The organism is Aeromonas enteropelogenes, assembly GCF_000819845.1.
Classification (GTDB): Bacteria; Pseudomonadota; Gammaproteobacteria; order Enterobacterales; family Aeromonadaceae; genus Aeromonas; species Aeromonas enteropelogenes.
Map to the genome: position 1 here is coordinate 17,683 of NZ_CDCG01000012.1, position 41,943 is coordinate 59,625.

General features: G+C 59.5%; 37 protein-coding genes and 1 pseudogene. 15 read left to right on the forward strand and 23 right to left on the reverse strand.

The genetic code is table 11. The annotated features are described in order from the left end of the window. The 6 genes from BN1123_RS20740 to yciA all read left to right on the forward strand — a co-directional run. A partial coding sequence (locus BN1123_RS20740) for an FAD-dependent oxidoreductase (RefSeq protein ID WP_042025581.1) occupies window positions 1-1,164 on the forward strand: 1,164 nt, incomplete at its 5' end. Beyond that, window positions 1,161-4,736: a pyruvate:ferredoxin (flavodoxin) oxidoreductase gene (gene nifJ, locus BN1123_RS04435; protein ID WP_042025582.1), complete on the forward strand. Its 3,576-nt coding sequence runs from the start codon at window positions 1,161-1,163 to the stop codon at window positions 4,734-4,736. The genes BN1123_RS20740 and nifJ, both read left to right, overlap by 4 nt. Window positions 4,737-4,970: 234 nt before the next feature. Further along, entirely contained in the window at window positions 4,971-5,408 is a 438-nt protein-coding gene (locus BN1123_RS21260) for a hypothetical protein (RefSeq protein ID WP_156130372.1), read from the forward strand. A 365-nt stretch (window positions 5,409-5,773) separates the two neighbouring features. Further along, window positions 5,774-6,226, forward strand: a complete 453-nt coding sequence (locus BN1123_RS04440; RefSeq protein ID WP_042025583.1) for a hypothetical protein — start codon at window positions 5,774-5,776, stop codon at window positions 6,224-6,226. A gap of 262 nt (window positions 6,227-6,488) precedes the next feature. Next, entirely contained in the window at window positions 6,489-7,352 is an 864-nt protein-coding gene (locus tag BN1123_RS04445) for an NAD-dependent epimerase/dehydratase family protein (RefSeq protein ID WP_042025584.1), read from the forward strand. A gap of 60 nt (window positions 7,353-7,412) precedes the next feature. Further along, window positions 7,413-7,817, forward strand: coding sequence for an acyl-CoA thioester hydrolase YciA (yciA, locus tag BN1123_RS04450; protein WP_042025585.1), 405 nt, complete (start codon window positions 7,413-7,415; stop codon window positions 7,815-7,817). On the opposite strand, the gene BN1123_RS04455 is transcribed toward yciA, so the two are convergent. Then, on the reverse strand, window positions 7,818-8,042 hold the full coding sequence (locus BN1123_RS04455; protein ID WP_026458683.1) for a hypothetical protein: 225 nt from the start codon (window positions 8,040-8,042) through the stop codon (window positions 7,818-7,820). It abuts the gene before it with no gap. 96 nt (window positions 8,043-8,138) lie between these two features. Between BN1123_RS04455 and BN1123_RS04460 the strand changes: the two genes are divergently transcribed. Then, window positions 8,139-8,984: an endonuclease/exonuclease/phosphatase family protein gene (locus BN1123_RS04460; protein ID WP_042025586.1), complete on the forward strand. Its 846-nt coding sequence runs from the start codon at window positions 8,139-8,141 to the stop codon at window positions 8,982-8,984. Between the two features lie 93 nt (window positions 8,985-9,077). Here BN1123_RS04460 and BN1123_RS04465 read toward each other — a convergent pair whose 3' ends face one another. The 9 genes from BN1123_RS04465 to BN1123_RS04505 form a co-directional block, all read right to left on the reverse strand. Continuing rightward, window positions 9,078-9,341, reverse strand: coding sequence for a GrxA family glutaredoxin (locus BN1123_RS04465; RefSeq protein ID WP_026456982.1), 264 nt, complete (start codon window positions 9,339-9,341; stop codon window positions 9,078-9,080). A gap of 217 nt (window positions 9,342-9,558) precedes the next feature. After that, entirely contained in the window at window positions 9,559-10,992 is a 1,434-nt protein-coding gene (dacB, locus tag BN1123_RS04470; protein WP_042025588.1) for a D-alanyl-D-alanine carboxypeptidase/D-alanyl-D-alanine endopeptidase, read from the reverse strand. Window positions 10,993-11,079: 87 nt separating this feature from the next. Further along, window positions 11,080-12,840, reverse strand: coding sequence for a DNA repair helicase RadD (locus BN1123_RS04475; protein WP_042025589.1), 1,761 nt, complete (start codon window positions 12,838-12,840; stop codon window positions 11,080-11,082). Window positions 12,841-12,955: 115 nt separating this feature from the next. Continuing rightward, window positions 12,956-13,993, reverse strand: coding sequence for an HlyD family secretion protein (locus BN1123_RS04480; protein ID WP_026457467.1), 1,038 nt, complete (start codon window positions 13,991-13,993; stop codon window positions 12,956-12,958). A gap of 3 nt (window positions 13,994-13,996) precedes the next feature. Then, on the reverse strand, window positions 13,997-14,335 hold the full coding sequence (locus BN1123_RS04485) for a DUF3302 domain-containing protein (RefSeq protein ID WP_026457466.1): 339 nt from the start codon (window positions 14,333-14,335) through the stop codon (window positions 13,997-13,999). A gap of 207 nt (window positions 14,336-14,542) precedes the next feature. Then, window positions 14,543-15,964, reverse strand: coding sequence for a carbon starvation CstA family protein (locus tag BN1123_RS04490; RefSeq protein WP_042025591.1), 1,422 nt, complete (start codon window positions 15,962-15,964; stop codon window positions 14,543-14,545). Window positions 15,965-16,104: 140 nt separating this feature from the next. Further along, complete coding sequence (gene btsR / locus BN1123_RS04495; RefSeq protein WP_042025592.1) at window positions 16,105-16,809, reverse strand: two-component system response regulator BtsR; 705 nt, start codon at window positions 16,807-16,809, stop codon at window positions 16,105-16,107. Between the two features lie 94 nt (window positions 16,810-16,903). Continuing rightward, complete coding sequence (locus BN1123_RS04500) at window positions 16,904-18,574, reverse strand: sensor histidine kinase (protein WP_042025593.1); 1,671 nt, start codon at window positions 18,572-18,574, stop codon at window positions 16,904-16,906. A gap of 352 nt (window positions 18,575-18,926) precedes the next feature. After that, complete coding sequence (locus BN1123_RS04505) at window positions 18,927-20,171, reverse strand: cyclic di-GMP phosphodiesterase (protein WP_042025594.1); 1,245 nt, start codon at window positions 20,169-20,171, stop codon at window positions 18,927-18,929. Between the two features lie 215 nt (window positions 20,172-20,386). Between BN1123_RS04505 and BN1123_RS04510 the strand changes: the two genes are divergently transcribed. Beyond that, on the forward strand, window positions 20,387-22,003 hold the full coding sequence (locus BN1123_RS04510) for a phosphoethanolamine transferase (RefSeq protein ID WP_042025595.1): 1,617 nt from the start codon (window positions 20,387-20,389) through the stop codon (window positions 22,001-22,003). Window positions 22,004-22,086: 83 nt separating this feature from the next. Here the strand turns inward: BN1123_RS04510 and nagC are convergent, their stop codons facing one another. Genes nagC through nagB form a run of 3 tightly spaced genes read right to left on the reverse strand, consistent with a single transcriptional unit; the run spans window position 22,087 to window position 25,261 of the window. Then, complete coding sequence (nagC, locus tag BN1123_RS04515) at window positions 22,087-23,301, reverse strand: DNA-binding transcriptional regulator NagC (RefSeq protein WP_042025596.1); 1,215 nt, start codon at window positions 23,299-23,301, stop codon at window positions 22,087-22,089. Between the two features lie 4 nt (window positions 23,302-23,305). Then, on the reverse strand, window positions 23,306-24,451 hold the full coding sequence (gene nagA, locus BN1123_RS04520; RefSeq protein ID WP_026457908.1) for an N-acetylglucosamine-6-phosphate deacetylase: 1,146 nt from the start codon (window positions 24,449-24,451) through the stop codon (window positions 23,306-23,308). A 9-nt stretch (window positions 24,452-24,460) separates the two neighbouring features. Then, window positions 24,461-25,261: a glucosamine-6-phosphate deaminase gene (nagB, locus tag BN1123_RS04525; RefSeq protein ID WP_026457909.1), complete on the reverse strand. Its 801-nt coding sequence runs from the start codon at window positions 25,259-25,261 to the stop codon at window positions 24,461-24,463. A 273-nt stretch (window positions 25,262-25,534) separates the two neighbouring features. On the opposite strand from nagB, the gene nagE reads away from it, so the two are divergent. The 3 genes from nagE (at window position 25,535) to glnS (ending at window position 31,791) form a co-directional block, all read left to right on the forward strand. After that, window positions 25,535-27,013: an N-acetylglucosamine-specific PTS transporter subunit IIBC gene (nagE, locus tag BN1123_RS04530; RefSeq protein WP_042025599.1), complete on the forward strand. Its 1,479-nt coding sequence runs from the start codon at window positions 25,535-25,537 to the stop codon at window positions 27,011-27,013. Between the two features lie 122 nt (window positions 27,014-27,135). Then, window positions 27,136-29,793, forward strand: coding sequence for a beta-N-acetylhexosaminidase (locus tag BN1123_RS04535; RefSeq protein WP_042025602.1), 2,658 nt, complete (start codon window positions 27,136-27,138; stop codon window positions 29,791-29,793). Window positions 29,794-30,129: 336 nt separating this feature from the next. Continuing rightward, on the forward strand, window positions 30,130-31,791 hold the full coding sequence (glnS, locus tag BN1123_RS04545; protein ID WP_026457718.1) for a glutamine--tRNA ligase: 1,662 nt from the start codon (window positions 30,130-30,132) through the stop codon (window positions 31,789-31,791). A gap of 116 nt (window positions 31,792-31,907) precedes the next feature. Here the strand turns inward: glnS and fur are convergent, their stop codons facing one another. After that, window positions 31,908-32,336 (reverse strand): ferric iron uptake transcriptional regulator, encoded by a 429-nt coding sequence (gene fur / locus BN1123_RS04550; RefSeq protein ID WP_026457520.1) that lies wholly within the window; start codon window positions 32,334-32,336, stop codon window positions 31,908-31,910. Between the two features lie 240 nt (window positions 32,337-32,576). Here fur and BN1123_RS04555 point away from each other — a divergent pair, with 240 nt between their 5' ends. Next, window positions 32,577-33,056, forward strand: coding sequence for a DUF4442 domain-containing protein (locus BN1123_RS04555; RefSeq protein ID WP_026457521.1), 480 nt, complete (start codon window positions 32,577-32,579; stop codon window positions 33,054-33,056). Between the two features lie 69 nt (window positions 33,057-33,125). Here the strand turns inward: BN1123_RS04555 and fldA are convergent, their stop codons facing one another. From fldA to BN1123_RS04575, 4 genes are read right to left on the reverse strand one after another with little or no spacing between them, the layout of a single operon-like run. Next, window positions 33,126-33,650: a flavodoxin FldA gene (gene fldA / locus BN1123_RS04560; protein ID WP_026457522.1), complete on the reverse strand. Its 525-nt coding sequence runs from the start codon at window positions 33,648-33,650 to the stop codon at window positions 33,126-33,128. 39 nt (window positions 33,651-33,689) lie between these two features. Beyond that, complete coding sequence (gene ybfE / locus BN1123_RS04565) at window positions 33,690-33,986, reverse strand: LexA regulated protein (RefSeq protein ID WP_026457523.1); 297 nt, start codon at window positions 33,984-33,986, stop codon at window positions 33,690-33,692. A gap of 20 nt (window positions 33,987-34,006) precedes the next feature. Continuing rightward, window positions 34,007-34,228, reverse strand: coding sequence for a DUF2788 domain-containing protein (locus tag BN1123_RS04570; RefSeq protein ID WP_005334296.1), 222 nt, complete (start codon window positions 34,226-34,228; stop codon window positions 34,007-34,009). 55 nt (window positions 34,229-34,283) lie between these two features. Further along, entirely contained in the window at window positions 34,284-35,066 is a 783-nt protein-coding gene (locus BN1123_RS04575) for an alpha/beta fold hydrolase (RefSeq protein ID WP_082037470.1), read from the reverse strand. 274 nt (window positions 35,067-35,340) lie between these two features. On the opposite strand from BN1123_RS04575, the gene seqA reads away from it, so the two are divergent. Continuing rightward, complete coding sequence (gene seqA / locus BN1123_RS04580; protein WP_042025607.1) at window positions 35,341-35,850, forward strand: replication initiation negative regulator SeqA; 510 nt, start codon at window positions 35,341-35,343, stop codon at window positions 35,848-35,850. Between the two features lie 57 nt (window positions 35,851-35,907). Further along, entirely contained in the window at window positions 35,908-37,557 is a 1,650-nt protein-coding gene (gene pgm, locus BN1123_RS04585) for a phosphoglucomutase (alpha-D-glucose-1,6-bisphosphate-dependent) (protein ID WP_042025608.1), read from the forward strand. 124 nt (window positions 37,558-37,681) lie between these two features. Here the strand turns inward: pgm and BN1123_RS04590 are convergent, their stop codons facing one another. Further along, window positions 37,682-38,260, reverse strand: a complete 579-nt coding sequence (locus BN1123_RS04590) for a TetR/AcrR family transcriptional regulator (protein ID WP_042025609.1) — start codon at window positions 38,258-38,260, stop codon at window positions 37,682-37,684. Window positions 38,261-38,372: 112 nt separating this feature from the next. On the opposite strand from BN1123_RS04590, the gene BN1123_RS04595 reads away from it, so the two are divergent. Next, window positions 38,373-39,038, forward strand: a complete 666-nt coding sequence (locus BN1123_RS04595) for a peroxiredoxin-like family protein (protein WP_042025610.1) — start codon at window positions 38,373-38,375, stop codon at window positions 39,036-39,038. Window positions 39,039-39,143: 105 nt separating this feature from the next. Here BN1123_RS04595 and mltB read toward each other — a convergent pair whose 3' ends face one another. From mltB to BN1123_RS04615, 4 genes and pseudogenes are all read right to left on the reverse strand, one after another. Further along, window positions 39,144-40,235 (reverse strand): lytic murein transglycosylase B, encoded by a 1,092-nt coding sequence (gene mltB, locus BN1123_RS04600; protein WP_042025611.1) that lies wholly within the window; start codon window positions 40,233-40,235, stop codon window positions 39,144-39,146. Window positions 40,236-40,320: 85 nt separating this feature from the next. Next, a complete protein-coding gene (locus BN1123_RS04605) occupies window positions 40,321-40,935 on the reverse strand; it encodes a CDP-alcohol phosphatidyltransferase family protein (RefSeq protein ID WP_026457892.1) in 615 nt (204 codons plus the stop codon). An 11-nt stretch (window positions 40,936-40,946) separates the two neighbouring features. Further along, entirely contained in the window at window positions 40,947-41,591 is a 645-nt protein-coding gene (locus BN1123_RS04610) for an ATP-binding cassette domain-containing protein (protein ID WP_042025612.1), read from the reverse strand. A 16-nt stretch (window positions 41,592-41,607) separates the two neighbouring features. Beyond that, window positions 41,608-41,943 (reverse strand): annotated as a pseudogene (locus tag BN1123_RS04615) (ABC transporter permease subunit); the annotation flags it as partial.

The following is a 41,943-nucleotide window of genomic DNA, read 5'->3' on the forward strand; positions in this document are numbered from 1 at the left end:
ATGCTGCGCTTTGGCATCCCCGCCTATCGATTGCCCCGCGACGTGCTGGATCGGGAGGTGGCCCGCATTCTGGCCGCCGGGGTGACGCTAACCCTCAACCACAAGGTAGAGGATGTGCTGCGCGAGCGTGACGAAGGAGGATTTGACGCCGTCTTTATGGCCATCGGCGCCCATCTGGCCAAGCGGGTAGATATTCCGGCCCGGGAGGCGGGCAAGATCCTCGATGCGGTGAGCTTTCTCGAGCAGGCAAGCCTGGCCGAAGAGCAGGGGCTGCCGCTACCCAAACTGGGGCGCCGGGTGGCCATCTATGGTGGCGGCAACACCGCCATGGATGCGGCCCGCACCGCCCGCCGGCTTGGGGTCGAGGAGGCGATGATCATCTATCGCCGCGACCGGGATCATATGCCGGCCCACGCCTTCGAGGCCGACGAGGCCGAGGAGGAGGGGATCAAGATCAACTGGCTGCGCAGCATTCGCCAGCTCGACAACACCAACATAGAGGTGGAGGTGATGGCGCTGGATGCAGAGGGCAAGCCGGTGCCTACCGGCCAGTTCGAGACTCTGGAAGCGGACTCCCTCATTCTGGCGCTGGGTCAGGAGGTAGATCTTTCCGTGCTGGAGAGCATCCCGGGCGTGCGGGTCAACCGGGATGGGGTGGTGCAGGTTGGCGAAAACCTGATGACCGACGTACCGGGCCTCTTTGCCGGCGGCGACATGGTGCCCTCCGAGCGCACCGTCACCATTGCCACCGGCCATGGCAAGAAGGCGGCGCGCCATATGGATGCCTGGCTGCGGGGGCGCCACTACCAGAAGATGCTCTCCTATCCGCTGGTGGGGCCGGAGCAGTTGCAGCTCTGGTTCCAGACCCATGCGCCCGCCAGCAGCCAGCCGGTGAAACCGACCTGGGCGCGGGACGACTTTGGCGAGATCATCGGCGGGCTGGACGAAACGGCGGCCCGCTACGAGGCGGCGCGCTGCTACTCCTGTGGCAACTGCTTCGAGTGTGACGGCTGTTACGGCAGCTGCCCCGAGCAGGCCATCGAGAAACTGGGGCCGGGCCATGGTTATCGGGTGGATGCCGGGCGCTGCACCGGCTGCGGCGCCTGCCACGACCAGTGTCCCTGCCACGCCATCGAGCTGCGCCAACCACAGGAGTCCCTATGAAACACGAACTGATCATGGTTGACGGCAACGAGGCCGCAGCCCGGGTGGCGTACCAGCTGAGCGAAGTGTGTGCCATCTACCCCATCACCCCGAGCTCGACCATGGCCGAGCTGGCCGATGCCTGGGCGGCGGAGGGGCAGACCAACCTCTGGGGCAACATCCCCACTGTGGTGGAGATGCAGAGCGAAGGGGGGGCGGCCGGTACGGTCCACGGCGCCCTGCAGGCGGGGGCGCTCGCCACCACCTTCACCGCGAGTCAAGGGCTGATGCTGATGCTGCCCAACATGTACAAGATCGCAGGCGAATTGACCTCAGCGGTGTTTCATGTGGCGGCCCGTTCCCTGGCGGCCCAGGGGCTATCTATCTTCGGTGACCATCAGGACGTGATGGCGGCGCGCAGCACCGGTTTTGCCATGCTCGCCTCCGGCTCTGTGCAGGAGGCGCAGGATCTGGCCCTTATCGCTCACAGCGTCACCCTGCAGTGCCGGGTGCCCTTCATCCACTTCTTCGACGGTTTTCGCACCTCCCACGAGGTGAACAAGATAGTCGCCCTGCACCGGGACGAGATCCGCGCCCTTATCGACAACGACTGGGTGCGTGCCCACCGCGCCCGGGCGCTGAACCCGGATCATCCGGTGATGCGTGGCACGGCCCAGAACCCGGATACCTATTTCCAGTCCCGCGAGAGCGTCAACCCCTTCTACGAGGCGGTGCCGGCCCGGGTGCAGCAGTGCATGGAGAGCCTTGGCAAGCTGACCGGCCGCCACTACCAGCTGGTGGAGTATCACGGCGCCCCCGATGCCACCGACGTCATCGTGCTGATGGGCTCGGGGGCGGCCACCGCTCGCACCACGGTGGATTGGCTCAACCGGCAGGATCGCAAGACCGGGGTGCTGGTGGTGCGCCTCTATCGCCCCTTCCCGGTGCAGGCGCTGCTCGATGCCCTACCCGGAAGCGTGCGCCGCATCGCCGTGCTGGATCGCACCAAGGAGCCGGGCGCTGGCGGCGAGCCCCTGCTGCTGGATGTGCAAAGTGCGCTGATTGACGGCTTGCAACGAGGCCTTATCAATCGCCTGCCCTGGCTCAGTGGCGGTCGCTACGGTTTGTCTTCCAAGGAGTTCACCCCCGCCATGTGCGCCGCCGTGTTTGAGGAGCTGGCATCCGATGCGCCGCGCCCGCGCTTTACCGTGGGCATAGTGGATGACGTCTCCGGCCTCAGTCTTGCCTGGCACCCCATCGGCGATCTGGAGCCCGCGAGCCGGGTGCGAGCACTGTTCTTTGGCCTTGGCGCCGATGGCACGGTCGGCGCCAACAAGAACAGCATCAAGATCATCGGCGAGCTGGAGGGCTTCCACGCCCAGGGCTACTTCGTCTACGACTCCAAGAAGTCGGGCTCGCGCACCGTCTCCCACCTGCGCTTTGGCCCCGAGCCCATCGACGCCCCCTGGCTTATCGAGCAGGCGAGCTTTATCGGCTGCCACCAGTGGAGCTTTGTGGAATCGGTGGACTTGCTGGAGCACGCCGCCGAGGGGGCAACCCTGCTGCTTAACGCGCCTTTTGAGGCCGATATGGTGTGGGAGCAGCTGCCCGAGCGGCTGCGCGCCCGCATCCGGGCCCTCAATATCCAGCTCTACTGCATCGACGGGGATAGAGTGGCCGAGCAAAACGGCATGGGCAATCGCATCAACACAGTGATGCAGACCTGCTTCTTCGCCCTGGCCGGCATCTTGCCGCGGGATGAGGCGATCGCGCTCATCAAGGAGAGCATCGAGAAGAGCTATGCCCGCAAGGGGCCCGAGGTGGTGGCGCGCAACTTCGCGGCGGTGGACGATACCCTGGCCCACCTCTACCGGGTGAGCATTCCGGACGGGGAGGACGAGGCGGGTGACTATCCGCTGCCCCTGGCCCCCGGCGGCAGCGAGTTTGTCCAGCGGGTCACAGGCGAGATGCTGGCGGGGCGCGGCGATTTGATCCCCGTCTCCATGCTGCCGGTGGATGGCACTTACCCCACCGCCACCAGTCGCTTCGAGAAGCGGGATATCGCCCGCGAGATCCCTATCTGGCATTCGGATATCTGCATCCAGTGCGGCAACTGTGTCTTCGTCTGCCCCCACGCGGCGCTGCGGGCCAAGTTCTATCACCAGGACTGGCTGGCGAGCGCCCCCGAGGCGGCCCAGTCGGTGCCGGTGACAGCGAGGGGCTTTCCCGACAGCCGCTACACCTTGCAGCTCTATCCGGAGGATTGCACCGGTTGCGGCCAGTGCGTGCAGGCCTGCCCGGTGCGGGCTGGTGCCGATGAAGAGCACGAAGGCGAGCGCGCCATCGTCATGATGGACAAGGCGCCGCATCTGGCTGGCCAGAAGCAGGCACTGCACTGGTTCGAGAGCCTGCCCTGGCCTGCCCGCGAGCGGGTGGATTTTTCCACGGTGCGCGGCGCCCAGTTCCTCGAGCCCCTGTTCGAGTTCTCCGGCGCCTGCGCGGGCTGTGGCGAGACCCCTTACCTCAAGCTGCTGACCCAGCTGTTTGGCGATCGCATGCTGGTGGCCAACGCCACCGGCTGCTCCTCCATCTATGGCGGCAACCTGCCCACTACCCCCTGGGCCAAGAATGACGAGGGCAAGGGGCCGGCCTGGTCGAACTCCCTGTTTGAGGACAACGCCGAGTTTGGCTTTGGTTTCCGCCTCACCGCCGATCAGCACCATGCCCAGGCGGTGGCGGCGCTGCAGGCCATGAAGGGGGAGCTTGGGGAGACGCTGGTCGACACCCTCATCAATGCCCCGCAGCGGCTGGAGTCGGAGATCCGCGCCCAGCGGGGCCGGGTGGCGCAGGTGCGCGAACGACTGGAAGAGGTGAGATCAAGCCGGGCCCAGGAGCTGCTCTCGCTTATCGATCAACTGGTGCGCCGCTCGGTCTGGATCATCGGCGGCGATGGCTGGGCCTATGACATCGGCTCGGCAGGGCTCGATCATGTGCTTGCCTCCGGGCGGGATGTGAACGTGCTGGTGATGGATACCGAGGTCTACTCCAACACCGGCGGCCAGATGTCGAAATCGACGCCGCTCGGTGCCGTCGCCAAGTTTGCGGCGGGGGGCAAGACGCTGGCCAAAAAGGATGTGGCATTGCAGGCCATCTCCTATGGCAACGTCTATGTTGCTCGCATCGCCTTTGGTGCCAACCCGCAGCAGGCGCTGCAGGTCTTGCGCGAGGCAGAGGCCTATCCGGGCCCGTCCCTTATCATCGCCTACAGCCACTGTATCGCTCACGGCATCGATATGGAGCAGGGGCTGACCCAGCAAAAACGCGCCGTGGCTTCCGGTCACTGGCCGCTGATGCGCTACAACCCGGTACTGCGCACTGCAGGGCAGAACCCCTTTAGCCTCGACAGCCTGCGCCCCTCGATTCCGCTTGCCGACTACCGGGCCGGGGAGACCCGTTACCGGGTACTGGCCCAGAGCCACCCGGAGGAAGCGCAGCGGCTGATGCAGGTGGCGCAACAGGTGGCTTGGCAGAAATGGGCCACCTACGAGGAGATGGCCACCCGCGAGGCCAGCCAGTTCCATCCGCCGGTGTGAGGATTGGGTGAGTGAAATATAACCAAGCGGGCCATTGGTCCGCTTTTTATATTGGGAGACATGTGTGTTTTTCGAAGAAAATTACCAATTAAATAGTCTCTATATTGAATGTGCCTATAGTTAAGTCTTGAAAGTAATTAATAATATGTTGAAGTATGAGATACATTCTAGACAAAAATCATTTTTTAATATATTTCTATATGTTTTTGCATGTTAGTATGTTGGAGCACTAAGGTGATGAAATCGGTTTGGCACATAAAAGCATTAAAGGATGATGTATTTAAATTATATGGTGAAGTGCAGTGTAATGCATTAAGTGAGCCCTTGAATTCAATTTTTGAAAATCAAGAGTTCTCTCGTTTTCATTATGCCGAGATACAGCGACACCTTCAAGAACATATGGTAGGAAAAAACTCTGCACATGATTATGTTAGATTAATCCTAACGGAAGATGCTGATGTTTTGAACACAGAACATGAATTTAAATTAGCTTACCGAGCAAATGTATTTGCTTTACTGAAAAATTTACACAGTGCAACTGATTTTTTAGCTCATGTTTTATATTATTCTTTTGGTCTTAACCTTAGAAGTGACACATTAATTAAGTTGGATAAAATAAATCTTTATCGTACAAAAAAAGCCTTGAAAAGGTTGGCGTGCCTGATGCGTTGATGAATCTCTTGATTTTACTGACAGAGCACGAGGATTATATATATCTTCACGATTTAGTGAATCACACGAAACACCGTTCAAATATATTATCCAAACTGACGTATGATGCGAATAAAACCGGTGTAGATATTTATCAGACAACTTTTTTACCTTTTGAAATGCATGATTCTGTTACTGTCAACGAGTTCTTGCACCGTGAATATGATAGGCAAAGTGAACTAGTTGTCCGTATAGGTCAGCAAATTAACCATGCAGTGAGAGGGTCGGTGGAAAAAGTTTAAAGGAGCGCTATTAATGCTGGTTTTTATTCGGATTAGTTGGCATGGTGCTGATTCAATTTGTCCTTATGTGTAAGAGGAGGCTTTATGGTATCTGAGCAGGAAATGGAGTTGTACAGACAGGTCCGCACTTCACAAGATAAATATGTGTATTTTCTTCTAGCTGCTGTTGGGGCAGCTATAGGTTTTGCTATGAATCAGACTCAAGGTATGTCATTAGCTCTCTCTCAGATACCATTGGGGATTAGTGTGTTAACATGGGGGTTAAGTTTTTTCTTTGGTTGTTTTCACTTGGAGTATGCTAGTGCGACACTGTTTACAAACTTTGAAATGTTTAAGATTAAGAATGGAAATCATCCTGCAGTAGGTAGTCATCCACAACTAATTGAAGCTGCATATCAAGGTGCTAGCGCTGCTATGGAAATAAACAATGGTCGTGCAAACCGTTATGGTCAGCTACAATTCATACTTTTTATTGTTGGCGTAATATTCTATATGTCATGGCACATCATAGAAATGTGGCTTCGTGGAAATACCTAGCAACACGCCAAATTTTTCTTAGTGACTTCATATTAAGTCTGACTTTTATCTCTACGGGATAAGGTTTAATGGTTTGGGTGTAATCGAAGAAAAGGTTTTTGAATAACTGATTCTCGATATGGAATCCTACGATGCTGCCCAATATAGCACACTAATATTCCGCCACCTTGGCGGCATTTATCTATCTGCAGGCTAAGGCTTTCTTTTCCCTCCAAGGCAGGTAAGCTGCGGAGCACACAGCGTCAAGCAGGAGAAGGCGATAATGACAGAGCAACATATATCCGGGACGATCGGCATTCTGGGGGCGGGGTGGCTTGGGCTGCCGCTGGCGCGAGCCCTGTTGGCAGCAGGCAAGCAGGTAACCGTGACGGTCAGCAGCGCCGAGAAGTCGGCCCGTCTGCAGGGGGAGGGGATCAATGCCCATCCGCTGACTATCTCGGCCAATATGGCCTCTGCCGACCTGACCTTAGCCGACATGTCCGCGGCTGATATCAAAGGCCAGTGGCCCATTCCCTGCGAGACCCTGGTGATCTGCGTACCCCCCAGCAAGACCGACGACTATCCGCAAGCGGTGGCAAAGGCCTGTCAGCTTGCCAAAGCGCACGGCACCCGGCGAGTGCTGTTTGTCAGTGCCACCTCGGTATGGGGCGCAGGCCAAGCGGAGGGTGAGCAACCCAAGCCGCGTCATGCCCGTGGCGAGCGGATGCTGGCGGCGGAGCAGGCGGTGCAGGCGGCCGGTTTCGAGTGCGTGATGATAGTGCGCCCCTCCGGCCTTTATGGCCCGGATCGCCATCCTGGCCGTTTCCTCGCGGGCAAGACCCTGGAGGGGGGCGCCCAGGCGGTCAATCTGGTGCATCTGGACGATGTGGTGGCCGCCTGCCTGCTGTTGCTTGAGCGGGGCAAGGATGGGGATGCCTACAACCTGAGCGCGCCGGTTCATCCGCGCCGCGAGCAGTTCTATCCCTTTGCCGCGCGCCAGCTGGGGCTGCCCGCGCCGGTGTTTATCGAGCCTGCCGGGGCGTTTTTGCCCATCGACGGGCTGCGCATCTGCGAGCAACTGGGATTCAACTATCGCTGGCCCGATCCGGCCCACTGGTTTGCCGAGCTGGCGGCCCGTGGCAATTGAGGTTTGCCAAGGGGCAGATCGCCCCCTATCATGCCGCCCATCCATGAGAGAGAGGCAGTAATGATGGTAGATACACAACGTCACCCCGATGGGGAGCTGTTGCTGAGAACTCTGGCGATGCCAGCCGATACCAACCCCAATGGCGACATCTTTGGTGGCTGGATCATGTCCCAGATGGATATAGGTGGGGGCATCATGGCCAAGGAGCTGGCAAAGGGACGTATTTGTACCGTATCCGTCGAGGGCATGACCTTTCACAGCCCGGTTAAAGTAGGGGACGTGGTCTGCTGCTACGGCCGCTGCATGAAGATCGGCCGCAGCTCCATGAAGCTCAAGCTGGAGGTGTGGGTCAAGCCGGTGCTGCGTGAAAACGACGCCCAGCGTTACTGCGTGACCGAGGGGGTCTTTACCTACGTCGCCATCGACGAAAACGGCAAATCCCGCCCGGTTCCGGTGAGCGAGTGATCAGAGCAACCGGGCATTGATGATGGATATTTCCTGCTCAAGCCCGGTTTTTTGCCGTATCATGCGTTCCAGCATCTCTTCCGACCCGACGTATTGCAGGGTGTCAAACAGGCAGAGATCGCACTGCGGGTCCCGTCTGATCTGGTAGACGGTGGCAAGTTCCACTTGATGACAATTTCCTTGTTGATCATAAAACGTCACGTTGTACCTGAGTTCTTTCGCCATGGGGGCATCTCCTCCTGGTTGAGCGGAACGGGAACTTATCAGCTTAGTCGGCACTCATGACGTTTGTGATGGTCACAGCACAATGCAAAGTAGCCAATGAAAAATAGTTATCGCATTTTGGGTACCTCTCTGCTGACCCTGGGGTTGGTGGGCTGTTTCGACGTGCCGGATCAGAACCATCTGGTGACCGCGCAAGGAATCGTGCCGGATCTCGATTGCCAGCGCCCGCCATTGGTGGCGCTGGCGACCACGGCGCTGCCGCGTGAATTCGGTATTACCGTATGGAATCTCTACAAGGGACAGCGCAAGAACTGGCGCGAGGGGATGGACCAGTACGCCAAGGGGCAGGATCTGGTGCTCTTGCAAGAGTCGGCGACCCGTCCCGAGATGCTCGACTGGCTGCGCGCCGGCAATTTCCAGTGGCAGCAGTTGCAAGCCTTTACCCAGGGTTCGGTTTCGTTTGGCGTGATGACGGTGGCCAAGACCCCGCAGGCGTTCGTCTGTGGCGTGCGCTCCCCCGAGCCGCTGCTGCGCATCCCCAAATCCGGGCTGGTGAGCCTCTATCCACTACAGGGCGATCCTGACGGCGTGCTGGTGATCAACCTCCATGCGGTCAACTTCGAGCTGGGGATGGCCACCTTCCGCGAGCAGCTCAACGATCTGACCGCCCTGGTGCGCCGCCATCAGGGGCCGGTGATCCTGGCCGGGGACTTCAACACCTGGAGCGACAAGCGCCAGTTCTGGTTAAACAAGCTGGTGGACGAGCTGGGCCTGCAGGAGGCCGTGCCCGTGCCTGACTTGCGCCGCACCGCTTTCGGCCGCCCGCTCGATCACCTCTACTACCGCAATCTGGACCTGGTGGAGGTGAGCTCGCCCGCGACCGATTCCTCCGATCACAATCCCATCATCGCCCGCTTTGCGGCCCAGTCGCTGACCCCCTGATCCGCGATTGCCTCATAAAAAAATCCGGCGCCATTGGCGCCGGATTTTTTATACGCTGCTGGCGGCTTGCCAGCACGGGATGATCCGCAGGAATTACTGGTAGAGGCCCAGATGCTCTTTGGCGTAGGCTTCGAAATCGGTGCAGCCACCGATGTGCTGCTCGTCCAGAAAGATCTGCGGCACGGTATTGACCGGCTTGCCGGCGCTCTTGGCCAGATCTTCCTTGGTGATGCCTTCTGCATGGATATCCACGTAGCGGAATTTGAAATCGTCGCGCTGCTCGACCAGCTGCTCGGCGATCTGCTTGGCACGGACACAATAGGGGCAACCCGGGCGACCAAAAATCACTGCAAACATCTTATCTCTCCGTTATGGGGTCGTTAATTGAGGCTGGGCCCAGCATAGCCTCGCCTCGTGCTGACTTAAAGCTGAAATTGTCGATACCCTGCTGCGAGTGGCTCTATCGGCTCAACCCTGTGTGGCGAGCCATCGAGAAGCGCTTTGGCTCGCCATTTCAAGCAGGCTATGGGTTATCGGGGCAGCCTTACCGCTGCCCCTGTTGTGACTGGGTCTGTTACTGGGCGGCAATCTGGATGGGTTGCTGCTGATAGATGCTCTCCAGCACGCCTTTTTCGAACACGGTCCAGGGCCAGGGCGCCTTGCTGGCACGATAGCGCTCGTGAGTGGCCGGATCCTGCGACAGGCCGCGCTGGAAGATGACGAAGGCCTTGCGCTGGCCACCGGCGGTGTCGATAAAGCCCGCCAGGTTGGAGGTGCCTGTGATGGTGCCCGTCTTGGCATGGACCTTGTTTTTCATCATGGGGGCGGTGACGCTGCGTCGCCAGGCCAGGGTGCCATCGACCTGGGAGCTTGGTAGCAGCTTGATGAAGTCGAGCTCGGCATCATTTTTCTGGATGAAGTTCAGCACCGACAGCATCTGGCGGGCGCTGATGAGATTGTGAGCAGAGAGGCCGGAGCCGTCGGCCAGGGTGGCGTTGCCAAGGTCAATGCCGTGCTTGGTGAGGATGGCGCGCACCGCCATGGTGCCGCTGCGATAGCTGCCCGGCTTGTTGTAGTAGTGGCGGCCAACGGTTTTCAGGAAGGTGTCGGCGTAGAGGTTGTCCGATTTCTTCAGCATCTTGGCCAGCATGATGGGCAGGGAGACCGAGTAGTGGGTCGCCAGGGTCTGGGCACCGACCGGTGCCTTATGGGTGATCCGCAGCAGACCGTCGTGCTTGATGCCGGCCCTGTCCATCGCCCAGCGGATATTGTCCCAGCCCCAGGCTTCCACGTCATGGATGGCAAAACGCAGCCCCTGGGGCTCCTTGTTCGGGGTGATACAGCCCTTGAGCTCATAGAAGTTGCCCTTGGCCATGTCCACCTCCAGAGCGCAGAACTGGCGCGCCATGTCGCCATAGCTCATCACCTCCACGTTGTCGGCACCGACACCGATGGCGACGCCTTTGGCGACATTGCCCACCGCCGGCTTGCCGATCTGGGTGGCGGTGATGGTGGCGTAGGCGCAGTTCTTGTCGATGATGACGGAGGAAACAGGAGCTGCGAAGCAGAGGGTCTGATCCCCCCACGACCAGCCATTGCCGCGCTCGTAGCCGTTGTAGGCGCCGGTATTGACGTAGACATTGCCATTGATGCGGTTGATGCCGAGCTGCTTGAACAGGGCCAGCAGATCCATTTTCGACAGGGTGGGGTCGCCGACGAAGTTGATCCAGATATCGCCGTTGATGGCGTTGCCCTGCTTGGCACCGGGCTCGGCCTGGATGTCGGTGGCGAAGCGGAAGTCGGCACCCAGCTCCAGGCGGGCGGCCAGGGCGGTCAGCACCTTCATGGTAGAGGCGGGGGCAATCATGTCATCCGCGTTGCGGGCAAACTCAATGCCGTTGTTGCCCTGCACTATGATGGCGTACTGGCCACCCTTGGGCGGGGTGAGCGGGGTGGCGTGAACCGCCATGGAAACGAGGGCGCAAAAACCAATCAACAGCCGCAGCATAGGATCCTCAAACTTGATGAAGGGCGTCGGCAGTGGAGTACCGACTCTGATAATCGACGATGTTCATCTGCCGACCGGCGCTCGTCCTCAATAGAGGGCGTTGGCAGTTCGATACCGGCCGTCATAATCAAAAATTTTCTCTTTCACCTGCCAAAACCGTCCTGACTTGCGAGCGATGACGAAATCCGGGTGACGGAACTGGCCGGATGCGGCCAGCACGCTCTCCAGGGTGGCAAATTCGGGCTCCAGCCCCGGGGCGGGCCAATGATGACGCACAAAGCGCTGTTGAAACAAGCGCCGCGCGCCGACGGAGTGAAAAGCGAAGTATTCGCAGAGGGTAAGGCCATCCTCGTCGTGATAGGTCACCTCCAGCCGCTCCCCCTGTTTGCCACGGCCAGCGGCCAGGGTGAGGCCGGCGCAGCGGATCACCATGCAGTCCTTGAGATTGAGCGCTTCTTTAAGCTTGTCGTCCGGATCCACCAGCAGCTGATCGCAGCTCTGGCAGCGGCGGGCGGCGATGTCGTTCTCAGCCCCGCAGGCGGGGCAGATCTTGGCACGAAAGCGGTAGTCACACTCCTCGCGGTGGCCCTCGTCATCTTCAAACAACCCCTGACAGCGGCGGCCGTAGTGCTCTATGACCTTGCCATCTTCGTCAGTCTTGCCCCAGAAGGTGTTGGCAAAGCCGCAGGCGGGGCAGGGCACCTGCACTGGCTCGGTGCCGGCGTGGGGCCTGGGCTCCCCCACCTCGGGGGCAAACAGGTTGAAGTTGTTGCCGGCATAATCGAGCACCAGACAATCGGTTTTGCCCGGTGACAGGCGTAGGCCGCGCCCCACTATCTGCTGGTAGAGCGACACCGACTCGGTGGGTCTGAGCATCACGATAAGATCGACATGGGGGGCGTCAAAGCCGGTGGTGAGCACCGCCACGTTGACCAGAAACTTGAGTTCGCGGGCCTTGAACGCGCTGATAAGGGCATCGCGTTCCGGCCCCGGGGTTTCGCCGGTGATCAGGGCCGCTTTCTCTCCTTTGGCTCCGAGCAGGCCGTGAATTTCCCGGGCGTGTTCGACGGTGGCGGCGAAGATCATCACCCCCTGGCGCTCGGCGGCATACTCCAGTACCTGGCTCAGAATATGGGGGGTGACCCGCTCCTGACGCTTGAGCTCGCCGTTGAGATCCGCCTCGCTGAACAGGCCGTTTTCCCGCGGTACCAGCTTGCTGAAGTCGTAGTGGACTATGGGGGCATCAATCAGGCGCGGTGGGGTCAGGTAGCCGTTTTTCACCATGAAACGCAGGGGCAGCTCGAACACGCAGTCGCCAAACAGCCGATCACCGTGGCTGCGCACCATGCCGTGGTAGTGACGCCGGTAAATCCAGCCAAGGCCGAGCCGGTAGGGGGTGGCGGTGAGACCCAGGATCTTGAGCGCCGGATTGGCGGCCTTGAGATGGTCGATCACCTGATGGTACTGGCTCTCGTCATCCAGCGACACCCGGTGGCACTCGTCGATGATAAGCAGGGAAAACGCCCCATCAAACGCATCCAGATTGCGCGCCACCGACTGCACCGAGCCGAACACCACCTGGGCGCTGGCTTCCTTGCGAGACAGTCCGGCGGCGAAGATGTCGGCCTTGAGCCCCCAGGCCTCGTACTTGGCGTGGTTCTGCTCCACCAGCTCCTTGACGTGAGCCAGCACCAGCACCCGGCCGCGGGCTTTTCGCGCCAGTTCGGCGATCACAAGACTCTTGCCGGCCCCGGTGGGCAGCACGATGACGGCGGGATCCGGATGTTTGCGAAAGTGGCTGATGACGGCGTTGACGGCGTCGGTTTGATAGGGTCTGAGAACGAACATGGGGAGACTGGCTGCTGCAAGATGGCGCCATTATAGGGATTCGGTTTTTAAATGTCTGGCTTAAAAACAGAGGGCCGGCAAGTGCGGCCCTCTGGACAGGAGGTGACAACGAAGCTTAGTGGAAGGGGAACAGGTAGTTGAGCCAGCTCGCCATCCGCAGCAGCACTTTGCGCATGATGGAAACATGGTGGAAGTGGTGGGTGTAGATGGCCGCCTGGCCGCTGGCACCGGCGATCACCTGATACTTGGACCACTCGGGGTCGGTGATCTTGATGGTGACCGGCAAGCGACCCGGGCGCTGGGCGGTGCTCTGGTCCAGCAGACCTGAGTTGGCCTGTACGTTACCGGCGGCGATGGCGGGCACCACGACAGTGACTTCGCCCTTGAAGATCTTGCCGGGAATGCCGTCGATCACCACTTCGGCCTCGTCGCCGACTTCCAGTCGCTGCATGCTGTTTTGCCAGAACCAGCCCACGTAGTAGTTCTCGCTCTGGTGCACGAAGGTCATGACGGGACGATAGAGGTAGGGGGTGGCAATCATGCCCGGGCGCAGCGCCAGTTGCAGCACGAAGCCGTCGGAGGGGGCAAGCACCACCGTCTGCTCGAGGTCATAGCGGGCTTTCTCCAGCTGGGCCTGCACGTCGTTGACCAGGGCCCGCTGCTGATCGAGCTGGGAGACCAGATCGTCGACATTGGCCTGGCTCACGTCGAGATCCCGCTGCTTGCCGATGCCGCGGCGCAGCAGCTCCTGGGCGCGGTCACGATCCAGCCGGGCGGAGCGCAGGCGTGCGTCGATGGACTTGATGTGATCCTGGTTTGACTGCAGGCGGGCCTGCAGGCTGGCAACCTGCTGCTTGAACGGCGTGTCGTCGATGCGAAACAGCACGTCCCCCTGTTTGACCTGCTGGTTCGGTTTGACGGGCACTTCCACGACGCGCCCCTTCACCAGCGGCACTATAGGGGTGGAGATATAGTAGTTGCGCGCCATTTCGGAGTAGGGGTGGTTGTAGTTCATCAGCATGATCAGGGTGCCGATGATCAACACGCCCCCGAGTACCGCCGTCGGTACTGTCCACTTGTTGAGCGGGATACGGAAGATTTTGAAGATGGCCACACAGATGGCCGTGTAGGTCAGGATCAGTAGCAGGTCCATGGCTTATCCCTTTTGTTCGCTCTGTTCGATATGGTTGAGGCGGTTTTTCAGCTCGGCCAGCTCTTCCCTGAGGGCGGCGAGTTCCTCTTCATCCTTTGCCAGACGCTTGTTGAAGCCCCAGCCGCGATCAGGGCGGTAGAGGGTTGCCCAGATCCAGAGAAAGGGCCAGAGGACATGGAGGGTGAAGAGGCTGACCCAACCGGCGACATGAATGGCGTCCTGATGGGGGTGGTCGCGGTGCTTGGCTATCTCGTAGGGAATATCGTGGATCACGATAATGCCGTAGAAGATGACCAACCCGACAAACACGAGCAGACCGAGTGCAAAGTAATCAAGGGACATGTAGACCTCCGGCGGCTTGAGCACCCATTGATAATTGGTTTTTGTTGCCACTAAAGCAATTAATAATCACATCGTTAACGTGATATCGCCCGCCATGATAATGCGCAAAGCCTGATTTGGGATGGGGTTTTCAAGGAAGGGCGTTAATATTGTTTTCATCAAAAAGGGGGCCGCACGGGCCCCCTTTTGATTCAGGTGTTATTTGCGTCAACTTTCGCTGGTCTGGCTCACCAGTGGCTGGCGGAACTTGATCAGGAAGGTGGCGGTGATCACGGCGGTGGCGACCAGACCGATGATGGTGGAGATACCCATCTCCAGACCAAAACCGATGGGGGCGTTGGCCAGGTAGGTGAACACCACGGCAGTCATGAACATGGCCGGGATGGTGCATACCCAGTGCAGCTTGCCCTCTTTGATGAGGTAGGCGGCAGCGGCCCACAGCATCATGACGGCAGTGGTCTGGTTGGCCCAGCCGAAGTAGCGCCAGATCACCCCGAACTCGGCCTTGGAGATGATGAAACCAAGGACAAACATGGGGATGGCGATCAGCAGACGCTTGGCCATCGGCTTCTGGGTCAGGTTCAGGAAATCCGCCACGATGAGGCGGGCGCTGCGAAACGCGGTGTCACCCGAGGTGATGGGCAGGATCACTACGCCGAGGATGGCCAGGATGCCGCCAACGGTGCCAAGCAGGCTGGTGGAGACTTCGTGTACCACGGCAGAGGGACCGCCGCTTGCCAGGGTGGCGTTGAGCGCTTCTGTGCTGTCGTAGAAGGAGAGACCCAGGGTGCACCAGATGAGGGCGATGATGCCTTCACCGATCATGGCTCCGTAGAAAATGAAGCGGCCGGATTTTTCGTTCTGCATGCAGCGCGCCATCAGCGGGGACTGGGTGGCGTGGAAGCCGGACACAGCACCACAAGCGATGGTGATGAAGAGCAGCGGCCACAGGGGCAGATCGGTCGGGTGCAGGTTGGAGAAGTCCATCCCTGTGTTGTAGAAGCCCTTGCCGGAGACGATGAGGCCGATGATGAGGCCGACCGACATGAACACCAGCAGTGCGCCGAAGATGGGGTAGAAGCGGCCGATGATCTTGTCGATGGGCACTATGGTCGCCAGGATGTAGTAGGCGAAGATGGCCATGATCCAGTAGACCAGATCGGTGGAGGTCAGGTTGGCCAGCAGGCCCGCCGGGCTCAGCACGAACACCACGCCCACCAGCATCAGCAGCACCACGGCGAACAGGTTCATGAAGTGCTTGGCGGCGTTGCCCAGGTGCTCACCGACCACGGTCGGCACCGAGGCGCCCTTGGCGCGCACCGACAGCATGCCGGAGAAGTAGTCGTGTACCGCACCGGCGAAGATGCAGCCAAACACGATCCACAGCATGGCGACCGGACCATACAGGGCACCCAGGATGGGGCCGAAGATGGGGCCGACGCCGGCGATGTTGAGCAGTTGGACCAGATAGACTTTCTTGTCCGACATGGGGACATAGTCAACCCCGTCCGCCATGGTGATGGCGGGGGTTTTCAGCTCGGGTTTCGGGCCAAATATCCGTTCGATGAATTTGCCGTATACGAAATAGCCGGCTACGAGCAAGCCGACGCATAGGAAGAACCAGACCATTATTACGCTCCTGCATTGTTATTCTTTGATGTGCATGAGCAGTCTAGCGGGGATGGGCGCTGCCGGCAGTGGAAACGAGGCGAGCGGCGCCATGGCGCTGCGAGTGGTTGGCGCCTGTGATCAGGCGCACACAAACGGCCTTACTCCAGACCCAGCCTATCCTTCAACTCCTTGAGGTAGCGGCGGCTCACCGGCACCCGGGCGCCGCTCGGCGTGACTATTTCCGCCAGCTGGTTTTCCAGCAGCTGGATCTCGAAGATGGCCTCGGGGGCGATCAGATACTGGCGGTGACAACGCAGCAGCGGGCTCTTCTCTTCCAGGGATTTGAGGGTGAGCTGGGTATGAAACAACTCACCCTGGCAAGCCACATGGACGCCGCCGAGATCGGAGAAGGCATACTCCACCTGATTGATGGGCAAGAGGCGCACCCGGTTGTGCAGATAACCCGGAATGTGGTGAATGGCGGGGGCCAGCTTCTCAATCGGTTGCGGGCTGATGTCCTGGCGCAGGCGGGCGATGGTCTTGGCCAGCCGGGCGGGTTCCACCGGTTTGAGCAGGTAGTCGAAGGCATTCTCCTCGAACGCCTGGATGGCGTACTCGTCGAAGGCGGTGACAAACACGATGCGGGGTAGGGGATAGAGCATGGCCACCAGCTCCATGCCGCTGAGCTTGGGCATCTGGATATCGAGAAACACCACTTGTGGCTTGAGCTGCTGGATAAGCGGCAGCGCCTCGATGGCGTTGGCCGCCGTGCCCAGGATCTCGATGTCGGGATAGCCGGCCAATTGCTGGGCCAGCTCTTCACGGGCGTAGGGCTCGTCATCGACAAGCAGGGCGCGGATCATGATTTCCTCCTATCAAACATGAATGGGTGCATGGGGTCGGGCACAGGGCCGGCGCTATATCCTGTTGACGCCAGGACAGAGATAACGGCCTGCATCAGGGCGCCACTTTGGGAATGGTGCAGGAGACCCGGGTCCACTGCTCCGGTTCGCACGCAACGCTCACCCCGTAGCGCTCGCCAAAGGCGCTCTTGAGGCGCCTGTCCACTATGGTCATGCCCAGGCCATCGCCAGCCGGCTGGGGTTGCCAGGTGCCGGCGTTGTCCTCGACGTGGATGGTCACGCGGTCGGCGTGCTCCTCGGTATAGAGGCGGATCCGCCCCTGCTCCAGCAGGGTCGAGATGCCGTGCTTGATAGCATTTTCAATCAGCGGCTGCAGAGTGAAGCTCGGCAGCTGCAGGTTGGCCAGGTGGGCCGGGATCTCGTTGATCACCGTCAGGCGATCACCAAAGCGGGCGAGTTCAATCTCCAGATAGGACTGACAGTGCTCCTGCTCCTCCTGCAGGGTGCTGAGACCGCTGTGGCGCTTGAGGTTCTTGCGAAAGAACAGAGATAGGTGCAGCAATAGCTCGCGCGCCTTGTCCGGATCCCGCCGGGTGATGGCACTGATGGTGTTGAGGGTGTTGAACAGGAAATGGGGGTTAATCTGGGCCTGGATAAGCTTCAGCTCGGACTGCACCAGCAGCCGCTGTTGCTGCTCCAGCCGACCGGCCAGCAGCTGTTGCGACAGCAGGTTGGCAATCCCCTCGCCCAGGGTGTGGTTGATCTTGAGGAACAGCCGCTTCTTCGGCTCGTAGAGCTTGATGGTGCCGATCACCCCCTTGTCCCCCTGCAGCGGGATCACCAGCACAGAGCCGAGCTGGCACTGGGGCGAGATGCTGCAGCGGTAGGGCTGGCTGTTGCCATCGGCAAACAGCACCTTGTTCTGGGCAATGGCCTCCATGGTGGTGGCCGAGGTGATGGGGGTACCCGGCTTGTGGTGATCCTCCCCGATCCCGATAAAGGCGAGGATCTTGTCGGTGTCCGTGATGGCGACGGCGCCGACCCCGGTCTCTTCCTGAATAATTTTGGCGATTTTACTGCTCGCCTCCGGGGTGAAGCCCTGGCTCATGATCCCCACGGTGCGGTTGGCGATGTTGAGCGCCTTGGCGGAGAAGACCCGGGAAAACTTCTCGTACATCAATTGCTGGTCGCGGATCATGCTGATGAAGAGCGCCGCCCCGCAGGAGTTGGCCAGGATCATCGGGGTAGCGATGGTGCGCACCAGCAGCAGCGCCTTGTCGAAGGGGGCGGCCACCAGCAAGATGATGACCATCTGCAGCATTTCGGCGTAAAGGGTGGTGAAGAAGGCAACCTTGGGTTCAAACAGTGCGCCCATCCGGCCGGATCGCATCAAGCGCCAGTGCACCAGACCGCCCAGCAGCCCCTCGCAGGTGGTGGAGATGGCGCAGGCCAGATCGGTAAATCCCCCCAGGGTATAGCGGTGCAATCCCCCGGTCAGTCCCACCAGAAAGCCTACCAGCGGCCCCCCCAGCAGGCCCCCCAGCACGGCGCCGACCGCCCGGGTATTGGCGATGGCATCATCGATATCGAGGCCCACATAGGTGCCAAGGATGCAGAAAGCAGAAAAAATGATATATATCAGTATCTTGTGTGGGAGTCTGACGGAGTAGTTGGCCAGCGGGCGCAGCAGAGGGCTTTTTGAGAAGAGATAGGCGATCACCAGGCTGACGCTCATCTGTTGCAGCAAGGAGAGAACCAACTGCATAAAAAACGCTCCTCAAGGGAAAGGTTAAAAAACAGCCAGCACCTGAACAAGTGTGATCAGGATCTTGTTCTGGGGGGCCAATTTTGCGACGCGGGCCGCCAGTTTGCCAGAACGTGCGGATAAAACCATATTAAATCAGCATGTTAAATTGATATTTGTGTAAGCGAGCCGGGGTTGCTATTGGTGGATGGAGCATAAATCTATCCGCTGGATAGGCTACATGGAGGTAGCATGCTCCGCCCGGCCACTGGCTGGGCGTTTTTTATACATGGCCGGATGGCAACTTTCCGGTGGGTATTCGAGTGATTATTCCGGTTTGTCCAATGAGTTATCCCCAGCTTCTGGGGATAACTCAAAAAGCGAAGTAATAACAGAAGCGGCGAGTCAGATTGAAAAACTGGCGCTGCCCCTCATCCAGATCCTCCTGTCTGATACAGCCCGTGATGGTGCGCTCGTCTTCCCGCAGATCGATCATGGTGACGGCTTCCGGGCGCTGGGCCTTGATATAGGGGAGCAACTTGGGTTTGAGGGGCATGGTGGGCTCGGTGGAGAGCACCAGCCCTATGCTGTCGTCAGACATTTTGACCAGTGAACCCGGTGGATACACCCCCAGGACCTTGATCAGCAATTTGACCAGATTCTGGTCAAATTTTTTCTGGGACAGCTTGTAGAGCTGGCTGATGGCCTGGCTCGGTGCGGCGGCACTGGCGCTGCTGCGGGGGTGAAGCAGCTCGTCATAATAGTCCACCAGCCCGATGAGACGGGCCAGCGGTGGTATATCCCCTCCCTTGAGCCCCAGTGGATATCCGCTACCATCGAGTCGCTCGTGATGCAGGTGAGCCACCTGGCGGATCTTCGGCTCGAAGGCGTTGAGCTGGGTCAGCATGTCCAGTCCGTATTGGGGATGCATGTTGAGAAAGTTCTGCTCGGCCTTGTTCAATTCTCCCCGCTTCAAGGTGATCTGGGTCGGCACCTTCAGCTCGCCGATGTCGTGGATAAGTCCTGCCAGCCCCGCCTCTTCCAGTGCGACCGGGTTCATTCCCAGCTCGCGTCCCATCAGCATGGCGATGAAGGCGACGTTGAGGCTGTGCTGCAACAGAACATCGGTATGGGGGCTGCGGATCAGATGCAGGCCGAGGGGGCCTTCGTGTTCGCTCAGACGGGCGGCGGTATTGCGCACCAGCTGGGCGGCGTTGGCCAAGCCTTCGTCGGGTTTGAGGTTGAGGGCACCCAGGGCGTCGCGAAGCTCCGACATCGACTGGCCAAAGGCCTTGTCGGCGGCGCGCATGGAGCGGCGAAAGGCTTTCTCATCGAAGGGGGGAGGGCCGGCATCGGTCGGCTCTTCTGTGGCATCCAGCTCGTCAAGATCGGGGCCTGCATCCGGGACATCCCCGCGCAGCAAGGGTTCGACGGGGAGATCGCTCTTGTCCGGGTCAACCATCAGAAGGTGGAGATCGAGGTGGCGAATGATGTCGAGTTGCTGCTGGTCTTTGATCTTGAAGGTATTAAACATAAAAGGGTGGTTGGTCCATCCGGTTGGCAGATGGATGAAGTGGCCTACCTTCAACTGTTCTATCGAAACCTGGATCAGTGCCATTGGAACGCCTGCATTTCTTGAATGCCTCTCAAACAAGCTAGCAAAATCCGATGGATAGACAACTAAAAATCCGTTTAGCCCCCCTGGAGAAGGGTCAGGTTGTGACCTCTTTCTCTCTTAATTCACTCTTAAGTTTCGCCGATTAGTCTGACGCCATGGTTTTAGTCAGTTAATCCGGGTCAATCACAGGCTGACCCGTTCGCTAGGAGTTGTTAATGCGTATTGCGCTCGGTGTGCTGAAGGCGAATTTGCTGCTGGTACTGTTTTTTGCGCTGGTGCTGAACTGGCCGATCTTTTTGCATTTCTACAAGGTGCTCAGCGGTCTGGAGCATGTCAAAACCGGATTCGTACTCTCCATTCCCCTGGTGTTGGTAGCGGCGCTCAATGCCGTCTTTATTCCCTTTACCTTCCGCTTTGTCCTCAAACCCTTCTTTACCCTGCTGATCCTGACCGGCTCCATCGTCAGCTACGCCATGCTCAAATATGGCGTTGTCTTCGATGCCGGCATGATGCAAAACATAGTGGAGACCAACAGTAGGGAAGCCACCTCCTATCTGAACGGGTCGGTCGCTCTCTGGTTTTTGCTGACCGGCATACTGCCGACCCTGGGGCTCTGGTCGCTGAAGATCCGCTATCCCGCCACCTGGTACAAGGGACTGGCGCTGCGCGCCGGTTCGCTGGCGCTCTCCCTGCTGGTGGTGGGCAGCATAGCCGCCCTCTATTACCAGGATTACGCCTCGGTCGGGCGCAACAACAAGTCCCTTGGCAAGGAGATAGTGCCCGCCAACTATGTTAACGGGCTCTACAAATATGCCCGTGATGTGGTCTTCGCGACTCCGATCCCCTACCAGCAGATCGGCACCGATGCCAAGCTGATCGCCAAGGATGCCAAGCCGACGTTGATGTTCCTGGTCGTGGGGGAGACGGCGCGCAGCCAGAATTACTCCCTCAACGGTTATGCCAAGGCGACCAACAGCTTTACCGCGAAAGAGGCGGGGATAGTGTCGTTTCGGGATGTGCGTTCATGCGGCACGGCGACGGCTGTCTCGGTGCCCTGCATGTTCTCCAACCTGACCCGCCGCGGCTACGATGATCAGCTGGCCGGCTCCCGTGATGGGTTGCTCGATGTGCTGCAACATGCCGGTGTCTCCGTGCTCTGGAAAGAGAATGACGGGGGCTGCAAAGGGGTGTGCCGCAATGTGCCGACCATAGAAATAGCCCCCAGGGATTATCCGGCCCTTTGCAAAGGTGGCTCCTGCTATGACGAGGTGCTGCTGGAAGGATTGGATCAGCAGATCGCCGCCATGAAGGGCAACAAGCTGGTGGCGTTTCACCTGATGGGCAGCCATGGACCGACTTATTTCCGTCGCTATCCCGCCAGCGAGCGTACCTTCGTGCCGGACTGCCCGCGCAGCGACATCGAAAACTGCACCAATGAAGAGCTGGTGAACACCTATGACAACACCATCCGTTACACCGACAAGGTGGTGGCCCGGCTCATCGACAAGCTGAAATCTTTGGAGAGTAAGTACAACGTAGGGCTGGTCTACCTCTCGGATCATGGCGAATCCCTCGGTGCCATGGGCCTCTATCTGCACGGTACGCCCTACAAGTTCGCGCCGGATGATCAGACCCGGGTACCGCTGCTGACCTGGTTCTCTCCCCAGTTGCAGACGGATCGTCAGCTAAACATGGATTGTCTGCAGCAGGAGGCGGGCAACAAGCGCTTCTCCCACGACAACCTGTTCCACTCGATGCTGGGGATCATGGATGTGCAGACCAAGGTCTACAACGGAGCGCTGGACCTGTTCAAGCCGTGCCGGGCGGGGTAGGAGCCTAACTCCAGGCAAACAAGCAAAACAAAACGGCAGCCCTCGGGCTGCCGTTTGTCATTATGTACCTTGCGTCGCCAGGGCTACTTCTGCTCCATGATGATCTGCAGCAGATCTCCTTCCAGCAGGGCCCGTTTCACCAGGGCAAAGCCACCGATGGTGGGCTGGTTCTGGAAGCGCGCCTTCACGATGGGCAGGCCACGGTGGAAGCTTGGCAGCGACTGGTGCTCGACGCAGCGGCGGATGGCCGGGAACAGGATCTCTTCGGCGGCGGTGATTTCGCCGGCGATCAGTACCTTCTGCGGGTTGAACAGGTTGACCGTGATGGCCACCGCCCGCCCCAGATGCTCCCCCACGTTCTCGATCACGCTGTGAGCCAGTTCATCCCCCGCTTGCGCAGCCTTGCACACCTCCTGGATGGTGATGTGTTTCTCCTGCAGCGAGCTCTGGTGGCCACGGCTGATGAGCTCCTTCACCTTGTCGACGATGGCCTCGTTGGAGGCAATGGTCTCGAGGCAGCCGAAGTTGCCGCAGTGGCAGCGCTTGCCGAGGGGTTCGACCTGGATGTGGCCGATCTCGCCCACGTTGCGGTTCTGGCCTAAGAACACCTGCCCCTTGGTGATGATCCCCGACCCCGTCCCTTGGTGCACGCTCACCAGGATCGAGTCCATGCAGTCGCGGGACTCGCCGAAGAAGTGTTCGGCCAGCGCCAGGGAGCGGGTGTCGTTGCCCACGTAACAGGGCAGGTTGAAGTGGTTCTCCAGGAGCTTGGCCAGCGGCAGGTTGCGGATCTGGTACTTGGGGGTGTAGATGACCATGCCGGATTCGGGATTGACCAGACCCGGCATGGTCAGCGCGATGCTGATGAGATTGCGGCTGCGTTCGCTGTTGGCATCGATAAAGGCGCCAATCTCCCGCAACAGCATGTCGACCACGGGTTGCTGGTCGATCTCGGCCACCTGGGTGATGTGCTGGTCGAGCTCCTTGCCATCGAGATCATAGAGACTCAGGTGCAGGTAGCCACGGCCCAGCTTGGCAGAGACAAATTGAAAGCGATGCTTGATGGTGGTCAGGGAGATGGCACGCCGTCCGCCGGTGGAGGCTTGCGGCGAGGTCTCCTTGATCAGGCCATGCTCGATCAGTTGCCGGGTGATCTTGGTCACGCTGGCCGGGGCCAGGTGACTCAGTTCGGCAATTTTGACCCGGGAGATGGGCCCTTGCAGGTCGATGAGCCGATACACGGCCGCACTGTTGACCTGCTTGATAAGATCTACGTTTGCTATTTGTCCGCCAGTCATGATGTCACTGTTGTGTGTAGTGTCCGTTAACCACGGTCCCGCGGACCGTGAAGTCCTGATCGAATACAGTGAGGTTGGCAATCTTGCCGACCTGGATACTACCGAGACGTGAGTCCCATCCAATGGCGCGCGCCGGGTAGAGGCTGGCCATTCTCAGTGCTTCATCAAGCGGTAATCCGACCTGTTTGACCAGATTCTCCACCCCTTCAATCATGGTGAGGGAAGAGCCGCCGAGTGTACCATTCTCGTCAATGCACTGACCATCGCGTAAAAACACGGTCGTGCCACAAAAATCAAATTTCTCAAAGCCTTCCGGCGCGCCTGCCGCCGCGGTGGCATCGGTGACCAGCACCAGTCGCTCGCCGAGGATCTTGTGGGCCAGGCGCACGTTGGCGTAGTGCACGTGGTGACCGTCGACGATGACGCCGGTGTAGACATCCTTGCGATCGTAGATGGCACCGACCACGCCAGGCTCGCGGCCGTTCAGGGTCGGGGTCATGGCGTTGTAGAGGTGGGTGGCAAAGCGGATGCCATTGTCAAAGCCCGCCATCGCCTGATCGTAACTGGCGGCGGTGTGGCCGGCGGAGACCAGGATGCCGGCTTCCACCAGACGGCGGATATGGGCCGGATCGTTGCGCTCGGGGGCCAGGGTGATCTTGGCGATGGCATCGGCGTTGGCACAGAAGAAGTCGATCATCTCGTCCGCCGGCTGGCGGATCTGGGCGGCAGGATGGATCCCCTTGCGCTTGAGATTGGTGTAAGGGCCTTCCAGATGTACCCCAAGCACCTCGTTGGGGTGCGCCGCCATGTAGTCGCGAGTGACGGCGACGGCCTGCTTCATGTCTGCATCCGGACTGGTGATCAGGGTCGGCAGGAAGCTGGTGGTACCGGATTTGAGGTTGGCCGCTTGCATGATGGCCAGGGTCTCCACCTTGATGTCGGTGTTGAACATCACGCCGCCACAGCCGTTGAGCTGGACGTCGATGAAACCGGCGGTCAGGTTGGCGCCTTCAAGATCGAATCGCTCGATCCCCTCGGGCAACTCATCCAGATGGGAGATGGCGACAATCTTGTCGCCCTCGATGACGACCCCGTAACCGGTCAGCACACAGCTGCCGGTGTAGAGGGTGCAGTTGGTCAATGCGTACATGTTCACTCCTTACAGGCGGCCGATGTTGGCGGCTTCCAGCTGTTGGAAGTAACGCACCGTCTTGACCTTGAGCTCCATGGTGGAGGGCTCGTCACATACCATCATGCCTTTCGGGTGCAGTTGCAGGGTGGAGATGGTCCACATGTGGTTGACGCTGCCTTCCACGGCGGCCTGCAGGGCCAGCGCCTTGCTGTGGCCGGTCACCAGGATCATGATCTCTTCGGCATCCATCAGGGTACCGACGCCCACGGTCAGCGCCAGCTTGGGCACCTGCTCGGTGTCGCCGCCGAAGAAGCGGGAGTTGGCGATGCGGGTGTCTTCGGTCAGGGTCTTGACCCGGGTGCGGGAGGAGAGGGAGGAGGCCGGCTCGTTGAACGCGATGTGGCCGTCATTGCCCACGCCGCCCATGAACAGGTGGATCTTGCCGTAGGACTTGATCTTGTCCTCGTAACGCTTGCATTCGGCGACCAGATCCTCGGCGTTGCCGTTGAGGATGTTGATGTTTTCCGGGCGAATGTCCACGTGGTTGAAGAAGTTGTTGTACATGAAGCTGTGGTAGCTCTCCGGATGATCTTCCGGCAGGCCCACGTACTCGTCCATGTTGAAGGTGACCACGTGCTCGAAGCTCACTTCACCGGCCTTGTGCAGTTCGATCAGGCGCTTGTAGGTGTTGAGCGGGGTACCGCCGGTGGGCAGACCGAGCACGAAGGGACGATCAGCGGTCGGCTTGAACGCATTGATACGGTCAACGATGTAACGGGCTGACCAGAGGCCGACTTGGCTGGCAGATTTCAACGGGATCAGACGCATGTTGGATTCCTCGGTGTCGGTTTGCGACCGCTTGGACGGTGGCAATGGGCTAAGATGGATTCAAGTTGTTTTATAGCGTAAATAAAGATTGCGAACTAAGCCACATCTATCCGCTACCTTTATCTTGTTTGGGTGATAATGATCACGATTATCGGTTTATTAATTTGCGCAGCGAAATAAAACCCCTAGACTGCCAATCAAGCCTTGATGGCTTATGCGTCAAACGTGATAAGCACTTAATTTCTAGAAATACATTAACTAAGGAGAGGAACCGTGAACATTCTCGGTTATTTACAAAAGATCGGCCGTGCCCTGATGGTGCCGGTAGCGGTGTTGCCTGCCGCTGCGATCCTGATGGGGGTTGGCTACTGGATTGACCCGAATGGTTGGGGTGGTGACAGCGCGCTGGCTGCCTTCCTGATCAAGGCGGGCGCCGCCATTATCGACAACATGTCCGTGCTGTTTGCGGTCGGTGTCGCCTATGGTATGTCCAAAGATAAAGACGGTTCTGCCGCACTGGCCGGTCTGGTCGGTTTCCTGGTAGTGACCACCCTTCTGAGCCCGGGCGCGGTTGCCCAGATCAAGAGCATCCCGCTGGAAGAAGTTCCGGCCGCGTTTGGCAAGATCAACAACCAGTTCGTGGGTATCCTGTGTGGTGTTATCGCCGCTGAGCTGTATAACCGCTTCAGCAGCGTCGAGCTGCACAAGGCACTCTCCTTCTTCTCCGGCCGTCGTCTGGTGCCGATCGTGACCTCAGTGGTGATGATCATCGTATCCTTCATCCTGATGGCCGTATGGCCTGCCATCTATGGCGGTCTGGTCGGTTTCGGTGAGTCCATCGTGAGCCTGGGCTCCACTGGCGCCGGTATCTACGCCTTCTTCAACCGTCTGCTGATCCCGATCGGTCTGCACCACGCCCTGAACTCCGTGTTCTGGTTCAACGTGGCCGGTATCAACGACATCCCGAACTTCCTGGGTGGTCAGGCTACCATCGATGCCGCGCTGGCCGCTGGCAAGAGCCTGGATCAGGTGAAAGGCGTGGTCGGTATGTACCAGGCTGGCTTCTTCCCCATCATGATGTTCGGTCTGCCGGGTGCCGCGCTGGCTATCTACCACTCCGCCAAGAAAGAGAACAAAGAGAAAGTTGCGTCCATCATGATCGCCGCCGCTTTCGCCTCCTTCTTCACTGGTGTAACCGAGCCGCTCGAGTTCTCCTTCATGTTCGTGGCGCCGGTGCTGTATGTCATCCACGCCGTGCTGACCGGTATCTCCGTGTTCATCGCCGCCTCCATGCACTGGATGGCCGGTTTCGGCTTCAGTGCCGGTCTGGTGGATATGGTGCTCTCCAGCCGCAACCCGCTGGCGACCAACTGGTACATGCTGATTGCTCAGGGTCTGGTGTTCTTCGGTCTGTACTACGTGGTCTTCCGCGCCGTCATCGCCAAGCTGAATCTGAAGACCCCGGGTCGTGAAGAGGAAGAGGAGAGCGCTCCGGCGGTTGCTCAGACTACCGACCGTACCGAACTGGCCAAGCAGTACCTGGAAGTGCTGGGTGGTCATGACAACCTGGTCACCATCGATGCCTGCATCACCCGTCTGCGTCTGACCCTGAAAGATCGCAGCATCGTTGACGAGCGCAAGCTCAAAGCCCTGGGCGCGGCCGGTGTGGTCAAGCTCGGTGAGCAGAACCTGCAGGTGATTCTGGGCCCATTGGCCGAAATCATCGCCGGTGAGATGAAGGCCCTGCGTTAATCGGGCGCCAAGCTCGCCTCAAGTCTAAGTCCATTGTTGACATAACTAAGGGCCCCGCTTAGGGGCCCAATATAAAAAAAGCCAAGAAATTCCAACCTTTACTTCAAATGAGAGCAGCAGTTATGAACTTGAAACATTCTCTGTTAGCCATTGCCATGTCTACCGTTTTTGCCACCCAGGTACAGGCAGCCGATGCCGCCAAGCAAGCCGTGGTCGACTCCCTCGCCAATAACCTGGTGGTCAAGTATGAAGTGGTCACCAACGACGGTGCCGGTCTCGATTGCCAGGCGCTGGGCTCCGAGTGGGCGAGCTGTGGCGTTGCCAAGCTGCACCTGACCAACACCGGTGCCGATGTGACCTCCAAGGACTGGAGCCTCTATGTCTCCTCCATCCGCCGCATCCAGCGGGTGGACAACGACCAGTTCACCATTACCCACCTCACTGGCGACCTCTATCGTTTGACGCCGACCGAGAAGTTCCAGGGGTTTGCCAAGGATGCGACCGTGGAAGTGCCGCTGGTCGTGGAGTACTGGGTATTGTTCGAATCTGACATCATGCCGAACTGGTATGTGGCCAGCGAAGGGGCCGAGCCGAAAGTGCTGGCCAGCATGAGCAACATCAATGATGCCACCACCTACGAGAAGCCGATGCCGGCCGATGGCTGGAAGCGCACCAAGGATGACAACAACATCCTGATGAACAGCGAGACCCGTTTTGCTGCCAACCAGACCAGCACCCTGCTGCCGGCGGGCAAGATCGACAACCAGATCCTGCCGACCCCGATGAAGCAGGTAGTGAAAGCCGGTCCGCAGGTCGACTTCTCCACCATCAAGCTCAACGCCCTTGATCTGCCGACCGATCGCGCCGAGACCCTGAAGGCTCAACTGACCAAGCTGGGTGTTACCCTCTCCGACACCGGCTATCCAGTGACCATCAAACTTGGCAGCAAGGTCAAGCAGGCCGAAGGCTACGACATGACCATCGGCCAGAAGGGCACCGTCATCCAGGGCCATGACATTGCGGGTGCCTTCTGGGGCGCGCAATCCCTGGTCTCCCTGCTGGGCGTCGATGACAAGCTGGTCTCCCCGATGAGTGTCGAGGATGCGCCGCGCTTCGAATACCGTGGCATGCAGACCGACGTGGCCCGTCACTTCCGCAGCCTGGACACCATGAAGAAGCTGGTTGACCAGATGTCCGCCACCAAGCTCAACGTGCTGCACCTGGGGCTGACCAACGATGAAGGCTGGCGTATCGAGATCCCGGGCCTGCCGGAGTTGACCGATGTCGGCAGCAAGCGTTGCCACGATCTCTCCGAGACCCAGTGCCTGCTGCCGCAGCTCGGCTCCGGCCCGACCAGCGACAACATGGGTACCGGTTTCTACAGCAAGGCAGACTACGTCGAGCTGGTGCGTTATGCCAAGGCTCGCGGCGTGACCGTGATCCCCGAGATCAACATGCCGGCCCACGCCCGTGCCGCCGTGGTTTCCATGGAGGCACGCTACAAGCGTCTGATGGCAGAAGGCAAAGAGGCCGAAGCTAACCAGTTCCGTCTGACTGACCCGGCGGATACCTCCAACGTCACCTCGGTGCAGTTCTACGACAAGATGTCCTTCATCAACCCCTGCCAGCCGGGTGCCGCCACCTTCGTGGCCAAGGTGATGGATGAAGTGGCCAAGATGCACGAGGCCGCTGGCCAGCCGCTTACCGCTTGGCACTACGGTGGTGACGAAGCGAAGAACATCATGCTGGGTGGTGGTTATCAAGACCCGAACGTCACCAAACCGGAAGAGCTGGTGGGTTGGCGCGGCAATACCGACTGGAGCAAGCAGGACAAGCCGTTTGGCAAGTCCCCCATGTGCCAGAAGATGATCGAGGATGGCAAGATCAAGGACGTGGCCGAGCTGCCGGTCTACTTCGCCAAGGAAGTGAGCGAGATGGTCAAGGGCCACGGCTTCTCCACCCTGCAGGCGTGGGAAGATGGTCTGAAGTACGCCAAGGATGCCAGCGTGTTCGCCACCGACAAGACCCGTGTCAACTTCTGGGAGACCCTCTACTGGGGTGGCTTCAACGAAGCGATGAAGTGGGCTCACAACGGTTATGACGTGGTGCTCTCCAACCCGGATTACCTCTACTTCGACTTCCCGAACGAGGTGCATCCGGCCGAGCGTGGCTACTACTGGGCAACCCGTTTCAACGACACCCGCAAGGTGTTCGCCTTCGCCCCGGAAAACCTGCCGCAGAACGCCGAGACCTCGGTTGACCGCGACGGCAACGCCTTCGTGGCCAAGGGTGACCAGGAGCCGGTCAAGTTCAAGGGTATCTCCGGTCAGCAGTGGAGCGAAACCGTGCGCACCGACGCCCAGTATGAGTACATGGTTTACCCCCGTGTCTTCTCCGTGGCCGAGCGTGCCTGGCACAAGGGTGGCTTCGAGCTGGATTACGTGAAGGGCCGCGAGTTCTCCGGTGAGACCAAGCACGTCAACAAGGCCACTCTGAACAAAGAGTGGAACCAGTTTGCCAACCTACTGGGTCAGCGCGTACTGCCCAAGCTCGATCAGGCCGGTGTCGAATACCGCCTCTCCGTACCGGGCGCCAAGGTGGTGAACGGTGTGCTGGAAGCGAACGTGGATCTGCCGGGCCTGCCCATCCAGTACAGCCTGGATGGCACCACCTGGACTGCCTACGACGCTGCAGCCAAGCCGAGCGTGACCGGCAAGGTCTACCTGCGCACTGTCAGCTTCGATGGCAAGCGTACCAGCCGTGTGACCGAGCTGAACTGATAGCGCTCAATCCATAACGCAAGGTGGGTCGCAAGACCCGCCTTTCCCAAGACCGGTGGTCATCGGTCTTGGGAAAGGTTGACTATGCGTGTGAGCCTTTGTTGTGTGTATTGTCTGTTTTTCATCACCTTCTGCCCCGCCTCGTGCGGGGCTTTTTTTGTGCTTTTTGCTGGAGTTCTTCCCCTGGGCGCTATTTTTGGCGCGTCAATGGCATGGAACGGCCAAATTCAGGTTGAGGCAGGGCGCGTAATGAGGGATCATATCTGGCTTGACGGCGGGGGGATGAGGGTGCCAGCCGGCACAACTTCCGCCAGTGACGCTTTTTTGAGGTGAGCCATGAGTCAGGCGAACAGCCCAACTAACTTTATCCGTCAGATCATTGATGAGGATCTGGCCAGTGGTAAGCACGACCGCGTGCATACCCGTTTTCCGCCCGAGCCGAACGGTTATCTTCACATCGGCCACGCCAAGTCCATCTGCCTGAACTTTGGCATCGCCCGTGACTACCAGGGCCAGTGCAACCTGCGTTTCGATGACACCAACCCGGTCAAAGAAGACATCGAGTATGTCGAGTCCATCAAGCAGGACGTGCAGTGGCTGGGCTTCCAGTGGAATGGCGAGATCTGCTACTCCTCCGACTATTTCGACAAGCTGCACGGCTATGCCGTTGAGCTTATCGAAAAAGGGCTGGCCTATGTGGACGAGCTGACCCCCGAGCAGATGCGCGAATACCGCGGCACCCTGACCGCCCCGGGCAAGAACAGCCCGTTCCGCGATCGCTCCGTGGAAGAGAACCTGGCGCTGTTCGAGAAGATGAAGAACGGCGAGTTTGCCGAAGGCACCGCCTGCCTGCGCGCCAAGATCGACATGGCCTCTCCCTTCATGGTGATGCGTGACCCCGTCATCTATCGCATCAAGTTTGCCCACCACCACCAGACCGGTGACAAGTGGTGCATCTATCCGATGTACGACTTCACCCACTGCATCTCGGACGCCCTGGAGGGGATCACCCACTCCATCTGTACCCTGGAGTTCCAGGACAACCGTCGTCTCTATGACTGGGTGCTGGACAACATCACCATCGACTGCCATCCGCGTCAGTACGAGTTCTCCCGTCTGAACCTCGAATACACCGTCATGTCCAAGCGCAAGCTGAACCTGCTGGTGACCGAGAAGCACGTGGATGGTTGGGATGATCCGCGCATGCTGACCGTCTCCGGTCTGCGCCGCCGTGGCTATACCCCGGCCTCCATCCGCGAGTTCTGCAAGCGCATCGGTGTGACCAAGCAGGACAACATCGTCGAGATGAGCATGCTGGAAGCCTGCATCCGCGAAGATCTCAACGAGAATGCCCCGCGCGCCATGGCCGTGCTGAATCCGGTGAAGGTCGTCATCGAGAACCTAGCGGCCGACGAAGTGCTGACCGCGCCGGCTCACCCGAGCAAGGCCGAGATGGGTACCCGCGAGCTGAATTTCACCCGCGAGATCTTCATCGACGAGGCTGACTTCAAAGAGGAAGCCAACAAGCAGTTCAAGCGTCTGGTGCTGGGCAAGGAAGTGCGTCTGCGCAACGCCTATGTCATCAAGGCTGAACGGGTCGAGAAGGATGCCGACGGCAAGGTCACCTGCATCTACTGCTCTTACGATGCCGACACCCTGGGCAAGGATCCGGCCGATGGCCGCAAGGTGAAAGGGGTGATCCACTGGGTCAGCGCCACTCACTCCCTGCCTGCCGAAGTGCGTCTCTATGACCGCCTGTTCAAGGTGCCAAATCCGGGTGCCGAAGAGGACTTCGAAGCCGCACTCAACCCGGACTCTCTGGTGATCGTTCAGGGTGCCCGCGTCGAGGCTTCCCTCAAGAACGCCCAGCCGGAGCAGGCTTACCAGTTTGAGCGCGAAGGCTACTTCTGCGCCGACAACAAGCTCTCCAGCCCGGAGCACCTGGTGTTCAACCGCACCGTGGCCCTGCGCGACTCCTGGGGCAAGGTAGAAGGCTAAGTGAGCAGGGTAGGGGTGACCCTGCCCTCTGTTTGGCTATTCACTTCGTCCGCGACAATAAAAAAGCCAGCATCAGCTGGCTTTTTTATTGTCCGTCATTCAGTGTGTCTGGCGGATTAGTCGTCGTGCTTGCACTCGCCTGCAGCACAGTGACCATAGAGGTAGAGGCTGTGGTTGGTGAGACGAATGTTGTGCTTCTTGGCGATGTCGCGCTGGCGCTCTTCGATCACCTCGTCGGAAAACTCGATCACCTTGCCACAGTCGAGGCAGACCAGGTGGTCGTGGTGCTCCTGGGTAGCCAGCTCGAACACAGATTTGCCCCCCTCGAAGTGGTGGCGGGTGACGATGCCGGCATCATCAAACTGGTTGAGAACACGGTAGACGGTGGCAAGACCGATCTCTTCGCCAAGATCGATAAGTCGCTTATAGAGATCTTCGGCGCTGGTGTGTTGGCAGTCCGGCTGTTGCAGGATTTCCAGAATTTTGACTCGGGGCAAGGTGATCTTGAGCCCGGCCTTTTTTAACGCTTGGTTGTTGTCTGCCATATTCTACTTATTCGCATTCTCGAAGGTGGGTTTATTCTGAGGGACTGCCGCGGGAATGGCAACCTTGAACTCGCTTGGCCTGTCATTATAGGGCGGCATCCCCAAAAATAAACCCGCTAATTCAAAGGGTTTAGCCAAGGATCCCACTCTGTATCGAAAAAATCTATCGTGAGGTTCGGCTTGTCGATAGCCTGTATGTTGATAAAATGTAACTTCTGTATATCTGGTCGGATGAGATCCATGGATTGGCTTTTTGACAAGGCAGCGCGAGTGCGCCGTGCCCTCAATGCCTGGCCCCCTTTCTGGGGGGCCGGCATCAAGATAGAGACCCTGAGCGATGATTTTCGCTACTGCAGGGTGACCCTCAAGTCCCGCTGGTGGAACAAGAACGCCAACCGCACCCAGTTCGGTGGCAGTATGTTTGCCATGACGGACCCCATCTATCCACTGATGCTGATGGGGCACTTCAAGAACCGTTACTACGTGTGGGACAAGGCGGGCAGCATCAATTACATCAAGCCCGGCAAGGGCAAGCTGGTGGCCGAGTTCACCCTGACCGAGGGCAAACTGGCATCGATCGTGGCGGCAACGGCTGCGGGGGACAAGCACTTCCCCGAGTTTGAAGTGACGGTGCAGGACAGCCGGGGCGAGCTGGTCGCTCAGGTCAAGCGCACCCTCTACGTTCGGGCACGGCCGGAACACAGAAATGGCGCAGAATGACGTTTGTACAAAAACAACAAGGGCCCCGTCGGGGCCCTTGTTGTGTTCAGAGAAGATGCAGGGGCGGGATCACTCCAGCTCAGCCAGGCACATCTCTTCATGCAGCTGCTTGCACCAGCCCTTGACACGCTCGGCAGTCAGCTCCGGCTGGCGATCCTCGTCGATACCCAGACCGACGAAGTGCTTGTCGTCTACCAGTGCCTTGGAGGCTTCAAACTCGTAACCGGCAGTCGGCCAGTGGCCGATGATGATGGCGCCTTTGGCTTCGACGATGTCGCGCAGAGTGCCCATGGCATCAAGGAAATATTCGGCATAGTCTTCCTGATCGCCGCATCCGAAGATGGCGACCAGCTTGTTGTTGAAGTCGATTTCGCCCAAGTCAGGGAAGAAGTCATCCCAGTCGGCCTGGGCTTCACCGTAGTACCAAGTCGGGATACCGAACATCAGCAGATCGAAGTTCTCGATGTCGGCCTTGCTGCTCTTGGCGATGTCACGGACTTCAATCAGTTGCTTGCCCAGTTCTTTCTGGATCATCTTGGCGACAGCTTCGGTATTACCGGTATCGCTGCCGAAAAACAGACCTACACTTGCCATAGTGTTTAGTTACCCGTGTTTGGTGTTAATGCTTAACGCTCAGACTGCAATGTCCACCGGATAGGCGGACTCAATCTGTTGTTTCAGGATAGATTGGATCAGCTCGGCTCGGCTGATGTTCTGTTGTAACGCAAGTTGGTTCAGGCGCTCCAGCAACTCGGCCTCCACCTTTAACTCTACCCGCTTCAGCCCATTTTCCCGATCGCGTTTAAGCTGGTTACGCTTGTTGATCTTGAGCTGGGTCTCGCGGGGGAGTGGGTTGGTCTTTGGCCTGCCGGGGCGCTTCTCATTTGCGAACAGATCCAGTGTTGTTCGATCAGTTTGCTGTTTGGCCATACATCACAGACGAAAAAAAGTTAGCCGAGACCTGAGCCTTCCCAGCCCAGTTCAATCAGCCCCTTGGCGACAAAACCTGCGCAACCCAGAAACAGCACCAACCAGACGATGAAACGGCCGAAACGGGGCACGTTGCCGCGTTTAAGGACGTCCTGAATGGCAAGGCCAATCAATATGAAGATGGCCACAAAGAATAACTTCAGGCCCAAACTTTCGATCAGGTCGATATGTTCACTTAGCATGGATTGCGCACACTCCTTATGACCGGCGCACTATATCACAAAGGATTTGAAACTGTTAACCGCCTGTCGACAGGAAATCCACAACCAGTTTGTTGAACAAAACTGGCCTTTCCGCATGCAGCCAGTGACCGGTTCCGGCAATGACCCGCACTTTTGCCGCCGGAAACTGGGCAAGCGCCGTCTCGCTGTACTGGGGTTGCATATAGTCCGAGTCGCCCCCCTTGATGAAGAGCACGGGCCCCTCGAAGCGGCGATTATCCTCGGGCCAGCCCATGATGTTGGCGTAGTTTTGCTCCAGCGCCGGCACGTTGAAACGCCAGCCCCAGCCCGCCTCGGTTTTGGCAAAGGATTTGAGCAGGAACTGGCGAACGCCCGGGATCTCTATGTACTGGGCCAGCAGGGCTTCCGCTTCGCTGCGGCTTTGTGGGGGCGTGGCCAACGTGGCGTTGAGGCCGGCAAACACATTCTGGTGGCGGGAGTGGGGGTAGGCCACCGGTGCCATGTCGGCAACGACCAGCTTGGTGACCCGCGCTGGAGCCAGTTTGGCAACCTGCATCCCCACCTTGCCGCCCATGGAGTGGCCGATGAGCGTCGCCTCAGGGATGGCCAGTTGATCCATCAGTGCCAGGATATCGGCGGCCTGGGCAGGGTAGTCCATCATGTCCGAGTGGAAGGAGGCACCGTGGTTGCGCAGATCGACGCTGATGACCCGATAGTGTTCACTCAGGGCACGAGCCAGCAATCCCAGGTTGTCGAGGCTGCCGAACAGGCCGTGGATCAGGATGACGGCCGGCCCCTGGCCCTGCTCTTTGAAGTTCAATTCGTGATTATGTTGCAAAATAACACCTTCCCGCTCATGAGTTCGAATGGTGACATGGCTTAACGCACTGGAAAGAAAAGCTTTTCATATCCTGGATAGAGATTTTGTGTGGTTTTTTTTCTAAAAAATCCCATCCGAATTGGTTATCAGTGCGGCCGATCACACACTTGGCCCGCCATTATGCCGTATTCTCGATGAGATTCATGTACATCTGCCAGCCCCTGGCTTGGGCTGTCGGGTCTGCCTATGTATAATCGCCGCATCCGAATTTCGACGAGTCCAGCGCATCCCTATGAAAACCATCGAGCTTGATGACGATCTCTACTTCTATATCGCCAGCCAGACCCGGCACATTGGCGAGAGTGCCTCCGATATTCTGCGCCGTCTGCTGGAACAGCCTGTCCAGGTGACGGCGCCCGTGACCGAACCAGTCACGGCACCGCAGCCCGTTGTTGCGCGCAGCAACCAGGGGGTGCAGGCGCTGCTCGATTCCGGTGAGCTACAAAAAGAAGAGAAGTCCATCAACCGCTTCATGCAGGTGCTCAGTACCCTCTACCGGGATGATCCGGCCGGGTTCACTCAGGCTACCGAAATCAAGGGGCGCAAGCGTGTCTATTTTTCGCGGGATCCCGACGCTCTGCGTGCCAGTGGCAGCACCACCAAGCCCAAGCCGGTGCCACAGACCCCGTTCTGGGTGATCACCAATACCAACACCAGCCGCAAGCAGAACATGGTGGCCCAGCTGATGAGCAGCATGGGGTATGACGACGAGGTGATCGCACAGGTGTGCGGCGCAATTTAACGGTTCATCAGACTCAGGCCTTGGTCACCAAGGCCGCCATTACGCAAGGACAACGCCATGGCTCAGCATGCTCACGCCGGTCAGCCGGCCCGTTTAAGTGATCTGACCAACATCCCTCGTCTGGTCAGCGCCTACTACCTCAACAAGCCGGACATGAGCCGCCCCGAACAACGCGTGGCTTTCGGTACATCTGGCCATCGTGGCAGCGCCTTGCACAGCGCCTTTACCGAATCCCACATCCTGGCGGTGACCCAGGCGCTGGTGGAGTACCGCCAGCAGGCCGGTATCACGGGCCCGCTGTTTGTCGGCATGGACACCCATGCTCTCTCCGAATCCGCTTTTGCCAGTGCGGTGGAAGTGCTGGCGGCCAACGGCGTCGAGACCCGCATTCAGGCCGGCCTCGGCTTTACCCCGACCCCGGTCATCTCTCACGCCATCCTGCGCCACAATGCTGGCAAGCCTGCCGCGCGCGCCGACGGCGTGGTGATCACCCCGTCCCACAACCCGCCGGAAGACGGTGGCTTCAAATACAACCCGCCCCACGGCGGCCCCGCGGAAGGGGAGATCACCAAGTGGGTGGAGGATCGTGCCAACGCGATTCTGGAAGCGGGTCTGGCCGACGTGAAGCGCATGCCGTTCGCCGATGCGCTCAAGAGCCCGTTCGTGGTCGAACACGACTATGTCACCCCCTATGTGGATGACCTGAAGAACGTGCTGGACCTGGAAGCCATCAAGGAGGCTGGCATCAAGATTGGCGTGGATCCCCTGGGTGGCTCCGGCGTCGCCTACTGGGACGTCATCGCCAAGACCTATGATCTCGACATCGAAGTGGTCAACTATCGCGTCGATCCGACCTTCTCCTTCATGACCCTGGACAAGGACGGCAAGATCCGGATGGACTGCTCCAGCCCGTTCGCCATGGCCAGCCTGATTGCCCTCAAAGACAAGTTCGACATCGCCCTTGGCAACGACCCCGATTACGACCGTCACGGCATCGTCACCAAGGCGGGCCTGATGAACCCGAACCACTATCTGGCGGTGGCCATCCAGTATCTGTTCACCCACAGAACCGGCTGGTCCAGGGATGCTGCAGTCGGCAAGACGCTGGTCTCTTCCTCGATGATTGACCGGGTTGCCGGCGAGATTGGCCGCACCCTGAAAGAGGTGCCGGTCGGCTTCAAGTGGTTCGTGGATGGTCTCTACAGCGGTGAGTTCGGCTTTGGCGGCGAAGAGAGCGCGGGTGCCTCCTTCCTGCGCAAGGACGGCACCGTCTGGACCACCGATAAGGATGGCTTCATCCTGGCGCTGCTGGCTGCCGAAATTCTGGCCGTCACCGGCAAGGATCCCCAGGCGCACTACGACGCGCTGGAGGCCAAGTTCGGCCGCTCCAGCTACCGCCGCATCGATGCACCGGCCAACAGCGCCCAGAAAGCAGTGCTCTCCAAGCTGGATCCGGCACTGGTGGAAGCCTCAACGCTTGCCGGCGAGCCCATCGTCGCCAAGCTGACCAAGGCGCCGGGCAACGACGCCGCCATCGGCGGTTTGAAGGTTGTAACCGAGAACGGCTGGTTCGCGGCGCGCCCCTCCGGCACCGAGTCCATCTACAAGATCTACATGGAGAGCTTCAAGGGCGAGGCGCACCTGGACCTTATCCAGCAGGAAGCCCAGCAGATCGTCTCCGCGGCCCTGGCCAAGGCTGGCGTCTAGGCAAGGCCTAACGCCGGAGCCTGAATTCCCCGGGCCGACATGCAACGAGAAAGAGGAGCCATCACGGCTCCTCTTTTTTGTTTGTGCAGACGATGAGTGCTGCCTGCGGCAGGCGGTCAGTGGCTTACAGACAGGCCTGCATCTGTGCCAGCACGGTCTGAACCTTGTCGGGGTCCGGATGGGTGCGTCCCAGCACGCGCAAGCCCCACAGCATGGTCATCAGCAGGGAGGCGGTCGCCGCCACATCTCTATCCGGCGCCAGTTCCCCCTGCGCCTGTGCCTGTTGCAGCGCCTGCGTCACCAGTTGCTCGACCTCGGCGAGGTGCGCGCTGACTGCCGCCTGTATAGTGTCGTGGTGGCGCCCCACCTCCAGCAAGGTGTTGACCAGCAGGCAGCCGCGATGGGCCTCGCAGGCGATGGCATCCCGCGCCACGGCATCGAGCAGCGCCCGCACGCCAGCCAGGGGAGAATCCTCCGACGCCAGCAGCGCGCGGATCTGTTCCAGGCTCTTGGCAGAATAACGCTGCAACACCTCGATGAAGAGTCCCTCCTTGGAGGAGAAGGCCCCGTACAGGCTGCTGGGCTTGAGCCCCATCTTCTCGACCAGCGCCGCTATGCCGGTGTTGCTGAATCCCGTGTCCCAGAAGGCGTCGAGGGCGATGTCCAGGATGTTGTCTCTGTCAAATGATGCGGGTCTTGCCATGGTGTCACCTGCCGTGAGGAGATTGTTTTTTAGTGGTCGCTACAAAATAAGCTTGACCGACTGCCGGCCCCTGATTGATATTGTAGCGACCACTACAAAAAGGATGACAATCATGCAGACTCTGGAACAAAAAATCAAAGCCTACGACGAGATCAAGCAGAGCAAGGTCCCGGCTCATATTCTGGCGGTGATGGATCAGGCGACCGAGCAGCTCAGGGAAACCGCCCTCGAACAGGGGGCACTCACCACTGGCGCGCAGATCCCCGATTTCGCGCTGCCGGATCAGCACGGGGTGACCCGTCCGCTCTCCCACTACCTCGCGCAGGGGCCGGTCGTGCTCAATATCTACCGCGGTGGTTGGTGCCCCTACTGCAATCTGGAGATGCAGGCCCTCAACGCCGTGCTGCCAGAGTTCAGGGCTCGCGGCGTCAACCTCATCGGACTGACTCCGGAGAAACCGAGTTCGGCCCAGGATACCCTCACCGCCAACGGGCTGGCGATCACCGTGCTCAGCGACGAAAGCAACCGGGTGTCGGCTTCCCTGGGACTGGTATTCACGCTTGCCGAGGAGCTGCGCCCCATCTATGAGAGTTTTGGCATCGACATTCCGGCGAGCAACGGGGATGACAGCTTCACCCTGCCGGTGCCGGCCACCTATGTGATTGGCCAGGATGGCACCGTGCTTTATCACTTCGTCAACGTGGACTACACCAAGCGGGTCGAGCCCGCGACCCTGGTGGTCATGCTGGACGAGCTGGCTGCGGCGGGAAAAATCTAAAAAAACAGCGCCGGCTTGCCGGCGCTGCTGCTCTTTGTATTCAGGTAGAGAAGATACGAGACCCGGCATGGCACTCCTTGCCGGGTTGTCTTTTTGGCGGGTCTATCAGTATCCGCCGCGAGCGCTCTTGACCGCCAGCCCCAGCTGCCACACCGCCATGGCGTAGTGGGTGCTGTGGTTGTAGCGGGTGATGGTGTAGAAGTTGGGCAGTCCGTACCAGTATTGGTAGCCGGTGCCGACATCCAGACGCAGCAAGCTCGCCTCGCTGTGATTGCCAAGGCTGCTGGTGGGGGTGAGACCGGCGCGACGCAAGGAGGCGATGGGGTAGCGGGTCTGGAAACCATGTTCATAGCCGGGCATCTGGCCCTGACCACGCACGGCCACCGGTTGCCCCTTCTCCCAGCCATGAGCCTTGAAGTAGTTGGCCACGCTGCCGATGGCATCCACCGGATCCCAGAGGTTGGTGTGGCCATTGTTGTTGAAGTCCACCGCATAGCGCTGGAAGCTTGACGGCATAAATTGGCCATAACCCATGGCCCCTGCGTAGGAACCTGTCGGCGCGGTGGGGTCCATCCCCTCATCCCGGGTCATCACCAGGAAGGATTCCAGTTCGCCGGTGAAAAATTCCGCCCGGCGCGGGTAGTCAAATGCCAGGGTGGCCAGCGCATCCAGGATGCGGGTCTTGCCCATCACCCGACCCCAGCGGGTCTCCACGCCGATGATGCCGACGATGATCTCGGGCGGCACTCCATAGAGTTGCTGGGCGCGGTTGAGCTCGCTCTCGTATTCGCGCCAGAACGCGACGCCATTTTGCACATTGTCCGGGGTGATGAACTTGGCGCGGTAGCGATTCCAGGCACCGGTCGGGCCTGTGGGCTTGCTACTGCTCGGCCCCTGGGCGTCCATCAGACGGATGATCCAGTCATAACGCTCGGCCTGGGCCAGCAGCTGATGGAGCTGGGCACTGTCAAAACCATGCTTGTCGACCATCCGCTGTACGAACCTGTCCACGTTGGGGCGATTGGCGAAGTCTCCCTTGCTGATCCCCTGTGAATAGACGGGCTTGCTCGGCGGCGTCTGGTTGATAAAGGCGCTATTGGGCTGGGGTTTGACCACGGGCTTGGCTTCAGGCGTGCTGCTGCAGCCGCCGATCAAGGGGAATACGGAGAGAGTGAGTAGACAGACAAGGCGACGCATAGGGTTCTCATGAGCCTGAAAAAGAGTGCCGACATGGTAAAACATTGCCATCCATGCGCAAGTGCCAGTGCAGTGTGGCTGGCGCTTATTTTGTTCCCTGACGCAGGGTATGGTAGCCGCTCCAGAGCCGGGTCAGGGTGGTGATGAGGCAGAGCAGGGCAAAGCCGTAAGCGAGTGACGCAAAGCCGGCGGGCCACAGACACATCAGTACGAACAGGGCGATGGTCTCGCTCCCCTCGGTCAAGCCGCCGAGGTAATAGAGCGACTTGTGGTGATAGACGGGGTTATCGATCCCCCGCTTGCCTGCCATGATGGCGAAGGCGAGAAAGCTCGAGCCCGTGCCCATGAAGGCAAACAGCAGGGTGGCGGCGGGCAGGGCGTTGGCGGGGTCGCTCAGGGCGAACCCCAGCACCACGGCGGCGTAGAAGATGAAGTCGAGGGTGATGTCGAGAAAACCGCCGCAGTCGGTGATCCCCGTTTCCCGTGCCACGGCGCCATCCAGCCCGTCCAGCATGCGATTGAGCAGGATGGCGAGCAGTGCCCAGAGATAAAGGTCAAAGGCCAGCAGCGGCAGTGCCAGCATGCCGATGGCAAAGCCGGTGAGACTCACCTGGTTGGCGCTGATCCCCATGCGGCACAAGGGCTTGGCCAGCCGGGTGAGGGGGCTGCGAATAACGGGGATGAGGTAGCGATCGAACAAGGTCAGGATCCTCAGCAAACAGGGATGGAAAGGGTGAGGTCAAGGATGGTGCCGGGCGCATCCTCTTCATCGTGAGTGACCAGGATGGCGGGGATCGCCAGCATCCTTATCTGCTCGAACACCAGGGCGCGAAATGCTGCCCGCAGCGGCTTGTCGAGGCGGGAGAAGGGCTCGTCCAGCAGCAGGGCTTGCGGTTCGGCCAGCAGAGCCCGCAGCAGGCTGACGCGTGCCTTCTGGCCGCCGGAGAGCGACCCCGGCAGCTTGTCTGCATGATCCGCCAGCGCCACCTGTGCCAGGGCCTCCAGCGCTTTTGCCCGCCGGGCTCCGCTTCCCTTGAGGGAGGCGGGCATGCCGAACATCAGGTTCTCGGCCACCGTCAGGTGGGCAAACAGCAGGTCATCCTGAAACAGCATGCCGATGCGCCTCGCCTGCGGGGGCAGGGGGGGGAGCCGTCGCTCACCGAGCCGGATCTCCCCCTCCAGCCGAAGGGGTCCCTTGGGGGGCAGGACGCCCGCCAGCGCCGCCAGCAGCGAGCTCTTGCCGCAGCCACTGGGGCCCATCAGGGTCAGCACCTCGCCGGGGGCGATGGCGAGCGCGGGTAACGACAGCAAGGAATCTTGCCCAAGGTAGAGGTGAAGGGGCGTGGTGCTTAGCATCGAGACGTTCCCGTGTTTATCGGGCGCCCTTGAGCGCCGGGTTGAGGCGACCTGGCAGCCAGAGCGCCAGCAGATAGATTGCCAGTGGCACTAGCAGTTGCAACAGGCCGTAGAGCCCGGCCAGCCGCCGGTTGAGGCCGCTACCGATGGCCACCGCCTCCGTGGTGATGGTGACCACTCGACCTGCGCCAAACAACAGGGTCGGCAGATATTGGGCGAGGCTCACTGCCGTTCCCACCGCGAACGAGAAAAGCAGCGGACGGGCCAGCAAGGGTCCCTTCACCCGCCACCAGGTGCGCCAGGGGCTGGCGCCGAGCAGGAGCGCCGTCTGGGTGAGACGGGGATCGAACTG

Coding starts and splice junctions, on each gene's coding strand:
- nifJ (WP_042025582.1), top strand. CDS start 1,161: ATGAAACACGAACTGATCATGGTTGACGGCAACGAGGCCGCAGCCCGG.
- BN1123_RS04440 (WP_042025583.1), top strand. CDS start 5,774: ATGGTATCTGAGCAGGAAATGGAGTTGTACAGACAGGTCCGCACTTCA.
- BN1123_RS04445 (WP_042025584.1), top strand. CDS start 6,489: ATGACAGAGCAACATATATCCGGGACGATCGGCATTCTGGGGGCGGGG.
- yciA (WP_042025585.1), top strand. CDS start 7,413: ATGATGGTAGATACACAACGTCACCCCGATGGGGAGCTGTTGCTGAGA.
- BN1123_RS04455 (WP_026458683.1), bottom strand. CDS start 8,042: ATGGCGAAAGAACTCAGGTACAACGTGACGTTTTATGATCAACAAGGA.
- BN1123_RS04460 (WP_042025586.1), top strand. CDS start 8,139: ATGAAAAATAGTTATCGCATTTTGGGTACCTCTCTGCTGACCCTGGGG.
- BN1123_RS04465 (WP_026456982.1), bottom strand. CDS start 9,341: ATGTTTGCAGTGATTTTTGGTCGCCCGGGTTGCCCCTATTGTGTCCGT.
- dacB (WP_042025588.1), bottom strand. CDS start 10,992: ATGCTGCGGCTGTTGATTGGTTTTTGCGCCCTCGTTTCCATGGCGGTT.
- BN1123_RS04475 (WP_042025589.1), bottom strand. CDS start 12,840: ATGTTCGTTCTCAGACCCTATCAAACCGACGCCGTCAACGCCGTCATC.
- BN1123_RS04480 (WP_026457467.1), bottom strand. CDS start 13,993: ATGGACCTGCTACTGATCCTGACCTACACGGCCATCTGTGTGGCCATC.
- BN1123_RS04485 (WP_026457466.1), bottom strand. CDS start 14,335: ATGTCCCTTGATTACTTTGCACTCGGTCTGCTCGTGTTTGTCGGGTTG.
- BN1123_RS04490 (WP_042025591.1), bottom strand. CDS start 15,964: ATGGTCTGGTTCTTCCTATGCGTCGGCTTGCTCGTAGCCGGCTATTTC.
- btsR (WP_042025592.1), bottom strand. CDS start 16,809: ATGATCCGCGCCCTGCTTGTCGATGACGAGCCCTACGCCCGTGAAGAG.
- BN1123_RS04500 (WP_042025593.1), bottom strand. CDS start 18,574: ATGCAGTTGGTTCTCTCCTTGCTGCAACAGATGAGCGTCAGCCTGGTG.
- BN1123_RS04505 (WP_042025594.1), bottom strand. CDS start 20,171: ATGGCACTGATCCAGGTTTCGATAGAACAGTTGAAGGTAGGCCACTTC.
- BN1123_RS04510 (WP_042025595.1), top strand. CDS start 20,387: ATGCGTATTGCGCTCGGTGTGCTGAAGGCGAATTTGCTGCTGGTACTG.
- nagC (WP_042025596.1), bottom strand. CDS start 23,301: ATGACTGGCGGACAAATAGCAAACGTAGATCTTATCAAGCAGGTCAAC.
- nagA (WP_026457908.1), bottom strand. CDS start 24,451: ATGTACGCATTGACCAACTGCACCCTCTACACCGGCAGCTGTGTGCTG.
- nagB (WP_026457909.1), bottom strand. CDS start 25,261: ATGCGTCTGATCCCGTTGAAATCTGCCAGCCAAGTCGGCCTCTGGTCA.
- BN1123_RS04535 (WP_042025602.1), top strand. CDS start 27,136: ATGAACTTGAAACATTCTCTGTTAGCCATTGCCATGTCTACCGTTTTT.
- glnS (WP_026457718.1), top strand. CDS start 30,130: ATGAGTCAGGCGAACAGCCCAACTAACTTTATCCGTCAGATCATTGAT.
- fur (WP_026457520.1), bottom strand. CDS start 32,336: ATGGCAGACAACAACCAAGCGTTAAAAAAGGCCGGGCTCAAGATCACC.
- BN1123_RS04555 (WP_026457521.1), top strand. CDS start 32,577: ATGGATTGGCTTTTTGACAAGGCAGCGCGAGTGCGCCGTGCCCTCAAT.
- fldA (WP_026457522.1), bottom strand. CDS start 33,650: ATGGCAAGTGTAGGTCTGTTTTTCGGCAGCGATACCGGTAATACCGAA.
- ybfE (WP_026457523.1), bottom strand. CDS start 33,986: ATGGCCAAACAGCAAACTGATCGAACAACACTGGATCTGTTCGCAAAT.
- BN1123_RS04570 (WP_005334296.1), bottom strand. CDS start 34,228: ATGCTAAGTGAACATATCGACCTGATCGAAAGTTTGGGCCTGAAGTTA.
- seqA (WP_042025607.1), top strand. CDS start 35,341: ATGAAAACCATCGAGCTTGATGACGATCTCTACTTCTATATCGCCAGC.
- pgm (WP_042025608.1), top strand. CDS start 35,908: ATGGCTCAGCATGCTCACGCCGGTCAGCCGGCCCGTTTAAGTGATCTG.
- BN1123_RS04590 (WP_042025609.1), bottom strand. CDS start 38,260: ATGGCAAGACCCGCATCATTTGACAGAGACAACATCCTGGACATCGCC.
- BN1123_RS04595 (WP_042025610.1), top strand. CDS start 38,373: ATGCAGACTCTGGAACAAAAAATCAAAGCCTACGACGAGATCAAGCAG.
- mltB (WP_042025611.1), bottom strand. CDS start 40,235: ATGCGTCGCCTTGTCTGTCTACTCACTCTCTCCGTATTCCCCTTGATC.
- BN1123_RS04610 (WP_042025612.1), bottom strand. CDS start 41,591: ATGCTAAGCACCACGCCCCTTCACCTCTACCTTGGGCAAGATTCCTTG.